This window comes from Paractinoplanes rhizophilus (genome assembly GCF_042664765.1).
Taxonomy (GTDB): domain Bacteria; phylum Actinomycetota; class Actinomycetes; order Mycobacteriales; family Micromonosporaceae; genus Actinoplanes; species Actinoplanes rhizophilus.
This window is the reverse complement of sequence record NZ_JBHTBJ010000009.1, coordinates 1-57208: the sequence shown is the minus strand read 5'-3', so window position 1 is coordinate 57208 and position 57208 is coordinate 1. Positions and strand designations below refer to the sequence as shown.

Sequence of the window (57208 nt, the reverse complement as noted above, 5' to 3'; positions counted from 1 at the left end):
CGCCCAGTCCCACCCGTACCTGGTGGGCGCCAGCGAAGCTCGAGCGACCATCGACGCCGTCAAGGCCGCCCGCAACCTCGACTCGTCGCTCTCCACCCAGTACGTGGTGGACGGCCACTCCCAGGGCGGCGCGGCGGCCGTGTTCGCCAACCAGATCGCCGCCGGCTACGACGGCAACCTGGTGCTCAAGGGCACCGCGAGCATCGCACCGGTCTCCGCCATCCCGCTGCTGGCCGAGGTGATCCCCGGGACGCCCATTCAGGGCTACCTGGTGATGGGCCTGTACGGCCTGAACGCCGTCGACCCCCTCTTCAACCCCAACAGCGTCCTGGCCCCGCAGGCCAAGACCAAGCAGGCGGTTCTCACCAGCGGCTGCCTCAACGAGATCCTTGCCTCCTACCAGTCCCTGACCGCGAGCCAACTCCTGGTGGGTGGCGCCCTGCCCGCGTCGGTGGTCGCCAAGCTGACCTCCTACGACGAGCCGGGCCAGACGACAACGACCGCGCCGGTGCTGCTCGTCCAGGGCACCGCCGACACCACGATCCCCGTGGAACTGACCCGTGACATGCTGTTTCCGCTGCTCGACAGCTACGCCCCGCCGGTCACCTACTACGAGGTGCCCAACGGAACGCACGATTCAGCGGTAACCTCATCGGCCGGCTACGTCGCAACGTGGCTGGCTGCGCTCTTCAGCTGATTCCCGGTGGCGCCGCCCCGCCACCCTCCGTGCCGTCCGTCCACCGGCACGAAAGTTCGGGCCCCGCAAGCCACCCCGCCGCGGCCCACTGACCGCCCCCGCCCCGGCCCACTGACCGCCCCCGCCCCGGCACTGGGTGGGGTGAAGTAGAGCAGGTGGGTCTGACACTTTTGCGGTGCCGTCCACAAATGCCATCAGGCGGCGGGGATGTGCGAGGTCTTTGCCAAGCGGCGCGTCGGGGCCGCCGCCGTGGAACCCCGGACCACCAGCTCGGCCGGGAAGATGTATTCGGATCGGGGGGCCGCGTGGCCGTTGATCTCGTCGACCAGGGCGCGGACGGCGGCGTTGCCCATGGCAGCGACCGGCTGCCGCAGGGTGGTGAGCGGCGGGTCGGTGAAGGCGATCAGCGGGGAATCGTCGAAGCCGACCACCGACATGTCGCGGGGGACGGCGAGCCCGCGGCGGTGCGCGGCGCGGATGGCGCCCAGGGCCATCAGGTCGGAGCCGCAGACCAGGGCGGTGACCTCGCGGTCGAGGAGCTGGCCGGCCGCGACCTCGCCGCCCTCGACGCCGAAGAGGGTCAGGACCACCAGTTCGTCCGGAGCGTGCCGGTCGTAACCGGGCACGTGGCGGCGCATGGCGTTGTGGTAGCCCTCGAGCTTGCGCTGGACGGCCCGGAAGCGCTCGGGGCCGGAGACGAAGCCGATGCGCTCGTGGCCCAGCGCGGCCAGGTGGGCGACCGCCGACTCGGCGGCCTGCTTGTCGTCGCACGAGATGAAGGGGGCGGCTATCCCCTCGGCGAAGCCGTTGACGAAGACGATCGGCATCGGGCGGTCGATCAGGCGCTGGTAACGCTCGTGGTCGGCGGTGGTGTCGGCGTGCAGGCCGGCCACGAAGACGATGCCGCTCACCTGACGGTCGAGGAGCATCTCGAGGTACTCGTCCTCGGTGACGCCACCCGGGGTCTGGGTGCACAGGACCGGGGTGTAGCCCGTCTGGGCCAGGGCCGACTCGATGATCTGGGCGAACGCCGGGAAGATCGGGTTTTCCAGCTCGGGGACGATCAGGCCGACCAGGCCGGCGCTGCGCTTGTGCAGGCGCTCGGGCCGCTCGTAGCCGAGGACGTCCAGCGCGGTGACGACGGCCTGGCGGGTGTCGGCCGAGACGCCCGGGCGGTCGTTGAGGACGCGCGACACCGTCGCCTCGCTGACGCCCGCCTGACGAGCGATATCCGAGAGACGCGCACGCATGCGGTCACAATAACGCTTCGAAATTTCCTGCGCGCATCACACCGCGACCCCTCAAGCCCGGCGATCCGGGACCGATGGGAACGCTCGTGGACGCATCCGGGCGCAGACAATGGGAGAGCCGCTCCTGGCGTCGTGACCCGCTGCTGATCGGCGCGGTCGCCTGGACCGCCCTGGCGGCGGTCATCTTCTTCGCGCTCTCGGCCGACACCGAGACGAACACCCTTTGGCAGGTACGCGCGTACTGGATCTTCCAGCTGCCGCTGGACGGCCTGCTCGCGTACTCGTCCTGGCGGGTGTTCCGGGTCGCGGCCGGCGCGACCCGCCGGTTCTGGCTGGTGCTGGCCGCGTCGGTCAGCGGCTTCCTGTGCGGCGACTCGATCCAGACCGTCCTCACCTTCGTGAACCCGCCCGGCACCTGGTCGACCACCGGCGGCATCGTGCAGTCCGCGATCTTCACCGTCGGCCTCGTCGCGATCGTGGTGGCGATGCTGGCGCATCCGCACCCGGGCCGGTCCGGGCGGGAACGGCTGGCGTTCTGGCTGGACTCGGCGACGGTGCTGGTCGGCGGCGCGGTGATCGCCTGGGGCTTCGCGGTGAAGCCGGGCGAGTACAGCCGCACCGACATGCTGGCCACGCTCGGGCTCGCCGCGGTCGCGCTGACCTCCAGCTTCGCCTCGGTGAAGATGATCCTGAGCGGGAACGCGCCGATGCGCCGGTCCGCCGCGATCCCGATGACCGTCTCGGCGGGCTTCACGATGATCGGGTTGTTCGTGGCGCCGCCCGCGGTCGGCCACCTGGACCCCTCGGTCTACCTGGTGCGGCTCATGCCGTCGCTGCTGATCGCGCTCGGGCCGCGCATCCAGGAGCTGATCGCCCGCTTCGACCCCGAACCGTTCGGCGAGCGGCGCCGCAAGAGATACAGCCTTCTCCCGTACGGATCAATGATTGTCGCCCTTGTCGCCCTGATCGCGGTCATGCCGCACGGGGTGGGCGCCCAGATGTGGGGCGTCGTGGTGGGGCTGGCCCTGATCTGTGTGCTGGTGGCCGGCCGGCAGCTGGTCGCTTTCCACGACAACACGTCGCTGATCGAGCGGCTCGATGCCACGATGGCCGAGCTGCGGCGGCAGGCCGAGACCGACGGGCTGACCGGGCTGGCCAACCGCACCCGGTTCCACGAGGAGCTGGGCCGGGCGCTCGAGCAGCCGTCCGGGGTGTCGGTGCTGCTGGTCGACCTGGACGGGTTCAAGGCGGTGAACGACACGCTCGGCCACGCGGCCGGCGACGAGCTGCTGGTCGCGGTGGCCGAGAAGATGCGCGCCGCGCTGCGCGCCGGAGACGTTCCGGCGCGGCTGGGCGGCGACGAGTTCGCGGTGCTGCTGCGCGACTGCGCCGGTCCGGAGTCCGAGGAGACCGCGCGCCGCATCCTCGTCGCGTTGTCCGACCCGGTGGAGATCTCGGGCGTGCCGGTGCGGGCCGGCGCGAGCATCGGGGCCGCGAGCGCCGAGCCGGGCGAGGGCGCGGGCGCGCTGGTCCGGCGGGCGGACGTGGCGATGTACGCGGCCAAGTCGGCCGGCAAGGGTACGTGGAAGCGGTACGACGCCGGGATGGAGAGCATCCCCGCTATCAATTGACAGATCTGCGGGACGCGACGAGTACCCTTCGCGGATGCCGCAGCGAAGAATGGCGTGGCTCGATGCGCTGCGCGCGATAGCGGCCCTGCTCGTCGTGTACGCGCACCTGAGCCACTACCTGCTCCGCGGCGCCCGTGACGTCTCCGCCGAGTGGCTGCACGCCGGCCCCGCCGGGGTGATGCTGTTCTTCCTGGTCAGCGGCTACATCATCCCGGCGTCGCTGGAGCGCCACGGCGACCTGCGCCGATTCTGGATCGGCCGGGCCGCCCGGCTCTACCCGCTCTACCTCGTGATCTGCGGCCTGGTGGCGGTGACCGCCGCGCTCGCCCAGGCCGCGCCGCTCAGCCCAGCCGCGCCGCTCAGCCCGGCCACGCCGCTCAGCCCGGCCGCGCCGCTCAGCCCGGCCGCGCCCAGCCCGGCCGCGCCGCTCACGCTGGGCGGGACGGTCGCTCACCTCACCATGCTGCCGCAGCTGCTGGGCACTTCCCTGCTCACCCCGGTGGTCTGGACGCTGACCTTCGAGATGGCGTTCTACCTGCTCGTCGCCGCCCTCTTCGCGCTGAGCCGGCACCGCGCCAGCGCCGCCGTCGCGGTGTGCCTCGCGGTGGCCGGGGTCGCCACCGCGCCGCTCACCCCCGGCCGGCTCGCCTCGCCGGCCCTTCCGTTCCTCGTCGCTGCGCTGCTCGCGATCGGCCTGATCGCGCTGACCCGCCGCCACCACCAGGTGGCGGTCGCGGGCGCGATCGTGCTGCTCGCCGTCGCCGGCACGTTGCTGGTCGCCGGCCAGGACGTGTCCCACGCCTGGGACGGCCTACTCATCCCGGCCGTGATGTTCACCGGGACCACGATCTACCGCGCCGAGCACCGGCAGATCCCGCGCCGCCAGGCCGTCGCGGCGGTCGCCGTGGTCGCCGCGGCGCTGCTGACCAACTGGTTCGCCGAGCTGGTCTCGCTGAACGCGCTCACCCCGAAGTACATGGCCCGCTCGGTCATCACGCTGCTGGTCATCGGCGGCTCCTTCGCCATCGGCATGGCCTGGCGGCGAACGCCGCGTTTCCTCGCCTGGCTAGGCCGGGTGAGCTACTCGACCTACCTCATTCACGTGCCGCTGATCGGGCTGCTCGCCGTGCCCCTGACCGTCCTCGGCCGGCGGCTGCGCGGGCCGGTCGAGCTCGTCGCGGTGGCCGGCTTCCTCGGGCTGCTGTTCGGTCTTTCGTGGCTCGCCCACCGCTACGTCGAGCTCCCCGGCCAGCGCCTCGGCCGCCGCCTGACGGCCGCCCGCGCGCCCCGGCAACGAGTTACGGCGCAGCGGACGGAAGCCGGCGACCGCCCCACCCGCGTGCCTCGGGAAAGCGGCACGGCGCAAGAGACCGGAGCCGGCGTCCGCCCCACCCGTGTGCCCCGGCAACGCGGCACGGCGCAGCAGAGTGAAGCCGGCGACCGCCGTGAGCACCGCCACGGCCGCGAGATAGAGCCGGTCGACCGGGCCGTCCGCGTTGCCGAATAGGCCGAAGACAGTGTGCCCGACCAGCGCGCCGAAGCTCGCGGCCACGAGATGGCGCGGCGTCCACGCATAGATCCAACCGGCCCGCACGGCGCCCGCCACCAGCAGCGCGCCGGCCGCCATCGGCACCAACGACCAGTCGCCGTGCGTGAACGACGGCTGCGTCGCACCGCCGAAGGGCCAGATCAACGCCAGGAAACCGCAGGTGGCGACGGCCGCGACCACGGCAACCGCCGGCGAGGAGGGCGCAGGGAACCTTTGCTCTGCTTCCTCACGGTAAGCGGAGCAAAGGGGCAGGCGCTTCCCTACAGTGAGCAGAGCCAAGGGGGCGGCGTGCTTCCTCAGGGTGAGCAGAGCAAAGGGCGGTGAAAGAGCTGGTCGCGGCCGGGTGAGGAGGCGGCGGAGGGTCGGGCGGCGCGAAGGGCGCAGGCGCACCCGCAGTGCCAGCACGATGAGCCCGGCCGCCAGCAGGACAACGATCGCGACCGCCAGCAGCGGCATGGTGTATCCCGGGTCTTCGGACGGCGGCACCGCCACCCGCACCAGGCCCGCGCGCGTAGATCGGCGCGAAGACCAGCCAGGCCCACGCCATCCGCAACGGCACGGTGCCGAGAACTCACCTCGGCGCAGATCGGCGCGAGCAGGGCGAGCAGCAACGCGGCCCGTCGATGGCGCCTCAAGACGAGGGGCGCGGCCGCACCAGGCCGAGATCGTACGCGAGCACGACCGCCTGCACCCGGTCGCGCACCCCGAGCTTGCGCAGGATCGCCGACACGTGCGTCTTCACGGTGGCCTCGGTGACCACCAGCCGCGCGGCGATCTCCGCGTTGGACGAGCCCCGGGCCAGCAACGTCAGCACCTCCCGCTCCCGCTCGGTGAGCCGCTCCAGCGAGCCATCGGCGGCGGACGGCGTCACGTCGGTGGCCAGGAACCGGTCGAGCAGCCTACGGGTCGCGGTCGGCGCGAGCAGCGCGTCCCCGCCGGCCACCACCCGGATCGCGTCGACCAGGTCGGCCGGCCGCACGTCCTTGAGCAGGAACCCGCTCGCTCCCGCCCGCAACGCCGCATACAGCGGCTCCTCCAGGTCATATGTGGTCAAGATGATCACCCTAGGCGGGCCGGCGGCGGCGGTGATCCGAGCGGTGGCGGCCACGCCGTCGAGGCCGGGCATGCGCACGTCCATCAGCACCACGTCCGGGTGGGTCTGCGCGGCCAGCCGGATCGCCTGCTCCCCGTCGCTCGCCTCGCCGACCACCTCGAGGTCGTCGCGGGACTCCAGGATCATCCGGAAGCCGGAACGGACCAGCGCCTGGTCGTCGGCGATCAGCACTTTGATGGTCACGGCTTCTCCCGTACCGGAAGATGCGCCTCGACCTCGAACCCGCCGGCGTCCCGCGGCCCGGCCGCGAACGAGCCGCCGAGGATCTCGGCCCGCTCCCGCATGCCGATCAGGCCGTGCCCACCCGGCTTCGCCACCGGGGAGGATCCGTCGTCGCGCACCCGCACCAGCACCTCCGACTCGTCGACCCGCACCGTCACCTCGGCCGCGGACGCCCGGGCGTGGCGCAGCGTGTTCGTCAGCGCCTCCTGCACTATCCGATACGCGCTGACCTGCACCCCGAGCGGCACGTCGCCGTCACCCTCGCGGCGGACGGAAACCCGCAGCCCCGACTCGCCCATCGTGGTGGCGAGCCGATCCATATCCTCGAGCGTCGGCTGCGGCCCCGCGTTCCCGGGATCGTCGGCGCGCACCGTACGCAAGAAACCGCGCAACTCCGCAAGCGCATGCCGGCCCGCCTCCTCGGTGCGACGCAGCGCCTCCCGCGCCCGCGCGGGATTCGACTCGAAGACGTCGTCGGCCGCCGCCGCCTGCACCACCATCACCGAGACCGTATGCGAAAGGATGTCGTGCAGGTCGCGCGCGATCCGCGCCCGCTCCTCGAGCACCGCCTGCCGCCGCTCGGCCACCAGCCGGGCCCCGCGCGCCCGGGCCAGCGCGCCCCAGCTCCACGCCAGCAGCACCGCGCCCAGCCACAGCGCGGCCGTCACCCACCGCTGCTGCGCCAGGGTCGGCCCGCACACCGCGACCACCGCGAGCCCCAGGATCCACAGCGTCTCGGCGGCCGGCCGCAACCAGGCGTACGTGCACAGCACCACGAAGGCGATCCCCGGCCCGAAATCCGGAATCAGAGTTTGCAGCGCCGCGCTCACCACGAGGACGACCGCGGTACCGAGCCGCGGCCGCTCGTCGAGCCACCACAGCGCCGCCGCCTGCACCAGGATCAGGGCGACGACCAGCACGCGTGGCCCGAACGACGACGTCCAGATCAACGCGGGCAAGGAGACGGCCACCGACGCGACGGTGAAGACCGTGCGCCACCGCCGCGGCAGCCGCGCCGCATAGCCGTCGCTCATGCGGCCGATCCTAGGAGAGCACGCGGCCGATCTCAGGCGAGACTGACGACGGTTCCGGTGTGCCGCGCCCGCTCCGCCGCCCACACCACCCGGTGCCCGGCCAGCGACGTGGCCGCGTCCGACCGGATCAGCGACGCGTCACCCGAGGCCACCGCCGCGAGAAACGCGTCCACCAGCGCCTCGTCGCCGTCGGCGTGACCGGCCGAGACCTGATCGGAAACGGTGACCACGGTGTCCGCCCCGGTGCGGAAGTCGACCATCCGGATCGCGGCGCCGTCGCCGTCGAGGTAGCCGTGCGTGCCGAAGATCCGTGTCTTGCGCTGCTCGGCCGGCGTGAACGCGGTCATCGTGAAGGCCACGGTCACGCCGCTCTCCAGCTCCATCGTGACCACCTGGTGGTCGACGACGTCGTTCTGCCCGTTGTAGACGCATTCCCCGTACGGCCCGAGCCGCAAGGCCTCGTCCAGGTCCGCATAGGACGACAGCACGACCGAGACCGGCCAGCCCGGCCCGGCGTCGCGATAGATCCGCGGCGCCGAGTAGGGGCAATCGGGCTCCACCGCGCAGTCCAGGCAGCGGTCGGCGGCCCCGGCCGGCTTCGACGAGGGCTTGAAGTGCGCGAGACCGCCGAACGAGCTCACCCGCCGGGCCGGCGACCCGGCCACGTAGAGCAACCAGTCGATGTCGTGGCATGACTTGGCGAGCAGCATCGGCGACGAGCTCGCGGTGTCCCGCCAGGCGCCGCGCACGAACGAATGCGCCTGGTGCCACCAGCCGACCGGTTCGAGGTGCTGAATGCTGACGACGTCGCCGATGCGGCCGTCATCGATCAAAGACTTCAAGACCTTCGTGTACGGCGTGTAGCGCAGCACATGGCAGACGGCCAGCATCACCCCCGCGTCGTCGACGGCCGACGCGATGCGGGTCGCCGGGCCTTCCTCGGGCGCCATCGGCTTCTCGAGCAGCAGGTGGTAGCCCAGCCCGGCCAGATGGACGGCCGGCCCCTCATGATCGCGGTCCTGGGTGGCGACGATCGCCGCGTCGGCGAGGCGGCCATCGATCTCGCGCCAGTCGGCAACCGCCGCGGCGCCGAACTCGCCGGCCGCGCGCGACCGGCGATCCGGGTCGGGCTCGGCCACCGCGACGATCCGGCCCGCGCCCGAGGCCACGGCCCGCCGCGCATAGCCCATCCCGCGCTGTCCCGCGCCCACCAGCACCAGCGACGTGCTCATGCGCCGGCCACGATCACTTCGGTGCCCTGGCGGCGGATCGCGTCGACCCCGGCCGGGTCGGCGCTCGCGTCGGTGACCAGGGTGGACACATCCGTGACCGGGCAGATCCCGGCCAGGCAGACCTTGCCCACCTTGGAACCGTCGGCGACCACGATCACCCGGTCGGCGCGGCGGATCATGGTGGCGTTGGTGTTGGCCTCGATCTCGTCGTGGGTGGTGAGGCCGCCCCGGGCGCTGATCCCGTCCACGCCGACCACGGCGACCGCCATGTTCAAGCCTTTGAGGGCCTGGTCGGCGATCGGGCCGACCAGCTCGTAGGACTGGGTCCGGGAGACGCCGCCCGTCATGATCAGTTTTAGCCGGGGGCGCAGGGCGAGCTCGGCGGCGATGTTGAGCGCGTTGGTCACCACGGTGAGGTCGACCCGCTCGGCGAGCAGCCGGGCCAGCAGGTGCGTGGTGGTGCCGCCGGTCAGCCCGAGCGTCAGCGGCCCCCGCGGAAGCAGCTCGGCGACGGTCTTGGCGACCAGCGCCTTCTCCTCGCGGTGCTGGCCGACCCGATAGCGGACGGGCAGCTCGTACGCGACGTCGACGGCGACCGCGCCGCCGTGGGTGCGCGACAGCAGGCGCTGGTCCTCGAGCACCTGCAGATCGCGGCGGATGGTGGCGGGCGAGACCGCGAACTCGTCGGCGAGGTGCCCGGCGTCGACCGAGCCGTGGCTGGCGACGCGCTCGAGGATGGCCGACACCCGGTCGGCCCGGCGCAGCGAACTCATGGATCCTCTTCAACGATTGATCAAACGAGCAGTCAATGTAGTTCGTTTCCAAGCGATCCACCAGTTGCTATTGCGCGTTCTTGGCGATCGCGCCAAGAATCCGGCCATGACAGTGATCGCCTTCCTGGGCGCCGGCAGCGTGGTCTTCACCCGCGAGCTGCTGGCCGACATTCTCTCGTTCCCCGAGCTCCGCGACGTCACCCTGGCCCTGCACGACATCGACCCCGAGCGCCTGGAGACGGCCGAGGCGATCGCCCGGCAGACCGCGGAGCAGCTCGGCTGCCGTCCGACCATCACGACGAGCCTCGACCGGCGACGGGCGCTGGACGGCGCCGGCTTCGTAATCAACTCGATCCAGGTCGGCATGTATGCGGCGACCGTCAAGGACTTCGAGATACCGGCCAAGTACGGCCTGCGCCAGACGATCGCCGACACGCTCGGCATCGGCGGCATCTTCCGAGCCCTCCGGACCTTCCCGGTGCTGGACGGCATCGCGCGGGACATCGCCGAGGTCTGTCCCGATGCCTGGCTGCTGAACTACACCAACCCGATGGCCATGAACATCGCCTACCTTGCCGCCATAAATCCGGCGATCAAGGCCGTGGGCCTCTGCCACTCCGTCTTCTGGACCGTCCACGACCTGGCCGAGCTGCTGAATGTGCCGCTCGACGAGATCGACTACCTGGGCGCCGGCGTCAACCACCAGGCCTGGCTGCTCAGGTTCGAGCACCGGGGCGAGTCGCTGTATCCGAAGCTGGACTCCCTGCTCGAGAAGGATCCCGAGCTGCGCAGACGCGTACGCATGGACATGTACCAGCGGCTCGGGTACTTCCCCACCGAGACCAGCGAGCACTCGTCGGAGTACGTCCCGTGGTACCTGCGCCACGACGAGGAGATCACCCGGCTGCGCATCCCGGTCGGCGACTACCTGCGGATCAGCGCCGGCAACGTGGCGGAGTATGAAAAAACCCGCGCATCGCTCCAAAACGGCGAACCGCTCGACCTCAGCCGCGACGCCACCGAGTACGCCCCGCAGGTGATCCACAGCATGGTCACCGGCACCATGCGCCGCATCCACGCGAACGTCCCGAACCACGGCCTGATCGGCAACCTCCCCGAGGGCTACGCGGTCGAGGTGCCGGCCGTGGTGGACCGCCTCGGCGTGCGACCCGAGCGGGTCGGCGACCTGCCCCCGCAATGCGCCGCGCTCAACCGCGGCTTCGTCAGCGTGGGCCAGCTGACCGTGCGGGCCGCGCTGACCGGCGACAAGCGCATGGTCCGCCAGGCCGCCATGGTCGACCCGAACACGGCGGCCACCCTCACCGTCGATCAGATCTGGGCGCTGTGCGACGAGCTGACGGCGGCGCACGGCGACCTCATGCCCGAGGCGCTGAGATAGAACGCTCACTCCGCGATGCTCGTTTGATGCGCACATCTTGTGGAGTGATCACAAACGAGCATAATTCTCGAACATGAATGACACTGAGGCCGAGATCACCAGTCAGCCGGAGGTGTGGCTGCGGAGCCTGGCCCTCAGCGACCAGGCGGAGCGGGAGCTCGTCGCCCCCGGCGAGCGCATGCTCGTGCTCGGCTGCGGCACCTCCTGGTTCGTCGCGCAGGCGCTGGCCGAGCTTCGGGAGAGTGCCGGCTTCGGGGAAACCGACGCGATCTGCGCGTCGGAGTTCCGGCCCCGCCGCCGCTACGACCGGATCCTCGCGGTCACGCGCTCGGGCACCTCGACCGAGGTGCTCGAGGCGCTGCGGACGATCCCGCCGTCGGCCCGCACGGTCGCGATCACCGCGGTCCGCGGCGAGCCGGTCGACGACCTGACCGACGCGCAGCTGGTGCTCGACTTCGCCGACGAGCGCAGCGTGGTGCAGACCCGGTTCCCCACCACCGTGCTGGCGCTCACCCGGCACGCGTTCGGCGAGAACATCGACCGCGTCGTCCGCGATGGCCGCGAGGCGCTGAAAGTCGATCTTCCCAAGGACCCGGCCGAGATCGATCATCTGGTCTTCCTCGGCACCGGCTGGACCTATGGCCTGGCCAACGAGGCCGCGCTCAAGGTCCGCGAGGCCGCCCAGGCGTATTCCGAGTCGTACCCGGCCAAGGACTTCCGGCACGGCCCGGTCGCGGTGTGCGGACCGCGCTCGCTCGTGTGGTCCTTCGGCAACACCGATCCCGAGCTCGACGACGTGGCCCGCGGCGCCGGCGCCACGGCGTACCGGAATCGGCTGGACCCCCTCGCCCAGCTCGTGCTGGCCCAGCGCTTCGCGCTGGCCCTGGCCGCCCATCGCGGCCTCGACCCGGACAACCCACGACTGCTCACCCGATCCGTCGTCCTTACCCCCTGACCCGACGAACATCGAGGTGCTTTGATGAGAACTTTCCGGTTGCTGGCGAGCGGCTCGGTGGCCGCTCTGTTGCTCTCCGCCTGCATGGGCGGCACGACCGATGACGGCAAGGACGCCGCCGCGGGCTACGACCCGAAGGCGAACGTCGAAATCACCTGGTGGACCGGGCAGCCGGACGAGCAGGAGAAGGTGGCCGAGCAGTTGGCGGCCGAGTACCACACCGCGCACCCGAACGTCACGATCAAGGTGTCGTCCGGGGCGCCGACCACCGACGACCTGCTCACCAAGCTGTCGGCCGGGTTCACCGGCGGCAACTATCCGGACATCTCCTACGCCTACGGCAACTGGGCCGGTGATCTGGGCGCCAGCGGCAAGACGCAGGACCTCACCTCGTACGTCAATGACCCGAATTTCCAATGGGACGAGATCCCGGCCGCCGCTCGCGAGGTGGCGACCGCCGACGGCAAGGTCATCGGGATCCCGGCGCTGGTCGACAACCTGGCGCTGATCTACAACAAGAAGCTGTTCGACCAGGCCGGCCTCGACTACCCGACGGACGACTGGTCGTGGGACGACTTCCGCGCGGCGGCCAAGAAGCTGACGAACACCGCTACTAAGACGTACGGCACGGCCTACTCGGTCTCCGGCAGCGAGGACACCACCTGGCACCTGTGGCCGATGCTCTGGCAGCACGGCGGCAAGATCCTCGATGGCACCAAGCCCGCCTTCAACTCCGACGCCGGCGTGGCCGCGCTCGAAACGCTGCGGCAGATGGCGGTCGACGACAAGTCGATGTACCTCGACCAGACCGACGAGAAGTACGCCGGGCTGTTCAACAGCGGGCACGTCGCGATGATGCTGTCCGGCCCGTGGTCGCTGCTGGAGATCAAGGAGGCCAAGCTCGACTACGGCGTGGTCAACCTGCCCGGCTACAACGGCGACCACCAGACCGTCTCCGGCCCCGACCTGTGGGTGCTTTTCGACCACGACGACGTGAACCGGGCCGGCGCGTCCCGCGACTTCGTGAAGTGGCTGACCAGCAAGGAGATCGACCCGAAATGGAACCTCGCGGTCGGCAACCTGCCGCTGCGCAGCAGTGAGAAGGACACCCCCGAGTTCGCCACCTACATCAAGGAGTACCCGGGCGGCCAGAAGTTCTTCGACAACCTGGCCAACGCGAAGCAGGCCCGGCCCACGCTCCCGGGGTACGAGGTGCTCTCGCGCAACGTCGGCGACGCGATCGCCAAGGTGATGCAGGGCCAGGCCCAGCCCAAGGAGGCCCTGGACGAGGCGGCCAAGAAGTCCGCCGACGCGATCGGATAGCCGATGGCCGTCACGTTCGCGGTCACCCCGCGGTCCCCCTCCACGCCGGTACCCGCCGAGCGCGGCCCTCGCGGCCGCGCTCTGCGGCGGCACCTCACCGGCTGGGCCTTCGCCGGCCCGGCCACCGCGATCGTCGTCGGGCTCTCGATCTTCCCGGCGGTCTGGGCGTTCTTCATCTCCCGGGCCAAGTGGAACGGCATCGCCCCGGCGACGATGGTCGGCTGGGGCAACTACCGCAAGCTCGTCCAGGACCCCGACATGATCGCGGCGACCCGGCACACGCTGATCCTCACCGCGATCTTCGTACCCGGCTCGATCGTCCTCGGCATCCTCATCGCGGTCGCGCTCAACCAGAAGATCCGGTTGATCGGCTTCTACCGCACCTGCATCTTCGTGCCCTACGTGGCGTCGGCCGCGGCCACCGGCATCCTGGCCGGCTTCGTCTTCAACCCGCAGTTCGGGGTGGTCAACGACATCCTGCGCCACCTCGGCCTGCCGCAGGGCCAGTTCCTGGAGAGCCGGCACGTGGCGATCTACGTGATCTGCGTGATCGCGCTCTGGGGCGAGGTCGGCTTCACCACGGTGATCTACCTGGCCGCGCTGCAGGACATCCCGCGCGACCTGGTCGAGGCCGCCACCATGGACGGGGCCGGCAAGTGGCGGGTGTTCCGGCACGTCACGCTGCCGGAGCTGCGGCCGGTCACGGTCTTCGCGGCGGTCTGGCAGACCATCACCGCGATGCAGCTGTTCGATCTGATCTACACCACCACCCGGGGCGGGCCGATCAACAGCACCCAGACGATCGTCTACTACATCTACGAGCTGGCATTTCAAACCCAGAGGCTGGGGTACGGCGCGGCCGCCGCGTACCTGTTGTTCATCGTGACCCTGGTACTGAGCCTCATCGTGATCCTCTACAGCCGTCGGCGCGGGTCCGAGGTGTTCTGACCATGCGATGGAAGCTGCCGTTCAGCCCTTGGCATCTGCTGCTGATGCCGCTCGCGCTGATCTTCGTGCTGCCGCTCGTGCAGATGGTGCTCACCTCGTTCATGAGCAGCGCCGAGATCAACCAGTTCCCGCCCAAGCTGATCCCGACCAGCCTGCACCTGGAGGGCTACCGGCACCTGTTCGCCGAGACCAAGGCGCTGCGCTGGCTGGTCAACTCGGTGATCGTCTCGGGCATCGCGGTCGTCGCGCACCTGGCGCTCTGCTCGATGGCCGGCTACGGCTTCGCCCGCCTCAAGTTCGCCGGTCGCGGGCTGGCGTTCGTGCTGATCCTGGCCACCGTCATGATCCCGATCCAGCTGCTGATGATCCCGACGTACCTGATGTTCGCCCGGATCGGCATCGTGGACACCCTGGCGGCCGCGTACGTGCCGTGGCTCGCCTCGGCGTTCGGCATCTTCCTGATGCGGCAGTTCTTCCTCGGGCTGCCGGTCGAGCTCGAGGAGGCGGCGCTGATCGACGGCTGCGGCCGGTGGCGGACGTTCCGCAGCATCGTGCTGCCGCTGGCCAAGCCGGCGCTGACCACGCTGGCCATCATCACGCTGCTGTGGAGCTGGAACGACCTGCTCTGGCCGCTGGTGGCGATCTCCGACGACAGCCGGTTCACGCTGCAGATCGGGCTCGCCAACTTCCAGGGCATGCGGCGCACCGAGTGGTCGCAGCTGATGGCCGGCAACGTGCTGGCCACCATGCCGCTGATCATCGCGTTCCTGGTGGCCCAGAAGAAGTTCATCGCCACGATGACCTTCACCGGCATCAAGGGGTGATGTGACCATCACGCCGCTGGCCAAGTGGCTTTGGTCCGCACCCGCGGTCAAACAGCCAGGTCCTTCGGTCCCGCCTGGGCCGCCGTTCCGCCGGCGGCCCGGGTGCTCAGCGAGCCGGCGACCGCGGCCCACCCGACGGCGTCCTCGATGGACTTCCCGCTCAGGCGGGCCGCGAGGAAGCCGGCGTTGAAGCTGTCGCCGGCGCCGGTCGTGTCCACCACGTCCACCGTCCGGCCCGGGGCCGCGCAGGCGCCGCCCGGCCACCAGGCCCGGGCACCGCGCGCGCCGTCCTTCATCACCACGGTCGTGCCGCCGGCCACCAGGCTCGCGGCCGCCTCGTCCGTTTCATCCAGACCAGTGATCGCCTTCAGCTCATTCGCGTTAGGGAGGAAGACGTCGGTGAACGCGAGGATCTCTGTGATCGACTCCCACGTCTCGTCGGGATCCCAGTTGGTGTCGAGCGAAGCGGTAAGCCCGATCTTTCGGGCATTGCGAAAGATGTCCGCCAGCCCCGCCGCCAGCTCTGGCTGCAAATACAACGAGGCCACATGCACATGCCGCGCCCTCGCCAGCAGCTCACCGGTGACATCTGCGGGCCGCAGCGCCGGGATGGTGCCGGGCAGGGTGAGCATCCCCCGGTCGTCCTTTTCGGACAGCACGACCGTCAGGCCGGTCGGGGCGCCGCGCCCGTCGGCGGCCAGCAGCGTCACGTCGCGCTTTTCCAGCTCGTCCCGCACCAGCCGCCCGAACACGTCGTCGCCCACCGCGGCCAGCAACGCCGTCCGCAGCCCGAGCCGCGCGCACCCGGCCGCCGTGATCGCCGCCGACCCGCCCAGCACCAGGTCGGCCGCGGTCAGCAGCTGCTCGGCCTGGCCGAAGCGCGGCCGCACGTCGCCGCGCAGCAGCAGATCGGGATTGGCGTCCCCGACCACGAGAACGTCGAACTCGGCCACGACCGCCTCCACTGTCCATATGAACACGCCGAGAGCACCATACGCGCATGTTCGGCTATTGACATCTGCGCGTTCGATCAGATGCAATCAACCTCGACGCGATCGAGCCCAGCCGGTACCCAGCCCGGCAGTCCGATTCGCCAGGGCTCCGGCAGACGGGCCCGAGGCGGGGCAGATCCCTTTCGGAGCCTCGGCATGATCGTCACCGTCACCCTGAATCCGGCCCTCGACCTCACCTACTCGGTCGACGCCCTGGTCCCGCACGGCACGCACCGGGTCGGCACGGTGGCCGAACGCCCCGGCGGCAAGGGCCTCAACGTGGCCCGCGTGCTGCACGCCCTCGGCGAGCCGGTGCTGGCGACCGGCCTGCTCGGCGGCGGCACCGGCGCCCGGGTCGCCGGCCTGCTCACCGACGAGGGCGTGCGGTCGAGCTTCGTACGCATCGCCGGCGAGACCCGCCGCACGGTGGCCGTGGTCGACGCCACCGACGCCACCGGCTTCTGGGAGCCCGGCCCGGTCGTCGGCGCCGGCGAGTGGTCGCTGTTCCTGGCCGAGTTCCGCGAGCTGCTGGGTCCGGCCACGGTGGTCGCGCTGAGCGGTTCCCTTCCGCCCGGCGTTCCGCTTGACGCGTACGCCCAATTGATCGCCCTCGCCTCGGCGGCCGGCGTCCGGACGGTGCTCGACAGCAGCGGTCCCGCCCTGCACGCGGGCCTGCGCGCCGGCCCCTCCGTGGCCAAGCCGAACGCGGACGAGCTGGCCGCCGTCCTGCGCACCGCGAACGTCCGCCAACCGGGGCCGCAGGGGCTGGCCGACGCGGTGCGCGCGCTCGCCGACGGGCCGGTCGTCGTGTCCCGCGGGGTGGCCGGCCTCTTCGCGGTCGCCGGCGACGAGGTGTGGGAGTGCGCGCCGCCCATACCCGTCGAGGGAAACCCGACCGGGGCCGGCGACGCCTGCGTCGCCGCGCTCGCCCGCGGCCTGCGTGACCACACGCCCTGGCCGGAGCTGCTGCCGGACGCCGTCGCCCTGTCGGCGGCGGCCGTCGCCGCCCCGGTGGCCGGCGCCTTCGACCCCGACGTCTACCGGCGGACACGAGCGACCGCCCGCACCCGTCCCGCCGCGCGCTCGTCCGCCGTGCCCGCCGCGCCGCCCGCTGGAGGAACCCGTGCTCGCACCCACCGGTGACCTGGTCGCCGCCGCGCGGAAGGAGCGCGGCGCGGTCGGCGCCTTCAACGTGATCACCATCGAGCACGCCGAGGCCATCGTGGCCGGGGCCGAGGCGGCCGGGCTGCCGGTGATCCTGCAGGTCAGCGAGAACGCGGTGCGCTTCCACCACGGGCGGCTCGCGCCGATCGCGGCCGCCGCGCGCAGCATCGCCGAGGCCGCCGAGGTCGCGGTGGCGCTGCATCTCGACCACGTCGAGGACGACGAGCTGCTCGCCCAGGCGGCGGCGAACGGATTCGGCTCGGTCATGTACGACGCCTCCCGCCTCCCGTACGCGGAAAATGTCGCCGCCACGGCCGGCGCCGTCCGACGCTGCCGCGCGGCCGGCCTCTGGGTGGAGAGCGAGCTCGGCGAGATCGGCGGCAAGGGCGGGGCGCACGCGAGGGGCGCGCGCACCGACCCGGACGAGGCCCGCGCGTACGTCGCCGCGACCGGGGTGGACGCGCTGGCGGTCGCCGTCGGCTCGTCGCACGCGATGACCACCCGCAGCGCGAAGCTCGACCACGACCTGATCGCCCGGCTGGCCGCCGCGGTGCCGGTCCCGCTGGTGCTGCACGGCTCCTCGGGCGTGCCCGACGAGGAGCTCAGTGCCGCGGTCCGGGGCGGCATGGCAAAGATCAACATCGGCACGGCGCTGAACACCGCGTTCACCGGGACGGTCCGCGACGCGCTCGGGGACCAGCCGGACCTGGTCGATCCGCGGCGCTACCTGGCGTCGGCCCGCACGGCGATGGCGACGACCGTCGAGGCGGCGTTGCGGGTTCTCCAATCGGGGGTGATCCCCGCCTGATCCCGGCTTCCGGCGGCCGAGCCGGTCAGGCGACCTGGGCGAGACCGTGGTCGGTGTTGTTGAAGCGGCGGCCGCCCTCCTCGGTGACGGTGACGATGTCCTCGATCCGGACGCCGAACTTGCCGGGCAGGTAGATGCCGGGCTCGATCGAGAAGCACATCCCGGGCACCAGCGGCTGCTTCTCCCCCGCCACCAGGTACGGCGGCTCGTGGGTGGTCACGCCGATGCCGTGGCCGGTGCGGTGGATGAAGTACTCGCCGTAGCCGGCGTCGCGGATCACCTGGCGGGCCACCCAGTCGATCTCCTCGCAGGCGACGCCCGGCCGGACCGCCTCGAAGGCCGCCTGCTGGGCCTGGCGGACGATGGCGTGGACCTCGCGGACCTCGTCGGCGGGCGGCCCGACGGTGACCGTGCGGGTGGTGTCGGAGCCGTAGCCCTCCAGGAGGCCGCCGAAGTCGAGGACGACCGCGTCGCCGGTCTGGATGACGCGCTCGCCGGCCTCGTGGTGCGGGTTGGCGCCGTTGGGGCCGGAGCCGACGACGGTGAAGTCGACCTGCTCGTGACCGAACTTGCGGAGCAGCGCGGCCAGGTCGGCGGCCACCTCGGTCTCGCGGCGGCCGGCGAAGCGTACGCCCAGGATCTCGCCGTAGGCGGCGTCGGCGGCCGCACCGGCCGCGGCCAGCCGGGCCAGCTCGTGCTCGTCCTTGACCGCGCGGAGCATCGGCTGGCAGACCGAGAGCGCCTCGTAGGACGTGCCGGGAAGCGCCTTCTGCAGGCCGAGCAGGTGCATCGCCCAGGTGGCGTCGGAGATGCCGTAACGGCCGTCGGGGCGCAGCAGCGGCGCGACCGACTGATACGGGTCGCTGCCGTCGGCCCAGTCGACCAGGGTCAGCGCCGGCGCGCCCACCGCGGCGGCGGCGTCGGGGCGCTCAAGGGCCGGCACCACCAGGGTCGGCGGGCGGTCGGCGGTGAGCACCAGCAGGGTGAGCCGCTCGGTGACCGCGGTCGGCCGGTACGCGGTGAGCCAGGTCAGGTCGGGCCCGAGCCCGACCAGGATCCCGGACAGGCCGTGCGCGGTGGCGGCCTCGACCGCATGTCGCATCCGGGCCGCGTAGTCGTCGGCGGTGAACTGTACGGTCATGCGCCCAGTATCGGGCCTGGAGAAGGCGCCGCGCCTCATCCCCCGAGGGCGATGAGGCGCGGCGTCCGCGACCGGTCAGGAGATCAGCGACCGGATCAGCACGATCGCGAAGAACACGACGATGAAGGCCAGGTCGATCGCGACGCCCCCGACCCGCAGCGGCGGGATGATCCGCCGGACGGGCGCGAGGATCGGCTCGGTGATCGCGGTGACACCGCGGGTCAATCGGTACCGGAACGAACCGGCCGTGGACGGGCCGGCGAGCGCGACGGACCAGTCGAGCACCACGCGAGCGACCAGGATCAGTTGCAGCAGCAGTAGTACCAGGCTGACGAGGGCGAGCATCTTTCCTCCAGTTACCGACGGAGCAGCTGGTACTACTGTGCGTCGGATTGCTGTGAGGCCGCTGAGCAATCCCTGTGCCCTACACGCATCTCCAGATGACCGCCCGGATGGTGTCCGAGGCGTCGTCCGACTGCCCGGAGATGACCCGGCCGTCGTCGCTGATCGCGTTGGGGACGTTCGTGAGCAGTCCCGGTTCGTGCTGGGCCAGCGCCGGCAGCTCGATCCGCTTGCCGCCGGCCAGCAGCGCCGCCCGGCCCTGCTTGGTGATGCCGACCTCCCAGCCCTGCGCGTTCCGCGCGTCGGCCCGCGTCTGCCAGTCGTCGGCGATCAGCGTCTCGCCGGTGCGGACGTTCCACCGGACCGCCCAGATCCGGTCCGCCGGTTTGCCGGCCCGGCCCTCGTCGTTCTGATCGGCGACGCCGATCGCCCAGCCGTTGCGGACCGAGAAAGCCCGGGCGCTGACCGCCGTCTTCCCGTCGACCGTGGGCAACGGCAGCGCGCGATGCGTGCCGTCGGCGAACCAGACGTACGGCACCTTCAGGTCGAGGCTGCCGACCACCGTGCCGTCCTCGTCGATGTCGGTGGCCGTCGCGCTCTGCATGCCCTTCGGCACCGGAAGCACGATCGGCTTGGCGGTCGCCGACGGCCAGACCACCGCATGATCGCCGGCCTCGCCGGCGATCGCGCCGGCTTCGTTGATGGCGGTCGCCTCACCGCGGCTCACCCCGGGGAGTTTCACCACCTTGCCGTGCACGTACGCGTACGGCACCGGCCCGGTGTCGGCGTCGCTCTTGCCCTGGTAGCTCCAGCCGACCGCGGTGCCGGCGGAGTTGACGTCGCGCAGCGACTCCTCCAGGTCCCCGGGCAGGTTCACCTTGGCGGCCTTGCCGTTGTGCCAGATGACCGCCTGGTAGCCGCCCTTCGGGTAGGAGCGGCCGACCTGATAGGCGCCGGTCGGGTCGGCGCCGGACACGAGCGCCATCCGCACGCCGTCGGGCACGGGCAGCTCTTCGAGCGTGCAGCTGGTGGGCGGCGTCGCGGCCGGAGCGGCCCACCCGGGCGTGCCCGGGATCGTGTAGGCGGCCTTCGGCTTCGCGGACGCGGACGGGGACGCGGCGACCGGGGTGGTCGTGCCGGTCTTGGCGCGGCTCGCGCTCACCGCGATCGCCGCTCCGGCGACGGCCAGCGTGGTCACGGCCGCTACCCCGGCGTACCCCACCGCGCGGCGGCTCTTGCGCCGCCGCCCGTCGGCCATGGCCCGGGTGATGTCGACGGTCGAGGGCTGCGGCGGCTCGGGGTCGAGGGACCGCAGCAGCTCGGTCTCGGATGGCATTATCGGCTCCTTCATCGCACTGCGGAAAAGCCTGCGAAGTCCCGCTCGCCGAGCAGGCGCCGCAGGGTGGCGAGCCCTCGGGAGGTCTGGCTCTTGACCGTGCCGGCCGAGCAGCCGAGCACCGCGGCCGTCTCCTCGACCGGCAGGTCGTAGAAGAACCGCAGCACCAGCACCGCCTGTTGCCGGCGGGGCACGCGCCGCAGGGCCGCGCGCACCACCTGACGGTCCTCGCTGCCGCCGTCCTCGAGCGGCGGCGGCTCGGGCATCTCCCGGAACAGGCGGACCCGGGCCCAGGCCAGCCGCTTCTCGTCCAGGAACGTCCGGACCAGCATCGTGCGGACGTACGCGTCGAGGTTGTCGGCGGCCTGCGCCCGCCGCCACTTCACGTACAGCCTCGTGATGGTCTGTTGCACCAGGTCGTCGGCGCGATGTGAATCGCTGGTGAGGAGATACGCCAGCCGTCGCAGCGCGGGAATCCGCGCGGCGACGTATTCGACGTAGTCCGCTTCCGAACCGTCCCGCATCGCCCGTCCCTCCGTTGGGTCATCACCCCTCAGACGGGGCCGGCCGATCGGCCGGTTGCACGTCAGTCCCGAAGGCGGCGACCGGCCCGATCGGCCCGTCAGTCCGGCAGATCGGCGACGAGGCCGGCGATGAGATCGGCGACCGGGCGGGCGCGGGCCGCCGCGAACCCCGTGCCCGCCCAGAGGTTCAGCGCGCTCGGGTCGCCCCGTTTCGCCGCCGCCGCGCGGATCGGGGCGGTCAGGTGGTGCACGGCCGGGTACCCGATCGGGGCGACCGCCGAGTAGGCGTCGGTGAAGCGGTTGCGCAGGGCGCGGGCCGGCTGACCGGTGAAGGCCCGGGTCACCACCGTCTCCCGATAGTCGCCGGAGAGCATCGCGGCGCGCTGGGCCGGGCGGGTGCCGGCCTCGTCGGCGAGCAGGAAGTACGTGCCGCACTGGACGGCCGCGGCGCCCGCGCCGAGCAGGGCGCGCACGTCCGCCGCGGACGCGACGCCGCCGGCCGCGATGACCGGGATGTCGGTGACCGCGCGCACGGCGGCGAGGACCTCGGCGGCGACCGACCCGCCCCGGTAGCCGGCCGGGCTGGTGGTCGAGGCGTGGCCGCCGGCCGCGCCGGCCTGGGCGATCAGGGCGTCCGGCGCCGAGGCCAGCGCGCGGCGCGCCTCGCCGGCCGACGTGACGGTGATGAGGACCCGGCTGCCGGCCGCGCGCAGCGCCCGGGTGACGGCCGGCTCGGGCACCCCGAAGGTGAAGCTGACCAGCGGTGTCCCGTACGCGATCGCCAGCTCCACCTTCGCCGCGAACTCGTCGTCGTCGCCGACCCGCAGCGGGGGCAGGTCGACCTGGTAGCGGTCGGCCTCGTCGCGCAGCAGCAGGCGATACCGCTCGAGGGGCTCGAGGTCGGCGGGCGCCGGCGTCGGCACGAAGATGTTGAGCCCGTGCGGGACGCCGCGCACCGCCCGCAGCTCGTCCTCCACCGCCGCCGGCGTCTTGTATCCGGCCGCCAGGAAGCCCAGCGTGCCCATCTCGGCGGCGGCCCGCACCAACTCGGTGCCGGTCGGCCCACCGGCCATCGGGGCGACGATGACGGGACTGAGGAGGTCGCGCATGGCTGCGACCCTACGTCGGGCGCCGGCGCCGGTCAGTAGCCCGCGTCGTCCAGCGCCTTGGTGGCGAGCTCACGGCCGAGCGCGACCATGTCGCCGGCGCGGTGGAAATCCAGCACCCGCCCGGCGGTGACCGGCACCGCGATGTGCACGTCCGGCGGCAGGCCGGCCATCCGGTACCGGGCGATCATGTCCTGCATCGCGTCCAGCGAGTTGGTGATGACGTCGGCCAGGCGGGGGCCGGCCTCCACGGCGGTCTCCGCCACCTCGGTCCCGGCCGCCGGGTCGCCGTCCTCGGCGCGGTGCTGTATCGCGTGCCGCAGCCGGGCCCGCCACTCGCCCGGGCGCTGCCGTTTGGCCGCGGCGCGGATCGGCGCGGCCGGCTCGTTGCCCGGCCGGCGGCCCAGCAGCGAGACGGCCACCGTCAGATCGGCCGGCGCCGACGCGGTCGGCTCGATCGGCACCGGGTTGAGCAGTCCCCCGTCGGCCAGCACGCGCCCGTCGGCGAGCACCGGCGTGATCAGCCCCGGGATGGCGATCGACGCCCGGATCGCCGAGCGCAGCGAGCCGTTCTGGAACCACACCTCACGTCGGGCGGTGATGTCGGTGGCCACCGCCGTGTACGGGATCGGCAGCTCCTCGATCTGCATGTCGCCGAGGAAGGCGTCGAGGTGATCGATCAGCCGATCGGCCGTGATCATGCCGGGCGCCGACCACTTGGGGGGGTCGAACAGCCGCAGCACGTCGCGCTGCTTGAGCCCGGTCACCCACTGCGTGAACTCGGTCAGCCGGCCCGCGGCCATCACCCCGCCGACCAGGGCGCCCATCGACGAGCCGGCGACCGCCACGATCTCGAAGCCGCGCTCGCCGAGCACCTCGATGACGCCGATGTGCGCGAACCCCCGCGCACCACCCGACCCCAGAGCCAACGCGACCCGCCGCGACACGACCCGATGGTAGCGGCCTTGACCGGGCCTGCAAGATTCGTACGGTCATGGCGACGGACCGAGGAGAGCCGCCACCCGATGTTGAACCACCTGCTGCCACTGATCTCGTCGCCGTGGCTCTATGTGATCATCTTTCTGCTGGTGGCGGTCGACGGCTTCGTCCCGGTCGCGATGTCGGAAGCCGTGATCATCGGCGTGGCCGCGTTGTCGACCGCCGGCTCACCCGATCTCACCGTCCTGGCGGCGGCGGCCGTCGCGGGTGGCATGGCCGGGGACCGGATCTCCTACTACGCCGGCCGGAAGGCGGGCGCGCGGATCAGGAACGGCAAGCTGGCCACCGCAAAGGCAAAGGCAGAGCAGGCTTTCGTACGGCAGGGCAGCGCGGCCCTGGTGATCGGCCGGTTCATCCCGTACGGGCGCACCGCCACCACGCTGACGGCCGGGTCGGTCTCGCTGCCGATGCGGCCGTTCTACCTGGCCAGCGCCGTGTCCAGCCTGCTGTGGGCGGCGTACTCGATCGGCCTGGGCCGCCTCGGCGGCGCGACCTTCGCCGACTCGCCGCTGCTGGCCGCCGCCTTCGGCATCGCCCTCGGGTTCCTGCTCGCCGGGCTGCACGGCGCCGTCAAGCGTCTGGGCTCGCTGCTCGCTCCGATCCTTCGCCGCGCCCGCTTCCCCGCCGGCCGTCGGCCGGTGCTCGCCCCGGCCCTCTTCCGCGCCCGCCGACGGCCGGCACCCGCGCCGGCCGTCGACGACATCGACGCCCTGGAACCCGGCCTGGTCGAGACCGGCTGACCGGAGCGGTCGCGCGCGTCAGTCGGTGCCGGACTCCATGGCGGCCTGGTCGAGCAGGTCGTCCTCGGTGCGGACGGCGCCGCGCGACGCGATCTCCTCGGCGCCGCCGGCCGGCAGGGCGCCGACCAGGCCCTGCGGGCTGCCGACCATGCCGAGGCGGGCGTACTGCTCGAGCTTGGTGCGGCTGTCGGCGATGTCGAGGTTGCGCATCGTCAGCTGGCCGATCCGGTCGGCCGGGGCGAACGCCGGCGCCTCGGTCCGCTCCATCGACAGCTTGTCCGGGTGGTAGCTGAACGCCGGGCCGGTGGTGTTCAGCACCGAGTAGTCGTCGCCGCGGCGCAGCCGGAGGGTCACCTCGCCGGTCACCGCGTTGCCGACCCACCGCTGCAGGGCCTCGCGCAGCATCAGCGCCTGCGGGTCGAGCCACCGCCCCTCGTACATGAGGCGGCCCAGCTTGCGGCCGTCGGTCTGATAGCTGGCCACGGTGTCCTCGTTGTGGATCGCGTTGACCAGCCGCTCGTACGCGATGTGCAGCAGCGCCATGCCGGGCGCCTCGTAGATGCCCCGGCTCTTGGCCTCGATGATCCGGTTCTCGATCTGGTCGGACATGCCCAGCCCGTGCCGGCCGCCGACGGCGTTGGCCTCCAGCACCAGGTCGACCGCCGAGCCGAACTCCTTGCCGTTGATGGTGACCGGCCGGCCCTCGGCGAAGCCGATCGTCACGTCCTCGGTCGCGATCGCCACGTCGGGGTCCCAGAACCGGACGCCCATGATCGGGTCGACGATCTCGATGCCGGCGTCGAGGTGCTCCAGCGACTTCGCCTCGTGGGTGGCGCCCCAGATGTTGGCGTCGGTCGAGTACGCCTTCTCGGTCGAGTCCCGGTAGGGCAGGTCGTGGGCGAGCAGCCACTCGCTCATCTCCTTGCGCCCGCCGAGCTCGGCCACGAACGTCCTGTCGAGCCACGGCTTGTAGATGCGCAGCGACGGGTTGGCCAGCAGGCCGTACCGGTAGAACCGCTCGATGTCGTTGCCCTTGAACGTCGAGCCGTCGCCCCAGATCTGCACCTGGTCCTCGAGCATGGCCCGCACCAGCAGCGTGCCGGTGACGGCCCGGCCCAGCGGCGTGGTGTTGAAGTAGGTGCGGCCGCCGGAGCGGATGTGGAACGCGCCACAGGCGAGCGCGGCGAGGCCCTCCTCGACGAGGGCCGACCGGCAGTCGACCAGCCGGGCGAGCTCGGCGCCGTAGGCGAGGGCGCGGTCGGGCACGGACGTCACGTCGGGCTCGTCGTACTGCCCGATCTCGGCGGTGTACGCGCAGGGCACGGCGCCCTTCTCGCGCATCCACGCGACCGCGACCGATGTGTCGAGGCCGCCGGAGAAGGCGATGCCGACCCGTTCGCCGACCGGAAGAGAGGAGAGAACCTTGGTCACGCTTTAGATTATGCACCATGACGAATTTTCATGCTATCGCGCCGGCGTGCGATCCCGGTCTCGGTCGCCGGGCGTGGCCGCGCCCCGGCCCGGCTCGGGCACCCGCGTGTTGAGCCCGGGCACGGTCTGGCCGATCCGGTTCAGCGATCCCGGCACCCCGCGCGAGTGCTCGGGGACCCGGGCGTCCGCGGCCTGCTCCTTCAGCAGCTTGAGGTAGAGATCCTTCTCCGCGACGAACTCACCGAGCTCGGCCGTCATCGAGCCGGCCGGCACCTGGATGAAGTCGGCCGGCGCCTCGCCGCGCAGACCGACCAGGCGCCCCTCGCGGACGATCATCTTCAGCCGGACCGCGGTGCCCTGGAGCACGGCGACCAGCCCCGGCGGCCCGGCCATGCGGTGCGCCTGCCCGGCCGGGTCCTGGCCGTGCGAGACGCCGACCACGTCGAAGACCTCGCCCTCGGCCGCGCCGCCGGCGAAGCGCACGCGCACCTTCTGGGCCGAACCGCCGGACTGCTCGGCCGGGGCGACCTCCTGGATCGTGCCGATCCGCCGCTCGACCCGCGGATCCAGGAACAGGTCGGTGTTGCGGGCGAGGACCGCGTTCTTGAACGCCATCAGCTCGCGCAGCGCGGCCTCCGCCTCGCCCGGGGGCAGGTTGCCGTAGCCGAGCCGCTCGCCCAGCGCGACGACCTCCGGCGGGATGGGCGGCAGCGGCTCGCCCGGCCGCGGCGTCACCGGCCGGCCCAGCCAGATCACCCTGCTCGCCCCGGAGTGCGCCGCCGTCCAGGCGGCCCAGCCGGCCGTCGCGCCGCCGCCCGAGATCAGGACGACCTTGTTTCGCACCGGGGCGGAGAAGATCGCGTCGCCGTACACCAGGCGGCCGGTGTCCACCAGCACGTTCTCGTGCTCCGGCGTGACCTTCGCCTGCGGTCCGTGGCTCTCCAGCCGGGTGGCCGGGCCGGGGCCGGTCGCGAGGTTGAGGCCCTTGCGGGCGTAGAAGTACTTCGGCTCCCCGGTCGTGTTGCTCCGCACCAGAACCCGGAACGGGGTGTCGTGCGGCCAGCTGCCGTCGCCGGGATTGGCCTCCACCCGCACCTGGGTGCCGCGGTAGGACACCACGCCCGCCTCGTACGCCGTCATGGTCAGCGCGTCGGCGATGTCCTCGGCCCGGCCGAAGCCGGACGCGTCGGCGGTGAACTCCTGCGGCTGCCGGGTCAGCCCGGCCGAGCCCCACTCGCCCGGCGGCTGGCCGATCCGGCCCTGCTGCAGGCCGCCGCTGGCCAGCAGCTGCTCGGCGCGGGCCCGCCACGGCTCGACCTCGCCGGCGGTGATGTTGAGGACCTTCGGCACCTCGGTGACGTCGACGCCCGGCGCGCTGCGCATGCCTCGCGCGGACGGCGTGGTCGCGCCGGCCAGGATGCCGCCCGGACCGCCGCCGAGGGTGAGCACGTCGACCGGGATGTGCTGCATGCCGTCGATGAGCTTCTGCACGGCGGTGTCGCGGGCCGCGAGCCGCTCGAGCGCCGCGCTCACCTCGCGCCGGGCCGACGCGGCCTGCTCCGGGGTCGGCGCGGGCCGGCCGAGGCCACCCGGCCCGGCGTCCAGGCCCTCGACCAGCGTCATCGGCTCGCCCCCGTCCGGCTTGACCGAATAGCTCCGGCGTCCGCTGATCACGTCGACGTCGCCCGGCACGACGTCGGCGCCCTGCTTCGCCATCGCCTCGAGCAGGCGCGGCATCTGGCTGCGCGGCACCTCGTAGAGGCCGGCCTCGAGCTGCCGCATCATGCCGGCCAGCTCGGCCTGGCGCAACTGCGCCGCCTCCGGCCCGGCCAGCCGCAGCTGGATCTCCTCGAGCGGGATCCCCAGCTCCTCCAGCAGTCGCGGCTCGCGCGCGAGGCGCTCGCTCAGCTTGTCGTACACCTCCTGCTCGGCCCGGGTCGCTTCGTTGTCGCGGCGCAGCCCGGCGTCGAGGTCCTCCGGCCGCCGGCTCGTCCGCGCCAGCTCGGCCAGCGCGATGGCCTCCCGCCGGGCCTCCAGCGCACGCCCGGCGGCCTGACCCAGCTTGCCGCCCTGGCCGGCCGCCCAGTCCGTGAACCGCTTCATGAACTTGCCGCGGGCGATCAGGGTCATGGCGACGTACGAGACGAAGCTCTGTCCCGCGATCTCCTCGACCTCGGCGGCCGACAGCCCCTGCCGTCCCCGGCTCTCCCAGACGGCCTTGACCTCCTGCTTGGCGAGTTCGGCCGCGCCCATCACCAGCATCGGGACGCCGTGCTCGACGGCGAGCGCCTGGAGCCCGCCGGCGGCCGCCCAGGCGGTCCGCTCCATCCGGGCGGCGATCTTCGACATCGTGCCGAACAGGAACAGGTTGAACGCGAAGTCGCCGGCCAGGCCGCCGGCGGTCACCTCGTCGGAGAACATCATGGCGTTGCCGGCGGTGAAGGTCACCGCCTCCGCCGTCTGGACCGTCCAGAACGCGGCCGTGGTGCCGAGCTCCAGGCCACCCACCACGCCGCGGGCGATGGCCCCCACGCCCGAAGTCACGAGCATGAGCGCGACCATCGCGATCATCTGGCCGATGAACGCGCGAATCTGGGCGTCGTGCACCGCGTCGGCCACGCGCCGCAGCCACTTCTGCAGCCGCGGGTCCGCGGCCATCCCCTCGACGTCGCCCTTGACCGCCTGCCGGTCGCCACTCTCCCAGCGCGTCTTGGCGTCCACCCACAGGTCTTTCCAATACTGGGCCTCCGCCTTGAGCTGCGCTATCTCGATCACGTCGCCGATGCTCGCGGTCAGGTTGGCCCAGAAGCCGTCGCTGTCGACCAGCGCCTTCCACATCTGCTCGACGTTGTCCAGCCCGCTGTCGATCGCGACCTCGGTCTGCAGATCCGAGACCAGCCCGAACACCTCATCGAGCGACGCGCCGAACGCCTGCGGGTCGTCGGTGGCCTGGGTACGCAACTCGATCATGCGGCCGCGCAGCGCTTCCTCCCGTACGCCCAGGCCGGTGGCGCCCTGCCGCCCGCCCATCCCGGAGATGGTCGCCTGCAGCCCGTGCAGGATCCCCTCCATCACGGTGACCGGGAGCAGCTTGAGGCCGAGCTGGGCGGTGGTGAGCCGCTCCCGGGCGGTGGCGACCAGCAGCGAGGCGCCGGCCGCGCCGGCCAGGCCCTCGGCCACGTCCCGGAACGCCTTGCGGTAGTAGTCGGGCAGGTTCAGGGCGAACGGATCGGCCTTCTCGGCCGCCTTGTCGAGCAGCTCGACGAGGTGCGCGAACCCGGCGCTGACCTCGGTCAGGAGGCCCTCCTGCGCCTCGGCCTGCAGCGTCCACTCCTGGATGCCGGCCGCCGTGCCGCCCGCGAGCTGCCGGCGCCGCTCGGTCAGATCCGCGCGGGCCTTCTCCACGTCCCCCTGCACGCCGAAGCGTTTGGCTCGCGTCGCCACCGCGGTCAGGAGCAACTCGCTGTTGTTCATCGTCACCAGGACGTGCAGCGGCTGGGCCGGGGCGACCGGCCCGAACGGCGCGCCGGCACGGGCCTGGGCCAGCGCGGCCTCGCCGGCCGCCGGGGAGGCGAGCAATTCGCGTACGGGATCGGGCGTGCCCGACGGTGTGGTAGCGCCGGGCTGTCCGACCGGCGCGGTCCCCGCCGCCGACGCGCGGCGCAGCTCCTCCTGCCGGCTCGGCAGCAACTGACCGGACCAGGGGAAGCCGAACAGCCGCCCGGCCGCCATGAGCTGGTACGCCATCTCGGTCGTGCCGTACAGCGCGAGGGCGACCTCCTCGCGCCTGGCGTCCAGCGGCTGCTCCACCCGGACCCAGTAGGTCAGGCCCTCGGCCGGGAGGTAGCTGAGCCGGACCGGCCGCAGCGCCGCGGCCGCGGGTGCCGGGCCGCTCGCCCGGTACGCCGCCAGGTCGACCTCCACCGCGCCGCCGGCGGTGAGGACGTCGGCCGCCAGCGCGTCCAGCGGATGCGAGACCAGCAGGGCACGCGGATCGGGCTCGGGCGCCAGCCCCGGGTCGGTCCGCGCGGCCCGCTCCCAGGCGGCGAGCTGGGCCCGGCTGCGGGCGTCGAGGTACCGCGGGACCATTCGCGCGAGCGACTCCCGCAACCGTCCGATCAGGGCGTCCGAGAGCCCGATGGCGACGTCCGGATACCACACCAGCGGGCCGGTCGACAGCTCCCACATGGAGATGTCGTCCGGTCGCGACTCGGGCGCCATCGCCTGCTGCGTGTGCACCCGGGTGCGGTCGATGATCCGGGCCGCCTCGTCCACGGCGCCGAGCAGCCGGTCGAGCGCCTTGAGCAGATCCGGGCCCCGCGGCAGCGCCAGATCGACCGCCTCGGCGAGCGGCTGCGCCCCGGCGGTCAACTGCAGATGGGGGCTCGGCGAAGCGAAGCCGAACCGGCCGATCGCCGCCCCGATGCCATCGCAGATCTCGGCGGCGAAGTAGGTGCAGTAGCGCTGGTAGTCGGCTGTTTCCGACGGCTTGTCCCGGCTCCACAGCCCGACCGATCGGCGGCCGGTCAACCCGGCGCCCGACTGCACGGCGTGCGCGGCCTCATGCGCGACCAATCGCTGCGCGCCCGGGCCGCTCGCGCTCGCCACGCCGCCCGGAAGGTAGACCTCGGTGCCGTGCGCCGCGCCGTGGACGCCGAGCCGGTCGAGAGTCGCGTCCGCGCCGGCGCGAACCCCGATCGAGCCGAGCAGGGGCCGGAACGCGGGATCGGCCTGCCCGACGACCGAGGCCGGCAGCCCGCCACGGCTCGGCGTGCCCGCCGGCGGACCGGTCGGCTGCGTCGCGGCCGGCGTTGCCGGCGTGGCTGCCGCGGGCGGACCGGTCGGCTGCGGCGTGGCCGGCGCGGCTGCCGCGGGCCAGTCGGGGAACATCCGGCGGGCGAGTTGCTCGGTGCCCTCCTCCGAACCCGCGCGGTGACCGCCGAGCGCGCGGGCGACGGCCGCGTTCGAGACTCCCGCCGGCAGCGCCGCTCCGGCGCCCTCCGCCGGGCGGGAGGACGGCGCCGCCCGGGCCGCATCCGGCTCCCGGTCGAAGGCCCCCTCGTGTCCCTCCACAGCGCCAGCGTCGCCCCACGTGTCAACCGATCCCAGCGCGCGAGGGCAGACTTAGGTGCACGTCGGATAGCCGACGATCAATCGATCTCCCGCAGCCGGCGCCGCAGAAACGCCCGCTCCGGCTCGTTGCCGGCGAGCTCGAGGGCTTGCCGGTACGCGTCCGCGGCCTCCGCCGTCCGGCCCAGCCGGCCGAGCAGGTCGCCGCGAGCGGCCGGAAGAAGGTGATAGCCGGACAGCCGCCGGTCCGCCGTCAAGCCGTCCAGCAGCGCGAGCCCGGCCGCGGGCCCGTCGACCATGGCGACCGCCACCGCCCGGTTGAGCTCGACCAGCGGCGAGGGCGCCACCGTCCGCAGGACGTCGTACAGCGCGACGATCTGCGGCCAGTCGGTGGTCGCGACGGTCGCCGCCTCGTCGTGCACGGCCGCGATGGCGGCCTGCAACGCGTACGGGCCGGGCCGGCCACCGGTCAGCGCCTCGACCACGAGCCGGCGCCCCTCCTCGATCCGGCCGGCGTCCCACCGGGACCGGTCCTGGTCGTCGAGCAGCACCAGCTCGCCGCGGACGTTCACCCGCGCGTCGCGGCGGGCGTCGATGAGCAGCATGAGCGCGAGCAGGCCGGCCACCTCGCGCCGGCGCGGCACCAGGCGGTGCAGGATCCGGGCCAGCCGCACCGCCTCGTCGGCCAGCTCGGGGCGCATCAGGGCGGGGCCGCTCGTCGCGGCGTACCCCTCGGTGAAGATCAGATAGATCACCCGCAGCACCGCCGGCAGCCGCAGCGTCAACTCCTCGCCGCGCGGGACGCGGAACGGGATCCGCGCCTCGCGGATCTTGCGCTTCGCGCGCACCAGCCGCTGCGCCATCGTCGCGTGCGGGGTGAGGAACGCGCGGGCGACCTCCGCGGTGGTCAGCCCGCCCAGGCAGTTCAGCGTCAGCGCGGTCTGCGCCTCCAGCGCCAGCGCCGGATGGCAGCAGGTGAAGAAGAGATGCAGCCGCTCGTCCGGCAACTCGTCCGGATCGGCGGTCTGCGGCGGTGGCGGCTGGTACCGGTCGGCCTCCACCTGGAGCAGGGCCAGCTTCGCGGCCAGCACCCGGTCCCGGCGCAACAGGTCGACCGCCCGGTGGCGGGCCGTGGTCAGCAGCCACGCCGCCGGGCGGTCGGGCACCCCGTCGCGCGGCCACCGCTGCAACGCCGCGGCGACGGCGTCGGCGGCGACCTCCTCGGCCAGGTCGAGGTCACCGAGGGTACGCACGAGCGTGGCCAGCAGGCGCCCCCACTCCTCGCGGAAGACCGCCTCGACCGAGTCGGCCGCCGTACCCATCGATGACCCCCGGCCTCAGGACGCGCTGTCGAACTCCATGATCGGCCGCACCTCGACCGACCCGTACTTCGCGCCCGGGCACTTGGCCGCCCAGTCGATCGCCGCGTCCAGGTCGGGCACGTCGATCAGGTAGTAGCCACCGAGAACCTCCCGCGTCTCGGCGAACGGCCCGTCCGTGACCACCCGCTCACCGTCCTTGACCCGGACGGTGGTGGCCGTCTTGCTGTCCTGCAGCGCCTCGCCGCCGGGGCTGACCCCGGCCTCGCTGATCGCGTTGCTGTACGCCCAGTACTCGTTCATCACCTTCTCGGCCTCGGCCGGATCGGGCGCGCCGGTGGTTTCCTCGCTGTAGATCAGCAACAGGTAACGCATGATGGTTTCCCCTCAGGTCGGGCAGCCGCCGATGGGCCGCTTCCACCGTGACGACGATCGGACCCGGCGTTATCGACAACCCCGGCGAGATTTTTTCTACACCGATTCGCCGAGCGGTGCGGGTCGAGGCCCCATCGCGGTGGCGCTGTCTGTCCTGGAGCGCGCGGGTGTGTTACGCCCGGGGTGCGGTTCGGGTGCTCGCAAGATTGGCAGCGGCCGCGCCGAGCATGCGCCGTTCAGCCGGATCGACGTGCCGCCCGGGGTCAGCCGGGTGACCGCGCATCCGGCGATCCGGGCGTGGTGAGCGAGGGCGCGCAGTGGTGGTGGGGCGCGGGCGCAGTCTGCGGGCGCGGCGGCGCTGGGACGCGGGCGCAGTCTGCAGGCGCGCGGCGGCGCTGGGCGCGTCGGGCGTGGTCGGCACGGGCGCCGCGGTGGTCGGCGAGCCGTTGCCGCGCGGCAGCAATGGGCGCGAGACACGAGAGCCTGCCGATGTGAATACGCCGGCGGTAACCCTTCCGGCACGTTTTCAGAAAAGGGTGGATCACGCGTGGAACGACTCGTCCACCTCGCCGAAGAGCCGCTTTCCGGGCGGGCCGGAATCGCCCCGCGTTCCCCACGGTAAAGCGCGAACTCCCGCGGGTATCCGCCAAGGTGACGGGGTGCTGCTCGCCCGGGACCCGGCTGCGGCTGACAATCTTGCCGAACCAGTTTCGGCCCTCTTTTCGTGACGGGCCGATCCAGCTCGGTCCGCTCCGGCGCGGCCGACCCCGCCTCGTTCCGCTCCATTTCCGCCGGCTCCACCTCGGCCCGTTCGAGCCCGGCCTGCTCGGGTCCGGCCTGCTCGGGTCCGGCCTGCTCGGGCCCAGCCTGTTCCATTTCGGCATGCGCCAACGTGGCTGGCTCGGACTGGGTCTGCACCGCCGCATGCGGCCCGGACTGCGGCGGCGCCGGCGGCCGGTCGTTCGCCTGCTCGGGCGTTGCGGCCACGGGCGCCGCCGCGACCCCTTCCTGCCATGCGGCCCACAACTCCTCGTCGCTCGGGAGATGGCCATAGAGGGAACGCAGCTTGCGGGCATGACGTTGCGTCAAGCCCCACGCGCGATGCCTCTGATGCTCCCGGCGAAATTGTTCGGCCTCGGCGGAATAGTTGCGGCGCTTTGTCGGGTCACGCATCGTGGCCAATTGCGCCGAGGTGAACAACTGCAGCTGCCGCATAAGCCATTCTCCCGCAGCCCTACCCGGCCCGGCCACTATTCGATCACGCTATGTGCGATTAATTCGCAGCGTCAAGCCGCGCGCATTGCTCCGCCGCTGTCTCGGAAAAATCCAGATGTTCCGCAGGCCGTCGATGTGGCCCCTCGGTGCGATCCCCGGCCTACCCAACATGGCCCACGAGAGCGCCTTCAAGTCCTATGTGCTCAACCTCGGCGAAGCGCTGCACCACGAGCTCGCCGCATCCGGCGTCAAGGGCACCGTCATGCTGCCCGGAAACGTCGACACCCCGATCATCGACCGGTTCGGGCTGGACCGGGCGCGGCTGCCGATCAGCCCGACCCCGGCGGGCAAGGCTGTCGACCAGACCGTCCGTGCCCTGCTGGCCGGGCGGGCAACCATCATCCCGGATCGCCGGATGCCTGCGGTCGCCCGGCTGACCCCGCGCGGCGCGTCGATCCGGCTGAACGGGCGCATGCTCGGCGAGGCCGCCGCTAAGCTCGCAAACACCAGAACCGCACCCAGCTCCACCTGCTGACCACACGGTCAGGCGCCGATAACTTGCTGTTCAACCGTGCTTTGCCACGGCGTCGCTCGCGGGGTGCCACATTTCGTAGTTCCCGCATTCCGCGGTGATCTCGGCCGTCGCCTGGGCCGCGGCGACGAAGTCGTCGACCAGCGGCGAGGTGCGTGCGGCCGCGACCGCCAGGCACACCTGGTCGGGCGCGAGATCGGGGATCGGCACATAGCTGATCTCCGGATGTGAGTAGAACACGGACGCCGAACGGGCCAGGAACGAGATGCCCCGGCCGGCCGCGACGTGTTCGAGCGTCTCGTCCACCCCGCGCGCCCGGTATCCGGCGTCGGGGTGCGGTCGCTGGGTGGGCTGCGTGCTCGGGTCGGCATGCCAGACCAGCGGTTCGCCGGCCAGGTCGGCCTCGGTGACCGCCTCCTTGCCGGCCAACCGGTGGCCGGCGGGCAGCACCGCGACCCGTGGCTCGGCATACAGGGGGGTTACGCGCAGGCCGACCTCGTCGATGGGCAGCCGCACATAGCCGACGTCGATGCGGCCGTCGAGCAGCATCGGCGCCTGGTCGTCCCACTCGATCCGCTGCATGTCCACGACCACGTCCGGGTGCCGGGCCTCGAACGCCCGCGCCGCCGGGATGACCGGGATGCCGGCCCGGAAACCGACCACCAGCCGCTGGTGGCCGCCGGCGGCCCCGGAGACCCGGCGGCGGACCGCGTGTGCGGAGGCCAGCAGCGGCCCGGCGTCGGTCAGCAGCTGCCGGCCCGCGTCGGTCAGCACCACGCCGTGGCGATCTCTGGTGAACAGCGCGGCGCCGAGATCGTGCTCCAGCGCTCGGATCTGCCGGCTGAGGACCGGCTGCGCGATGTGCAGCTCCTCGGCGGCGCGCCCGAAGTGCAGCTGGTCGGCCACGGCGACGAAGTAGCGCAGCTTGCGCAGGTCCAGATCCATGGCGCCTCCGATCCGGTGATGTCTTGACGGTATCACCACGGCCGAAAGAAGTCTTGGACAGTCGGTCCGGCCGGTGGCAATCTGAATCCGTACCCGATAGGGCCAAGCGAATTCGGCGCAATTTCGCATCGGAATTCGATGGCCGGACCCAGCCTTCAGAACGGGCCAGGGAAGAACAGTTCGTCCACCCTCTCTTCCAAGGACAGTGAAGTGCGCGTTTTTGTCGCTGGCGGAACCGGCCATTCCGGTTCGTTCATCATTCCCGAGCTCATCGCCGCCGGGCATGAGGTCACCGGCCTGGCCCGCTCGGACGCGGCCGCGGCGGCGGTGTCCGCGCTCGGCGCGAAGGTACGTCTCGGCAGCCTCCAGGATCTCGACGGGCTCAAGGAGGCGGCCGCCGATTCCGACGGCGTCATTCACGTGGCGCATCGGCAGGACCTGCTCGTCTCGGGCGGGGTGAACGCCGTGGCCGCCGCGGAGGTGCCGATCATGCTCGCGTACGGCGAGGCCCTGGCCGGAACCGGAAAGCCGCTGGTCGCAGCGGGGAGCATCGGCTCGCCCGGGCAGCAGTACCTCGGCCGGGCGGCCACCGAGGAGGACCCGGCCCTCCCGGTCACCGATGCGCATCGGGGCACCCTGCACGCTCGCAACATCGTGGAGACGACCGTGATCGGCCTCGCCGAGCAGGGAGTGCGGTCGTCGGTCGTGCGGATTGCCACCATCGCGCACAGCACGGCCGATCGCGCCGGCTTCCTCGTGCGGCTGATCGCGCTCGCGCGGGAGAAGGGCTTCGCCGGCTACCCCGGAGACGGCGCGAACCTGTGGAACGCCGTGCGCACCCGCGACGTCGCGTCCTTGTTCCGCCTGGCGCTGGAGAAAGGGCCGGCCGGGCGATACTGGCACGCGGTCGAGGACGAGGGCATTCCGTTCCGGGAGATCGCCGAGGCCATCGGGAGCCGTCTGGGACTGCCCGCCGTGAGCATTCCCGTGGACGAGTTGATGGTGCCGGGATATTTCGGTTTCCTCGCGAACATTGTCACGAAGAGCTACCCGGCTTCCAACCTCATCACCCGCCGGACCCTCGGCTGGGAGCCCACTCAGCCCGGCCTGCTCGCCGGTTTGGACAACGGCCATTACTTCGCCGCCAGTTGATGGCGAAGGACCGTTTCGGAAATTCGTCAACGCAATGGAGTGATCATGGGAAAGCTCGATGGCAAGGTAGCGGTGATCACCGGCGGATCGACCGGCATGGCGCTGGCCGGCGCCAAACTGTTCGTGGAGGAAGGAGCGTACGTTTTCATCCAGGCCCGGCGGCCGGAGGCGTTGGACGACGCCGTCAAGGTGATCGGCCGCAACGTCACCGCCGTCCAGGGTGACGCGTCCGAACTGGACGACCTGGACCGCTTGTACGACACCGTCAAGCGGGAAAAGGGCTCGATCGACGTGCTGTGGGCCAGCGCCGGGATGGGCGAGTCCGCCGTCCTCGGCGAAATCACCGAGGAACAGTTCCAGCGTGCCTTCTGGCTCAACGCGCGCGGCACCCTGTTCACCGTGCAGAAGGCGCTACCGCTCCTCAACGACAACGGCTCGATCTTCATGACCGGATCGAACGCCTCCCTCGGCGCCTTCCCCGGCTGGAGTCTGTACGCGGGAAGCAAAGCCGTCCAGCAGGCCTGGGCCCGCGTCTGGCTCAACGAACTGCGCGACCGCAAGATCCGGGTCAACGTCCTGACCCCCGGCCAGGTCGCCACCGCCAAACAGGAAGAACTGTTCGACGAGGCGACCAAGGCCGCATTCGAGTCCCTCATCCCGCGCGGAACGATGGGCCGCCCCGAGGAGATCGCGACCGTCGCCCTGTTCCTCGCCTCCGACGACTCCAGCTACGTCAACGGCCTGGAACTGGTCGCCGACGGCGGCACCACCGCCATCTGAATCACACACCCCGCGGAATGCCGCGGGCACACCGGAAGAGAGCACAACTCATGAGCAGCATCACCATCATCGGCACCGGGAACATGGCCCGTACCATCGGCACGCTCGCGGTGGCGGGCGGCAACAGCGTCGAGGTCATGGGCCGCGACCATGCCAAGGCCGAAGACCTGGCCAAGACCCTGGGCGGCGTGACGACGGGCAAGTGGGGCGCCGTCCCGGCCGGCGACATCGTCATCACGGCCCTGTTGTACGCGGGCGTCGTTCCGGTCGTCGCCGAGTTCGGGGACGCCCTCGCGGGCAAGGTCATCGTCGACATCAGCAACCCCTTCAACGCCACGTTCGACGGACTGGCCGTCAGCGAGGACACCTCGGTGGCGCAGGAAGTCGCCAAGGTGGCCCCGGCCGGCGCCGCCGTGATCAAGGCGTTCAACACCATCTTCCGCAATGTCCTGGAGAACGGCCGGCCCAACGTCTTCATGGCCGGCGACGATGCGCAGGCCAAGGCGGCCGTGGCGGCATTCATCAAGAGCCTCGGGCTGCGCCCGCTGGACGTCGGCGGCCTGCGAATGGCGCACTGGCTGGAAGGAATGGGCCTGGTCACGATGGGTCTCGCCGGCAACGGGGTCGGCCACTGGGACTTCGCCCTCGGCGTCGACGAATTCGCCGGCTGACCCCGCCGGTGGCTTCACGGCCTGCTGACTGCGGCTAGCTCGTTCCGTCGCCGGAAGGCCGGTGCGGTGACAAACCGAACGCCGGCCTTCTCCCGATGAGGCGCCGATACCAGGGGCGGCGGTCCAGCGGTTCCTCGGCGAACGGATTCGCCCCCAGCGCCCGGGCCGACTCGGCGCCCAGGTCGACCGGGCCGGTCCGGGGCAGCGTCTCCACGAGTCGTTCGAGAAACGGCATCGCCGACTCGTCGATCATCGCGACAAAGCGGCGGCCCTCGGCCTCGATGACCACTTCGACGGAGGAGCCGACCGCGGCCGGCGTGATTCGCCAGTGCGCGTCGGTCAGATCAACAATCATGGTTCCTCGATTCGAGCCCGTTCACGGGCTTCAACTCATGTCGATCGCGTACGCGTCGGCGCGGACGTCCGCGTCCGGATGCCGGCGCAGTTCGATCAGCATCTCCCGCCATGGTGTTTTCCAGCCGAAGCCGGCGCCGTGCCGCACCAGCGCGACCGCGAACAGTCCGCCGGCGAGGTCGCCGCGGGCGGCCAGCCGCGTGATGGTGCTGGCGAGGAAGTCGACGGTGGGTTGTTCGCGGAGGCTGCGCAAGCGGGCGCCGACGCGGTCGGCCGTGCGGACCGCGAGGGCGGGGCGGCCCGCGCACCATCCGGCGACCTCGTCCACATTGCCCAGCCGGCCCAGCCCGACCAGCATCTCCGCGGCGGTGTCGACGAACCCCGGTTGAGCGGCGAGCCGGCGCGCCGCGGCGAAGAGCCCGGCGCGGTCCGCCTCGGCCGGCAGGCTGCCGGACCGGGTGAGTGCGCCGCGGGCGAGAAGCTCGATGCGGCGCCGGGCCGGGCGGTCCACGGTCGGGTCGCCGGGATGGTCGTCGCCGGCATCCCGGTCGGTGAGCCGGTCCAGCGCGGCGCCCAGGACGGCGTCACCGCCGGCCTTCAGCAAGCCGGCCACCTCGACGTACGCGATGGTCTCGCCGAGATCGGTGAGACGGTCCACGATCAGGCCGCCGACCTCGGGCAGCCACGGCGCCCATTCGCCGAGCCAGCCGAACGCGGCCCGCCGGACCTCCCGGTCGGCGGCCCCGCACAGCCCGACGATGAACGCGCCGTAGCGCGATCGATACCGTTCCGGGATCGTGTACGGGTACGCGCTCAGCACCGCCCGGCGTTCCTCCCGGCTGCCCTCGACCGCGGTCCGCAGGATGGTCCAGCTCGCCTCGGCGTGCAGGCGCTGCCGGGCGGCGGAGACGATCGCGGCGCGCAGGTCGCGGTGCGCGTTCTGGTTCGCGTACGCCGCCAGCAGCGTGGTCATCGCCTGGGGCGGGCCGTACCGGGCCAGCAGGCGCGCCGCCTCCTTCCGGCTGGTGATCTTCGCGGGCCCGGTCAGCACCGGGCCGAGCACGTCGGGCAGCCGGGACGGCGGGACGTGCCGCGCCGCCCGGCCGGCCGCGTACAGCGCGACCCGCGCCCGGTCGCCGTCGGCAAATCGCAGCAGCACGGGCAGCGCCTCGTCCGGCCGATCGGTCCAGACGAGCGCGCCGAGCGCCGCTTCGGCGATCACCACTTCGGGGGCGTCGAGGTGGCGCAGCACCAGTTCGCGGCCGGTGCCGGGGATCGCCGCGGCGGCCCGGATCGCCGCCGCGCGTTGCCACACCCCTTGCTCGGTGTCGGCGATGATCAGCTCCTGCAGGTCCACGAACCGGGTTTGCTGCCGGGGCAGCCACCGCTCCGGGCGATACGCCCAGGCCGGCACCCAGCGCGTTCCCGCCTCCACGAACCGGCCGCGGGGCCGCCGATCGAGCACGCGGTCGAGCAGATCCGTACGCGAGGTGCAGATCGTCGCCCAGACCGGGTGGATCGTCACCGCCGTCGGATCGGTGTCCAGCACCTCGGCGACCCGGTCCGACCGGGTCCGGGGATCGTCCAGCCACAGCCCGATCGCCTCCCGGGCCACCGAGGGCAGCGTGCGGGGGCCGATCGCCCGGCGCAGCAGTTCCTGCAGCTGCGGCAGCTGCCAGGCTCGTTTGCCGAGCACGTGGGTGAGCGCGAACAGCCGACCGTACCGGCCGCGGACGATGCCCGCCTCGACCCAGCCGCGCAGCCGGTCGAAGACCATCGTCTCCTGTCCGCGGCGCAGCACCGTGTCGAATCGGCGCAGCATCGGCGTGTGCGCGCCGGAGCTCGCCAGGTCGATCGTGAGCAGCGCCCATTCGCGCAGCTCCGGCACGGCCACGTGATGCTGGAGCACGTCGGCCGCCAGGGTGCTCAGCGCCCTCGTCGTGATGGCGGACGCGTCGCGGGCGTCGACCGCGTCGGTGGTCAGCTGAGTGAGCCCGGCCGCGGTGTCCGCGGTCAGCAGCGGCGCCACTTTGGCGAGGGCGGTCAGCGCAGCCCCGCGTACCGGATCCTGCTCGTTGCGCAGCCGGCCGAGGCGCGCGACGACCTCGGCCACCGCCCGCGGATCGCGAGAGCGACGGGCGGCACCGACCAGCAACGTGTACCCGTGCGCGCGCTCGTCGGCGTCGCCCGAGCGCAGCGCGACCTCCAGCGCCGCGGACGCATCCGGCCAAGGCAGGTAGGCGCTCCAGACGAGCACCTCGGCCTCCCGCTCCCGAATCCTGGCTAGGCCGAGCACACGTGTCGCCTCCCGGATCCGGACGGCGGCCGGCAGCACCTCCATGATCTCGGCCGCCGGAATCAGCGACGCCGTGTCGGCCTCGGCCATGGCCAGGTCGTACAGCTCGCCCCGCCGGGCCGGCGTGACGGCGTCGAGCAGCGCCGCCAGCGCCAGGTGCCGCTCCCGCAGACGGGCCGCGAGCGGCGCCAGCTCATCGGTGGACAGCGTCGCGAGGCGACGCAGCAGGGCCGGCGGCAGCAAGATTCCCTGCAGCCAGGCGACGCGACCCGGCGCGGTCAACAGGCGGGCGACGCGACTCGCGTCATGTGCCGCGAGGATTCCGTACGCGCGCAGCGCCCCCGGCAGCGAGTTGTCCGGCGCGTACCGTTCCAGCAGATCCAACGTCTGCGCCGGGTCGCACCGCAGCACCGCCTCGGCGGCGTCACCCCAGACCCGTGCCCGCAGCTCCGGCGCGGCGGCGGCGAGCCGCTCGCGGACGCGGTCCAGCAGGACGCCGGCATGTCGCCGGACCAGCCGCCCGAGGCTGACCGCATGCTCCAGATCCGGCAGCAACGCCCGTACCGTCTCGGCACCGCAAGCGGGCAGCAGCGCGGCTGCCTCCGCGTCGCCGAACTGCGCACGAACCTCGGCGATCAACGCGTCGGCGACAGCCGGCGCGGGCCGGCGGCGCAGCGCCCGATAAACCCGCCGCCGCTCCATCGCCGACCGCTCGGCGTGATCACCGACCGGGATACCGGCACGCAAGGCCGCGGCGAGCGCGGCCGCCCGGATCGACGGCTGTGGATCGCGCACCGCGGCGGCGATACCGTCACCGTCCCGAGCCACCATGGCGGCGACCAGAGCGAGATGCCGCTCGTAGGAACCCTGCCCGCGCAGATCACCGCAGACCTCGGCACGGTCCGGCGCGGAACGCGCCCACTGCGCGAGGTGGTTCATCCGCCGCCGGTGCGGCAAGGGATCCAGCGACATCAGCAGGGTACGGGTGGCAGCGATCACGGCGCACATTGTGCCGCGCCACGACGAGATCGATGCCTGCAACCGCGCCCCGGCCCACCTCGCCCGCTCCTACCCGGACCAGGCCGGCTCAGACACGCCGTGCGCGCCGCGCCGGGAGAGCAGGTCACCGCGCGCTGCTGGCCGGCACCCTGCGCGACCCGGAGCTGCTGTCGGCGCAGGTCCGTTACCTGCACGGCTGGATCGATACGGTTGCCGCATCGACGGCCTGAGCCGAGCCAGCCCACCGGCTGGTGAGCACCCGGCATGCCCGCGACGCATGCTGTCGTCGAGGTAGTTGGCGGTCGTCGACGCAGTTGGCGGCCGGACACGACCGCGGGGACGGCGGGCGGCACGGAGCCGGCTTCGGCCGGCGGCGGCACGGTCGCGTCGAGGGCCGGCGACATCACGGCCGGTCTCCGTTGCTTGCCGGAACATCTGGATTTCTCCGTGACGGCGTTGGAACAATGCGCGCGCTTGACGCTGCGAATTAATCGCACATAGCGTGATCGAATAGTGGCCAGGCCGGGTAGGGCTGCGGGAGAATGGGTTATGCGGCAGCTGCAGTTGTTCACCTCGGCGCAATTGGCCACGATGCGTGACCCGACAAAGCGCCGCAACTATTCCGCCGAGGCCGAGGAATTCCGCCGGGAGCATCAGAGGCATCGCGCGTGGGGTTTGACGCAACGTCACGCCCGCAAGCTGCGTTCCCTCTATGGCCATCTCCCCAGCGACGAGGAGTTGCGGGCCACATGGCAGGAAGGGGTCGCGGCGGCGCCCGTGGCCGCAACGCCCGAGCAGGCGAACGACCGGCCGCCGGCGCCGCCGCAGTCCGGGCCGCATGCGGCGGTGCAGACCCAGTCCGAGCCGGCCACGTCGGCGCAGGCCGGGCTCGAGCAGGCCGGACCCGAACAGGCTGGGCTCGAGCAGGCCGGGCTCGAGCAGGCCGGGCTCGAACAGGCCGGGGTGGCGCCGGTGGAAATGGAGCGGAACGAGGCGGGGTCGGCCGAGTCGGAGCGGACCGAGCTGGATCGGGCCGTCACGAAGAGAGGCCGAAACTGGTTCGGCAAAATTGTCGGCCGCAGCCGGAAAGCGGTTCTCCAGCGACTTGGACGAGTCGTTCCACGCGTGATCCACCCCTTTTCTGAAACCGTGCCGGAAGGGTTACCGCCGACGCATTCACATCGGCAGACTTTCGTGTCTCGCGCCCATTGCGGCCGCGCGGCAACGGCTCGCCGACCACCGCAGCGACCCGTGCCGACCGCGCTCGACGCGCCCACCACCGCTGCGCGCCGCCCATGCGCCCGCGCCCACCACTGCCGTGCGCCCACCACCGCTGCGCGCCGCCTATGCGCCCGCGCCCACCACCGCAGTGCGCCCACCACCGCTGCGCGCCGCCTATGCGCCCGCGCCCACCACCGCCGCGCCACCCACTGCCCGCGCCCACCACTACTGCGCCCCGTGCCCACGACCGCTACGCCCGGCCCACTGCGCCCGCGGCACCGCGCCGGCCTCCGTCATCGCACGGCTCAGACGCGTTGGTCCGCCCAGCGCGCGAACTGCGCCGCCGCCTGCCGTTCGGAGCGTGCGAGCAACAGCGCCCGCCCACCCGGCAACCGTCCCACCCCCTGGCTCACCACCAGATTGGCCATCACCCGCGCCAGCCCGTACCACGGCAGCCGCGGCGGCAGGCCCAGGTCGCGCATCGCGGCCCGGCCGAGCAGCCACGTGCTCACCGACAGCGCCTTCTCCCGCTCGTAGGCCCGCCGCCACCCCGAAGCCACGTCGTCGTTCATCTGGATCAGCGCGCGGGCCAGCGCCACGCTGTTGCCGTCCGGCGGCGGGTCGTAGGCGAGGAAGTGGTACAGCAGGCGGCGGCCCCGGCGTTCGTCGTGCGGGAGCCATTGCTCGTCGACGCCCATCAGCCAGCCGATGTAGGACCAGAGATGCATCACCGCCCGCGCGTCACCGCGCGTCACGCGTACGCCCAACAGGCGCAAGTGAAGCAGAAAGCTGGTGCTGAACACGCCCAGCGTGCTGGCCTGGTCGTATTGATTGATCGGCATGCCCCGGGTGGCCCAGTCCCAGCCGGGATCGGCCGCCAGCCGGTCGTTGACCAGCGCATGCATCACCCGCACGTGCAGGGTGAGCCGGAACCCCTCACCGTCGGTGTCCAGGCCGCCGGGGGCGGTCACCGCGCGCCACCACAGCGAGGTCTCCTTGATCCGGCGCAGCGTCTCGCCGCCGGTGAGGCGCCCGGTGCGGACCAGCGGCTCGAGAGCCGCGGCGGTGCGATAACCCCCGAGCAGCGAGCCGTAGGCGAGGACCAGGCCGGCATCCATCCCGTACGCCCGGCAGGCCCGCGCCCCGCGCGCCAGCAGCCGGTCGTCCACCCACGACGGGCGGTCCCGGACCGCGTCGAAGAACAGCTTCACCGGCTCGGGCACGTCGGCGTCGATCCCGGCGGCGAGCGCCCGGTGCAGGTCGCCGATGGTGAGCGCCGGATCGTCACGCACCGCACGCACGAGCGCGGCCGCCGTCTCGTCGCGTCGCATCAGCCCCGCACGCAACGCGACCAACTCCTCCTCGGTCGGTTGCGCGCCGCGCCCGGCCAGCCGCCGCAACGGCGCGGCGGCCCGCTCACCCCAGGCCCGATCGGCGCCGAATCGCGTAGGCATACCCCTAACGATAGAAGCGGCGTCATGCGATCGACGGGGCCGAATCGAGGTCATAGGCTGTCGATCGTTTCGAGTCAATGAGGATCGTTCCGGGTGGTGAGATCAAGTCGCTCAGGGCAGGTCCTGAACGGTCCTCGACTTCCCCAGAAGGGAACGACGACACGATGCGACTCCCACGACTGGCGCTCTTCCTGACGGCCGCGCTGATCCCGTCGCTGGCCGCGACCCCGGCGATCGCCGCCGGTCATCCCGCCGCCACCTGCGGCACCGACCCCGCCGCCCACCTGAGCGGCGTGCCCAGCCCCGAGTCCTTCCTCGGCTTCCCGCTCGGCCTCGGCCAGCAGCGGGTGGTCACCAACGCCGAGATCCGCGATTATTTGCGCGCGGTCGACAAGGCGTCCGACCGCGTGTCGACCGGCACGCTGGCCACCAGTGTCCTGGGCCAGCCGTTGGATTACGCCGTGGTCGCCGGAAAGCACGTGGATCTCGACGAGATCCGCGGCCTGCGCGACCCGCGCACGATGCGGCCCGACCGGGCCCGCCGGGTCGCCGCCCGCCAACCGGCCGTCGTCTGGATCGCCGGCAACGTCCACGGCGGCGAGGCGAGCGGCGCCGACGCCGCCCTCAAGACGCTGTACGAGCTGGCTGCCGGCCTCTCCTGCGCGGTGCGGGAGCGCGCCGACAACCTGATCACGGTGATCCTGCCGACCCAGAACCCGGACGGCCGGGACGCGAACCGGCGGCAGAACGAGTTCGGCTTCGACCTGAACCGGGACTGGTTCGCGCGCACCCAGCCCGAGACCGACGGCAAGCTCGAGCTGCTCCGGCGGTATCCGCCGCAGGTCTTCATCGACGCGCACGAGATGGGCGGCCGGCGGTACTTCTTCCCGCCGAACGCCGACCCGATCCACCACGAGATCGCCGACGCCCCGGTCGACTGGATCAACCGGATCGGCGCGGCCAACAAGGCCGCGTTCGGCTACAACGGCGCCTGCACGGCCACCGTCACCACCGAGTGCTACTTCAACTATGACGTCTACGACCTGTTCTTCATGGGTTACGGCGACACGGTGCCGGCCACCGGCTTCGGCGCGGCCGGCATGACGTACGAGAAAGGCAGCTCCTCGGCCGTCGAGGACCGCGTCCAGCAGCAGTTCACCACGCAATGGGCCACGCTCGGCTGGGCCGCCGTCAACAAGCGCGAGGTGCTGAACAGCTACTACCGGACCTGGGCGGACGCGCTCGCCGAGGGCCGGGCCGGCGCGCTCGAGCCCAACGAGGTCGTCCAGCCGGAGAACACCGTCCAGTTCCCGGTCCCGGACATCAAGATCCGGTCGTACTTCCTGATGCCCGGCCGCCAGCTCGGCGACGTCCGCCGGCTCGTCGAACGGTTGCGCCGGATGGACGTCGAGGTCTACAAGATCAAAAAGCCTTTCGTCGTACGCGACGCGCGCGTCTTCGGCGGCCGCAGCGGCACCAACGTGCGGGTCCCCGAGGGCGCCTACTGGATCCCGATGGACCAGCCGCAGAAGCACTGGATCCAGGCCACCCTGGGCGAGGACCCGTACGTCCCGTTCCCGTACTTCTATGACGTGTCGTCGTGGAGCAATCCGCTGCTGATGGGCATCGACACCCTGTACACCGGCGACGTGGTGCGGCCCCGGGCCGAGCTGGTCAGGCGGATCGAGGGCGGCCGGACCGGCGCTGCTCCGCGGCACGGCTCTTACACGTACGCGATGGACTCCGCCTCCGCCGCCCAGCTGACCTTCCAATTGCTCGGCCGGGGCGTCGCGGCCGTCCGCGACGCTTCTTCGGTTCGCGTGCCCGCCGCCGGCGTCACGCCGGATGTCGACCGGCTCGCCCGGTCGCTCGGCGTCGGCCTGGCCCCGAGTCGCCGGCCCGCCACCGGCGAAACGATCACCCTGCCGGACGTCGGCCTGTTCCGGGGCACCGGCATCTCCACCACCTCGGGCTCGTACGGCGAGGCCCGCTACGTCCTCGGCCAGCGGTGGGGCCTCGGCCTCACGCCGGTGACCACGGCCGACATCAACGACAACACGGCCGCCTTCACCGAGCGCACGGTGCTGCTCGTGCCGGACGGCAGCAACGCGACCGGCGGCCTCACCGCGGCCGGCCAGGCCAACCTGCGGAGCTGGATCGCCCAGGGCCGCACCTACATCGGCCTGCGCAACGAGGGCACCCGCCTGGCCCGGGCGGCCGGCCTGACCTCCACCACCGAGAAGCCCAAACCGGACGACTACCTGGTGATCGGCTCGCACCTGCGGGTGAACGTGGACACCGGCAGCCCGGTCGGGTCGGGGCGTCCCGCCGAGGACTTCGAGTTCAACAACGACGACCCGATCCTCACCCCGAGCACCACCGGCACGAACGTCGTCACGTACCCGAGCGGCGACACGTTCTGGCACAACGGCTACACCATCCACGAGGACACCCTCAAGGGCACCTCGGTGGTGGTGGACGAGCCGACCGGCGCCGGGCACGCGGTGCTGTTCGCGTTCAACCCGCTGTTCCGGGCGTACAACGAAAGCGGTTTGCAGTTGCTCGCCAACGCGGTGCTGCACCCGGCGGCGAGCGCGCCGTCCACGCTGCGCACGCCGGGGGTCGACCCGGCGCGGGCGGCCGCGGCGGCCGAGCCGGCGCCGGCCAACCTCGGCGGCGAGTGGCGACCGAGCCGCATCCAGGTGGCGGCCGGTGACCTGGCCCGGACGCGGAGCGTGGTCAGCCGGTACACCGACACCGCGACGGTCGCGGTCGCGGGCGACTCGGCGTACCTGACCATCCCGAACCCGGCGGGCCTGCAGTTCGACGAGCACCCGTTCCTGCGCGACCTGATCGGCGACCTGCGAGCAGCTTCGATCCCGCTGCGGTCCGTCGCCGGCTGACGCCTTGGCCAGGTGGCGCTCCGCGCGCCACCTGGCCGACCGGTCGAGAAGGGAGGACTGTGCGAAGCCGATTCGGCCGGGTCTACGTGGTCGTTCTCGCCGTAGGCGCAGCGCGTGCCCCTCCGGCCGGCGGGTGGACAACGCCCTGGTCACCGTACGGCTGCCGGAGCCGCTGAACGGGCGGCGGCTGGAGCACGGCGGCTGACGCTCAGGCCGCCTTTCCGGCGCCCCGCAACTCCACGCAGCAGCGGCCCGGGTGCGGGGCCAGCACCGGCGTCGCGCCGGTCGCGCCGAGCCCGTCCACCAGGCCGGACAGGAACGCGTGGTTGAGGCCGCAGACCAGCGCGGTGTGCCGGGCGGCCAGCGCGTGGAACGGGCAGTTGTGCAGGATGACCGCCCCGCGGTCGGCTCTCGGCTCGAAGCCCAGGGCGCCCAGCGCGCCGAGCACGTCCGGCCCGGGCGGCATCACCGCGGACAGGTCTCGCCCGCGGCGGTAGGCCAGGCGGGCGGCGGCCTCGGCGGCCGGCTCCTCGCCGCCGGCCACCGCCTCGGCCAGGATGTCCGCGATCAGCTCGTAGCGCCGCTCCGGAATGGTCACCGTCAGTCCGTCGCCGGTCGTCTCGTAGACCTTCGGCGTGCGGCCCCGGCCGCGCGGCTGGCCGGCCGGCGCCGCGTAGTGCGCCGACAGCAGGCCGGCCTCGACCAGCTTGTCCAGATGGAACGCGGCCAGCGCGCGGGTCATCGCGGTGGCCGCCGCGGCCTCTTCCCGGTCGACCGGGTGGTCCTGGCGGCGGACGTAGTCGTACAGCGCGCGGCGCGACGGCTCGGACAGGGCCGCGACCGCGCTCCACCGATCCTCCATGTCGCCAGAATATCACCAACGAACGCTATTGAAATTTTCCGCCGATGGGAGCAGGCTGCCCATTAACGCAAACTCGCGCTAGTGAAAATCCTGCTTGGAACGGAGCCCCGCGGATGACGACGATGGCGGAACGTGTGTACCCGGTCCGGACGGAGCCCGATCTGCTCGCCGCCGAGCGCGCGGCCGAGGCGTTCCTGGCCGCGGTCGGCGTGGACCTCGCGGCGCCCGGCCTGGACGGGACACCCCTGCGGATGGCGAAGGCGTACGCCGAGATGCTCACTCCCCGGGAGTTCGCGCTCACCACGTTCGACAACGACGAGGGGTACGACGAGCTGGTCCTGGCCCGGTCGATCCCGCTGCGCTCGCTCTGCGAGCACCACCTGTTGCCGTTCGTCGGCGTCGCGCACGTCGGCTACCTGCCCGGCGATCGCATCCTCGGCCTGTCCAAGCTGGCCCGGGTGGTGGAGCTCTTCGCCCGCCGCGCCCAGGTGCAGGAACGGCTCACCAAGCAGGTGGCCGACTGGCTCTGCACCCACCTGCGCCCGCGGGGCGTGGGCGTGGTGATCGAGGCCGAGCACCTGTGCATGAGTTTGCGCGGTGTCCAGGCCATCGGCGCGCGGACGGTGACGTCCACGCTGCTCGGCACGCTCCGCGACGACGCCCGCTCGCGTGCCGAGTTCCTCGCCATGACCGGCCTGGGCTCCAACTGACATGGGATAACGACAGGGAGGTCCCCATGCGCACACCAGTAGTCCTCATCGCCGCCGGTGCCATGCTGCTCGCCGGCAGCCCGGCATACGCCGCCGGATGGACCACCGTACCCAGCCCCAGTGAGGTGCCCGGCGACAACTACCTGTACGGCGCCGACTCGTCCGGCGCGACCAACGTCTGGGCCGTGGGCGGGGTCTATGCCCCGACCGGCGGCAACTTCCACGCCCTGGCCATGCGCTACGACGGCACGGCCTGGCGCTTCGTCTCCCGCGCCGGGCTGCCCGGCAACGAGACGCTCCGCGGCGTCGACGCGATCTCGGCCGGCGACGTCTGGGCGGTCGGCCAGGTCCGCTCCGGGATCAGCGGCTCCGCGACCTTGGCGGCCCACTGGAACGGGACGGCCTGGACCCGCGAAGCCACCCCCAACGCCAATCCCGCCAGCATGAACAATCTTTACGGGGTCGCGGCCGCCGGGGGCACGGTCTGGGCCGTCGGGAATTATGTCGACCCGAGCTCGTCGATCAACCGGCGCAAGCTGATCCTGCAACGCACCGGCGGCGCCTGGCATGTCGCCGCGGCCCCGGCCGTGGCGCGGTACGAGAGCCTCGCGGCGGTCGACGCCACCGGCCCGGCGGACGCCTGGGCGGTCGGCTCGGCGAGCGCCGACATCAACAGCGCCCCGCTCACGCCGCTGACCTTGCACTGGAACGGCAACGCCTGGGTTTCGACGACGCTGCCGGCCGCGTCCGGCACCTCGCTGGCCGGCGTCGACGCCCGGACATCGAGCGACGTGTGGGCGGTCGGGTCGACCTATGCCAGCACCGGCCGGCAGCCCTACACGGCGCACTTCGACGGCACATCCTGGCGTCGCGTGGCCACGCCGACGCTCCCCGGTGGCGGCGAGCTCACCGACGTGGTGGCGCTGTCGTCGTCGGCCGCGGTCGCGGTCGGCCGGTCCAACGGCGCCCCGCTGATCCTGCGCTGGGACGGCCGGTCCTGGACCCGCGAGGCCGCCCCGGCGTCGTCGAACCCGTTCCTCACCGGCGCCGCTGCTGCCGGATCCGGCTCGGTCTGGGCGGTCGGCTACCGCTTCGAATTCAACGCGTACGCCAACCGCACGCTGACCCTGCTCGGCTAGGCCGACGCTCCCTCGGAAACTGGGCCGGCCCTGTTCGCCAGCGGGGCCGGCCCTCCCCGGGAGCTAGAAAGTCCGGTTCCGCTGGTCGATACCGAGCGGGCCGTACGGGTAATCGGTCGGCCGCAGGTCGCTCGCGTCGTCGAGCGCGCCGGTCTCCGCATCGGTGAGGTGGAGCCCGGCGGCCTTCAGGTTGGCCTCCAACTGGTCGGTCGTCCGGGCGCCCAGGATCGTCGACGCCACCCCGGGACGGTCGGTGACCCAGGCCAGCGCCACCTCGGCCATCGACACGCCGCGGGCCTCGGCGACCCGCTGCACCGCCTCGATCACGTCCCAGGTGCGCGCGGTGCCGCGCCGGTCCCACGCCTCCATGCCGCGCTCGGGGTTGTCGCCAAGCCGGGTGGCGCCCGACGGCCGCTGGTCGCGCCGGTACTTCCCGGTCAGCCAGCCGCCGCCGAGCGGGCTCCACGGCAGCAGGCCGAGCCCGGCGTCGAGCGAGGCCGGGACGATCTCGTACTCGATCTCGCGCACCAGCAGGCTGTACTGCGGCTGGAGGCTGACCGGGCCGGTCAGCCCGAGCGATCGGGCCAGCAGGACCGCCTTGGTGAGCTGCCAGCCGGTGAAGTTGGAGAAACCGTAGTAGCGGATCTTGCCGGCCCGCACGAACCCGTCCAGCGTGCGCAGCGTCTCCTCGAGCGGGGTGATCGGATCCCAGGCGTGGGCCTGGTAGAGATCGATCACGTCGACGCCGAGCCGGGTCAGCGAAGCGTCGAGCGCGCGGGTGAGGTGACGGGCGGACAGTCCCGCGCCGTTGGGGTCGGTCGCCATCGGGAACCGTCCCTTGGTGGCGAGCACGATGGGCTCGGTGACGTCGGCCGGCCGGGACGCCAGCCAGTGCCCGATGATCCGTTCCGACTCGCCGGCCGAGTACACGTCCGCGGTGTCCACGAAGGTGCCACCGGCCTCGGCGAACATGTCGAGCTGGGCGTGTGCGACCTTCTCGTCGGACTCGGTGCCGAAGGTCATGGTGCCGAGGCAGAGGGCGGAGACGGCGCAGCCACTGCGGCCGAGCGTGCGATATTCCATGGTCCCAACCTAGTCCGGACGCCTCGCCCCGGCTCGCCGATCAAGCCCCGCCGATCAAGTCTGGGCCGAGCCGAACCAGCTCATGCCCTGGCCGTGCGGCCGGCACCAGGCCAGCGGGCGGCCGTCGAGGGCGAGCACGTTGAACAGCGTTTCGCCGGGCGGGTTCGGAAGCGTCCCGTAGTCGAGAACAGTCGGATTCTCCACCGAAATCCAATGACCGGGCAGATCGCGTACGAGAGAAAGGAAGCTCGCCCGACGACCGGCCGGCACCTGATAAAGCACCGAGGTATGGAAGACGACGAGCGTGGCGTCCTCGGGCGCCCGCTCGGCCAGGGCCGGCAGATCGTCGACCAGGTCGCCCGTGACGAGCAGCGGCGGATCCCGCCTCACCATTTCCGCGGCGGCGCGCAACCGCTCGCGGCGATGGGCGTGCTCGGGCCAGATCAGCGATTCCAGCCAGCGCACGTCATCCGGATTCGTGATGTCGCGCGGGGCGAGGTCCAGCCCGGCGCGCCAGACGACTTCGGGCCGGCGCCGGGGCGGCTCACGGCCGGTCAGGGCGCAGTCGAGGACCGGTTCGCCGGCGCCGAGGCGGTGGTCGCCGTACCGGTAGGAATAGCGGTCGGGAAAGAGGTTGAGCCCCGCCGAGGCGCCGATTTCCAGCAGCGCCAGCGGCTGTTTCAGCTCGGCCAGCACGGGCAGCAGAAGGGCACAGCGGCCGACCTCGTTCGTCTGCGTGGCCCGGGTCAGCATTTCGGCTTCGACGGCGGCCCAATGGGCGAGGACGAACTCGCGAAAGGCGGCCGCGCTGGTGACCGGCCCGCCCAGGAATCGGACCGCGGCGAAAAGCAGATTCGGCTGACGCTTGGCGGGCGGAAGGGTGTCCAGGCGGGCGATGAGGTCACGGTCGCGGGCGACCGAAACCGCGAGTTCCTCGTACGCGTCGGAGACCGCGTGAGCCTCCCGAGCGGCGAATTCGGCATAGGTCATCGCGGTGGACACGCCGGCCATGATATTGAGCGCGCCATCCGCCTGTCGCCCACGCGCCCCGCTTCACCCTCCGCGGCCCCCGCGTGGCGCGCGAGCCGACAACGCGCCCGGCTTCACCACTCCACGCCGACCCCCGTGGCCCGCGAGCTGACCACGGCCTCGGCTTCACCCTTGCACCGTGCAGCCTGCGCAAGGGCTGACGGCTCCGCCAGCCACGGACATCGGGCCCATCCGTGCCTCAAAGGTGACAGGACGGTCTGTTAACAATTCAGCCTGGCGTTAAAAGTGTTGAGCTCGGCCCGAGCGGCGGCGATGGTCGTTGGGTCGAGCCGGCCACCGGGCGAGCCGTCCGCCGTGGCGGTGGCAACACGGGGGATCGTCCCAGCGGGGCACGTGCGGCGGCGGCTCGACGGGCGCGGCCGCTTGCCCTGCCCGCAGCGACAGTGTTTGTGCAGCTATTGCCTGCTTTGCGTGGGTGGGTGGTCGGCGCGTGCCCGGATAAACTTGCTTGCCTCAGTGCAAGCAGCCGGAGGGGCCGACGTGTTGCGCGTCCACTTCACGCCGGAAGACATCGGCCGAGTCCGCATGGCCGGCGAACCCGACCCCATGTGGGAAACGGTGTTCACGATGTTCCGGCTGACCCGCCCCGGCCAGACACCGATCTTCGGCCCGTGGCGCGAGCAGGTGGTCCCCGCGGTCCGCCGTGCCGACCTCGACATCCTGATGCCGCTGGTCCGCGGTCCGTACTACCCCGACTTCCTGACCCCGGCCGAGGGGCAGCTGGGTCTCCCGTACGCGATAGAGGCCCTCCTTTCCACTCCCACCGCGCGCCTGCGTCAGGACATGCTGGAGCTCGCCCGGCTGGGCGAGCCGACGCCCAGCTGGATGCGCCGCCTGGCCGAGGGCGATCGGACGGTGCTCGAACGGGTGGCCGGCGCGATGCGCTCCCACCACGAGGTGGCGGTCGCGCCGTTCTGGTCGGAGGCCCAGGCCCACGTCGAGGCCGACCGCTCCCGCCGGGCCCGCGCGCTGCTGGACCACGGCGTCGAGGGTCTGCTGAACAGCTTCCGCCCGATGATGCAGTGGAACTCCCCGGTGTTGGAGGTCGAGACCCCGTTCGAGCAGTCCATCGAGCTGGACGGGCGTGGCCTGATCCTCGTTCCCTCCTACTTCTCCTGGAATTCCCCCGACGTGCTCCGCGACCCGACGCTGCCGCCGGTGCTGGTGTATCCGGTGGAGCGCGACCCGGCCGCCTTCTGGGCCACGGGCCCCGCCGCGAACGGCGGATCGGTCGCGGCCCTGATCGGCCAGACCCGCACGTCGGTGCTGGAGTCGATCGGCGACGGAAGCACCACGTCGGAGCTGGCCCGCCGGGTCGGCGTGAGCGCCGCGTCGGTCAGCCAGCACACGTCGGTCCTGCGCGAGGCCCGCCTGATCCAGACCAGCCGGGCCGGCAAGGCGGTGCTGCACACGATCACCCCGCTGGGCGCCGCCCTGCTGGGCGACCGCCCGGTCGGCCCGCCGGAATCCCGCCGCACCGACTGATCGGGCCCCGCGGTCCGCTCTCGGTCCTGGCAGCCCGTCTCGCCTCCTCGCCGTGTGCCACGGCACGCTCTCCGTCCTGTTCCTCCCCGGTCCGGCTTCCTGATCGCGCGGCCATTTCGCCCCTGGCTGCCCTTCTCGCTTCCTGGCCGCTCGGCCGTGGTTGCTTCGCCGACGCTGGTCATGTCCACACGCGCTCCGCCGCTGGCGCGGGCTCGTTAGGCTCGCGGAGCCATGAAGCTCGTCCGTCCGCGCCGCCGCACGCTCCTGCTGCTCGCCGCCATTGCCCTCGCCGCGTTGCTACTGGTCAGCGCCCCCTGGGGCTGGACGGTCATCGCCGCCCACGGCCACGTGCACGACGAGGCGGACGCCCCCACGGCCGACGTCGCGATCGTCCTCGGCACCGAGGTGACCCTCGACGGCACGCCCTCCCCGCGCCTGGCCGGCCGCCTCGAGACCGCCGCCGAGCTCGTGAAGTCGGGCCGGGCCCGCGTCATCCTGGTCTCCGGCGACAGCCACGGCGGCTCCGGCGACGAGCCCGCAGCCATGGCGGCCTACCTGACCAGCCTCGGCGTCGACGCCCAGCGCATCGTCACCGACTCCTACGGCCTCGACACCTACGACACCTGCATCCGCGCCCGAGACGTCTACGGCGTCACCCGCGCCCTGGCGGTCACGCAGTCGTACCACGTACGCCGCGCCGTGACCCTGTGCCGCCACCTGGGCATCGACACCGACGGCGTGGTCGCCCGCTGCCACTGCCCCATCACGCTGCTGGTCGAGAAGTCCGTCCGCGACTACTTCGCCAGCGGCAAGGCCGTCTGGGACGCCGTACGCAACCGGGCGCCCGCGATCTCGTCCCCGCAAGACCCCTCCCTCCAGCAGGCCCTCGCCGCTCAGAAAGCCGCGACCAAATAGGGCATCGCTTCGTAAACCCGTCGCCGAACACCGCAGCTCGCCGCTCAGCACCCATCCCCAACGGCGCATTTCGCCCGTCAGAAATCAGCCACCAAGTAAGGCATCTCTCGCGGGAACATCGCCGTCAGCGTCGCGACCGCCTCGGGCCAGACCTCACCCAGCCCGCGGGTGACCACCTCGACCGGGTCGAGCACCCCGTAGAGCAGCGCGCTGAAGCCACCCACGCTGAGCGTCGCCGCCGCCGGCGTACCCTCGGACTCCTTGCGCACGGAGAGCGCGCCCTCCGCCGACTCCAGCCGCCAGACCCCACCCACCAGCTCGTCACCCGGGATCTCGATCGTGATCGCGCCCGGCCCGACCGCGGTGCCGCCGAGCGACTCCATGTCGAGAACCCGCACCATCGGCCCGCCATCACTCGGCCGCTCGACCTTGCCCTCGGTGATCACCTGGATGTCGGTGCCCCACAGCTCGGGCACCTCGTCGGTGCTGACCTTCACGACGACGCGCGAAACCTGGTCGACGTGGCGGGCGAAGAACTGCAGCAGCAGCGCCCGCCCGAGCGGACTCGCATAGAGCAGGTGGTCGGCGACCAGCTCACCCCCGAACCGGTTGATCCGGTAACGCACCGCCCCGACCACCTCGCCGCCGGACCGCGCCACCGCCACCCAATACTTGCCGTCGCGGAACTCGGCCGACCGCACGTCGTCGAAGACCGCGAACCCGTGCCGGTGCGCCAGCAGATGCCGTCGCTGAAGCCCGTCCCAGTCGTCGAAACCCTCGCTCATCGGCAACCACGCCACCTCACCCGGCAGCTCCGCGCGCAGCAGATGGTCGAGCCCGTCGGGCGCGAACGACGCCGTGCGATGACGCGGAATCCCCACGAACCCGAACCGCGCATAGAAACCCGCCCGGAACGGATAGAGGACGCTCACCGCGCAGCCCTCGTCGCGCATCTGCCGCAGCAGCCGATTCAGCAGCTCGCGCACCAGCCCCCGCCGCCGCGCCGAGGGATGCGAGGAGACCGAGGCCACCCCCGCCATATCGTGCGCCCGGCCTCGCACGTTCTGCCGCATGCGGAACGCCGCCACCGCCGCGAGCGCCCGCCCGTCCTCCTCGGCCACCAGGCTCACCGCGGACTCGAAGAACTTCATCCGCCGGCTGTTGGCCTCCTCGTCCTCGGCCGGCCATGGCGAGGGCGTGAACGCATACGCCTGGAGGGGAAACATCGTCGCCGTGCGCTCCACCGCGCTGATCTGCCGGAAGTTCATGGACCCATCCAACACGGCGGCGCCCGGGCCCGCTCGGAAGTTTTCCCGCCTGTGGACAACCGCGAAATCGCAGCTCGCGCCCTTGTGACGACGCGCCGAGGCACCCCGGTTTGGCAAGGCAAGGCGCGACAGGCTAAGGTTTCATCCGTCGCCAGGGAGTGCAAGCTCACGGCCGACAAGCGGACGTAGCGCAGCTGGTAGCGCATCACCTTGCCAAGGTGAGGGTCGCGGGTTCGAATCCCGTCGTCCGCTCGGAGAGGCCTTCACAGGTTAGTGCGGGGCCGACTCGGTGGAGTGGCCGAGAGGCGAGGCAACGGCCTGCAAAGCCGTGTACACGGGTTCAAATCCCGTCTCCACCTCGGCGAAAGCCTAGGGCGATTGGCGCAGCGGGAGCGCGCTTCCTTGACACGGAAGAGGTCACTGGTTCGATCCCAGTATCGCCCACCAACTGAATACGCAGGTCACAGCGGGTTTCGCTCACCACGAGCGGAGCCCGTTTCTCGTTGACAGGGGGCATCGGGAGAACTCTGGGAGAAAATCTTGGGACGCTCATCCGGTCGGCTCCGTCAACAGCCGGTCCAGCACGACGACCGCTGACCTCGGGCTCAGCCCGCGCCGAGCCTCCAGCGCCGCCCGCCAGATCTCGGTCAGCCCGTCGAGCGGCCGATCGGTCATCTCCTGCGTGACGTGGGAATAGATGGCCTGCACCGAGCCGTCGGCGTGACCCATCTGCGCATCCAGCAAGGTCGCGGGCGTACCCAGCTCGATCATCATGGTCTTGTAGGTGTGTCGCAGCCCATGTGGTGTCAGGCCCGCAGCGATCGGCACCCAGCACGCGTCCGCCTTCGCGGCCGCACCCCGCCCCCGCACCGGGACTCCCGGCCAGGGATCGGCGAGGATCGGTACCGGGCTGACCGGTGGCGGATCCGTCGCCGGTATCCAGGGTCATTGCGTTGTCGGGTAACTGCTGGTCACGGCAGTGATTAGGTCAGTTTGAGGAGGTAGTCAGTACGTGGTCGAAAATGGTCGGCACGCGACGCAGCCGGGGAGGCCGGCAAAAGGGCGCCGAGGCCACGCCATCAAGATTCATCGCCCGGACTGAATACATATCCTATCGGTACGGTGGCGGATTTATGGCAGATGACTGCGTGCCGTTTGATGACGAATTGTCGAGCGACCCGGAAGATCCATGTAAAACACTACTCGCGAATTGATGGACTTCTTCGTAACCCTGCGCTAGTCTCCCCACTGCAAGCTCGCGGAATTCACCACCAACCATGATGAGGGGATCATGATGATTCGACGGAAGGTGTCTGTCGCTCGGCGGGAATGCCGTTAAGCGCCCCGGCTGCCGTGCTGACGGCACAGCAGCGGGCGCAGGCGCCTGTCACCTGCGTTTCTCGCTGATCGCGACGAGCGCCCGGCGGCTTTGCCGCCAGACGGCGAGGCGCGATTTCCCGGTGGCCGCTCTCGACATATCGCCGAAGTCACGGCGAACCTGAACGCTGCCGTGCGCCGGAATGCGGCCACTTCGCTGTCGTGACCGGCGGCGCCGCCCTGCCGACCGCGGACCCACCGGCATTGATCGGGCAGGTAACCGGTTTGCTGAGTTGCGCCTGCCGGGCAACGCCCAGATGTATTGCTCCACCAGCGGCCACCGGCTACCGGTCCGCCGAATCGCCCTGCGTAGCTCTCGCGGCACCATTTGATGCTCAACAACTCAGTCAACCGCGAAAATGGTGGTAATACCGGTTCTTCGAAGTTAAGCGGGGTGCGTTGACGATCCGCCCCGGAGATGTGGGCTCGCAGCCCTTCGGTGATCATCTGAGTGTCGAGTTCGGATGGTCACAAGTGAAGAGCTGCGAGCATGGTCAAC

Annotated in this window: 44 protein-coding genes, 3 tRNA genes and 1 pseudogene (1 of these 48 cut by a window edge); 23 read left to right on the top strand and 25 right to left on the bottom strand. The window is 71.8% G+C overall.

All coding sequences use genetic code 11. The features are described 5' to 3' along the window. Positions 1-697, top strand: the 3' portion of a protein-coding gene (locus ACFQS1_RS15175; protein WP_378968309.1) for an alpha/beta fold hydrolase. 407 nt of this gene lie to the left of the window's left edge; only the last 697 of its 1104 coding nucleotides appear in the window; its start codon lies beyond the left edge, outside the window; it ends in the stop codon at positions 695-697. 194 nt (positions 698-891) lie between these two features. On the opposite strand, the gene ACFQS1_RS15170 is transcribed toward ACFQS1_RS15175, so the two are convergent. Then, the gene (locus ACFQS1_RS15170) at positions 892-1947 is read right to left on the bottom strand and encodes a LacI family DNA-binding transcriptional regulator (protein WP_378968307.1); all 1056 of its coding nucleotides are present in this window, start codon (positions 1945-1947) and stop codon (positions 892-894) included. An 86-nt stretch (positions 1948-2033) separates the two neighbouring features. Between ACFQS1_RS15170 and ACFQS1_RS15165 the strand changes: the two genes are divergently transcribed. Together ACFQS1_RS15165 and ACFQS1_RS15160 are read left to right on the top strand one after the other, a co-directional pair. Continuing rightward, the gene (locus ACFQS1_RS15165; protein ID WP_378968305.1) at positions 2034-3578 is read left to right on the top strand and encodes a diguanylate cyclase domain-containing protein; all 1545 of its coding nucleotides are present in this window, start codon (positions 2034-2036) and stop codon (positions 3576-3578) included. A gap of 34 nt (positions 3579-3612) precedes the next feature. Further along, on the top strand, positions 3613-5085 hold the full coding sequence (locus tag ACFQS1_RS15160; protein ID WP_378968303.1) for an acyltransferase family protein: 1473 nt from the start codon (positions 3613-3615) through the stop codon (positions 5083-5085). A gap of 673 nt (positions 5086-5758) precedes the next feature. Here ACFQS1_RS15160 and ACFQS1_RS15155 read toward each other — a convergent pair. Genes ACFQS1_RS15155 through ACFQS1_RS15140 form a run of 4 tightly spaced genes read right to left on the bottom strand, consistent with a single transcriptional unit; the run spans position 5759 to position 9502 of the window. Further along, positions 5759-6424 (bottom strand): response regulator, encoded by a 666-nt coding sequence (locus ACFQS1_RS15155; protein WP_378968301.1) that lies wholly within the window; start codon positions 6422-6424, stop codon positions 5759-5761. Further along, positions 6421-7497 carry a sensor histidine kinase gene (locus ACFQS1_RS15150; RefSeq protein ID WP_378968298.1) on the bottom strand — a complete coding sequence of 359 codons (1077 nt, stop codon included), beginning with the start codon at positions 7495-7497 and terminating at the stop codon, positions 6421-6423. The genes ACFQS1_RS15155 and ACFQS1_RS15150 overlap by 4 nt, the downstream gene beginning before the upstream one ends. Positions 7498-7529: 32 nt before the next feature. Further along, positions 7530-8729, bottom strand: coding sequence for a Gfo/Idh/MocA family protein (locus ACFQS1_RS15145; protein WP_378968296.1), 1200 nt, complete (start codon positions 8727-8729; stop codon positions 7530-7532). Then, on the bottom strand, positions 8726-9502 hold the full coding sequence (locus ACFQS1_RS15140; protein WP_378968294.1) for a DeoR/GlpR family DNA-binding transcription regulator: 777 nt from the start codon (positions 9500-9502) through the stop codon (positions 8726-8728). The genes ACFQS1_RS15145 and ACFQS1_RS15140 overlap by 4 nt, the downstream gene beginning before the upstream one ends. A 106-nt stretch (positions 9503-9608) precedes the next feature. Here ACFQS1_RS15140 and melA point away from each other — a divergent pair, with 106 nt between their 5' ends. The 5 genes from melA (at position 9609) to ACFQS1_RS15115 (ending at position 14951) form a co-directional block, all read left to right on the top strand. Then, positions 9609-10901: an alpha-glucosidase/alpha-galactosidase gene (gene melA, locus ACFQS1_RS15135; RefSeq protein ID WP_378968292.1), complete on the top strand. Its 1293-nt coding sequence runs from the start codon at positions 9609-9611 to the stop codon at positions 10899-10901. Between the two features lie 73 nt (positions 10902-10974). After that, the gene (locus ACFQS1_RS15130; protein WP_378968290.1) at positions 10975-11856 is read left to right on the top strand and encodes an SIS domain-containing protein; all 882 of its coding nucleotides are present in this window, start codon (positions 10975-10977) and stop codon (positions 11854-11856) included. Between the two features lie 24 nt (positions 11857-11880). Next, on the top strand, positions 11881-13179 hold the full coding sequence (locus ACFQS1_RS15125) for an ABC transporter substrate-binding protein (RefSeq protein ID WP_378968288.1): 1299 nt from the start codon (positions 11881-11883) through the stop codon (positions 13177-13179). Positions 13180-13182: 3 nt separating this feature from the next. Further along, entirely contained in the window at positions 13183-14127 is a 945-nt protein-coding gene (locus ACFQS1_RS15120; RefSeq protein ID WP_378968286.1) for a carbohydrate ABC transporter permease, read from the top strand. A 2-nt stretch (positions 14128-14129) separates the two neighbouring features. Further along, positions 14130-14951, top strand: coding sequence for a carbohydrate ABC transporter permease (locus tag ACFQS1_RS15115; RefSeq protein WP_378968284.1), 822 nt, complete (start codon positions 14130-14132; stop codon positions 14949-14951). A gap of 47 nt (positions 14952-14998) precedes the next feature. Here ACFQS1_RS15115 and ACFQS1_RS15110 read toward each other — a convergent pair whose 3' ends face one another. Beyond that, positions 14999-15931 (bottom strand): carbohydrate kinase family protein, encoded by a 933-nt coding sequence (locus tag ACFQS1_RS15110; protein ID WP_378968282.1) that lies wholly within the window; start codon positions 15929-15931, stop codon positions 14999-15001. A 168-nt stretch (positions 15932-16099) separates the two neighbouring features. On the opposite strand from ACFQS1_RS15110, the gene ACFQS1_RS15105 reads away from it, so the two are divergent. Together ACFQS1_RS15105 and ACFQS1_RS15100 are read left to right on the top strand one after the other, a co-directional pair. Then, on the top strand, positions 16100-17086 hold the full coding sequence (locus tag ACFQS1_RS15105) for a 1-phosphofructokinase family hexose kinase (RefSeq protein WP_378968280.1): 987 nt from the start codon (positions 16100-16102) through the stop codon (positions 17084-17086). Continuing rightward, positions 17067-17915, top strand: a complete 849-nt coding sequence (locus ACFQS1_RS15100; RefSeq protein WP_378968278.1) for a class II fructose-bisphosphate aldolase — start codon at positions 17067-17069, stop codon at positions 17913-17915. Before ACFQS1_RS15105 ends, ACFQS1_RS15100 begins: the two co-directional genes overlap by 20 nt. A gap of 25 nt (positions 17916-17940) precedes the next feature. Here ACFQS1_RS15100 and ACFQS1_RS15095 read toward each other — a convergent pair whose 3' ends face one another. The 6 genes from ACFQS1_RS15095 to ACFQS1_RS15070 all read right to left on the bottom strand — a co-directional run bounded on the left by ACFQS1_RS15095 (position 17941) and on the right by ACFQS1_RS15070 (position 23311). After that, positions 17941-19056 carry a M24 family metallopeptidase gene (locus ACFQS1_RS15095; protein ID WP_378968276.1) on the bottom strand — a complete coding sequence of 372 codons (1116 nt, stop codon included), beginning with the start codon at positions 19054-19056 and terminating at the stop codon, positions 17941-17943. A 75-nt stretch (positions 19057-19131) separates the two neighbouring features. Next, a complete protein-coding gene (locus ACFQS1_RS15090; protein WP_378968274.1) occupies positions 19132-19401 on the bottom strand; it encodes a YggT family protein in 270 nt (89 codons plus the stop codon). Positions 19402-19480: 79 nt separating this feature from the next. Continuing rightward, positions 19481-20734 (bottom strand): hypothetical protein, encoded by a 1254-nt coding sequence (locus ACFQS1_RS15085; protein ID WP_378968272.1) that lies wholly within the window; start codon positions 20732-20734, stop codon positions 19481-19483. An 11-nt stretch (positions 20735-20745) separates the two neighbouring features. After that, entirely contained in the window at positions 20746-21258 is a 513-nt protein-coding gene (locus tag ACFQS1_RS15080; protein WP_378968270.1) for a SigE family RNA polymerase sigma factor, read from the bottom strand. Positions 21259-21356: 98 nt separating this feature from the next. After that, positions 21357-22367, bottom strand: a complete 1011-nt coding sequence (locus ACFQS1_RS15075; protein ID WP_378968268.1) for a nitronate monooxygenase — start codon at positions 22365-22367, stop codon at positions 21357-21359. A gap of 32 nt (positions 22368-22399) precedes the next feature. After that, complete coding sequence (locus tag ACFQS1_RS15070; protein WP_378968266.1) at positions 22400-23311, bottom strand: patatin-like phospholipase family protein; 912 nt, start codon at positions 23309-23311, stop codon at positions 22400-22402. A gap of 78 nt (positions 23312-23389) precedes the next feature. On the opposite strand from ACFQS1_RS15070, the gene ACFQS1_RS15065 reads away from it, so the two are divergent. Then, positions 23390-24103 carry a DedA family protein gene (locus ACFQS1_RS15065; protein ID WP_378968264.1) on the top strand — a complete coding sequence of 238 codons (714 nt, stop codon included), beginning with the start codon at positions 23390-23392 and terminating at the stop codon, positions 24101-24103. Positions 24104-24121: 18 nt separating this feature from the next. Here the strand turns inward: ACFQS1_RS15065 and argG are convergent, their stop codons facing one another. From argG to ACFQS1_RS15045, 4 genes are all read right to left on the bottom strand, one after another. Beyond that, positions 24122-25534, bottom strand: coding sequence for an argininosuccinate synthase (argG, locus tag ACFQS1_RS15060; protein ID WP_378968262.1), 1413 nt, complete (start codon positions 25532-25534; stop codon positions 24122-24124). Between the two features lie 33 nt (positions 25535-25567). Then, complete coding sequence (locus ACFQS1_RS15055; protein WP_378968260.1) at positions 25568-30607, bottom strand: eCIS core domain-containing protein; 5040 nt, start codon at positions 30605-30607, stop codon at positions 25568-25570. 77 nt (positions 30608-30684) lie between these two features. Continuing rightward, on the bottom strand, positions 30685-31926 hold the full coding sequence (locus tag ACFQS1_RS15050) for an RNA polymerase sigma factor (protein WP_378968258.1): 1242 nt from the start codon (positions 31924-31926) through the stop codon (positions 30685-30687). 15 nt (positions 31927-31941) lie between these two features. Continuing rightward, positions 31942-32298: a YciI family protein gene (locus tag ACFQS1_RS15045; protein WP_378968256.1), complete on the bottom strand. Its 357-nt coding sequence runs from the start codon at positions 32296-32298 to the stop codon at positions 31942-31944. A gap of 1384 nt (positions 32299-33682) precedes the next feature. On the opposite strand from ACFQS1_RS15045, the gene ACFQS1_RS15040 reads away from it, so the two are divergent. Then, positions 33683-34048 carry an SDR family oxidoreductase gene (locus ACFQS1_RS15040; protein ID WP_378968254.1) on the top strand — a complete coding sequence of 122 codons (366 nt, stop codon included), beginning with the start codon at positions 33683-33685 and terminating at the stop codon, positions 34046-34048. A gap of 30 nt (positions 34049-34078) precedes the next feature. Here ACFQS1_RS15040 and ACFQS1_RS15035 read toward each other — a convergent pair whose 3' ends face one another. Beyond that, positions 34079-34990 (bottom strand): LysR family transcriptional regulator, encoded by a 912-nt coding sequence (locus ACFQS1_RS15035; RefSeq protein WP_378968252.1) that lies wholly within the window; start codon positions 34988-34990, stop codon positions 34079-34081. A 210-nt stretch (positions 34991-35200) separates the two neighbouring features. Here ACFQS1_RS15035 and ACFQS1_RS15030 point away from each other — a divergent pair, with 210 nt between their 5' ends. From ACFQS1_RS15030 to ACFQS1_RS15020, 3 genes are read left to right on the top strand one after another with little or no spacing between them, the layout of a single operon-like run. Continuing rightward, on the top strand, positions 35201-36142 hold the full coding sequence (locus tag ACFQS1_RS15030) for an SDR family oxidoreductase (protein ID WP_378968250.1): 942 nt from the start codon (positions 35201-35203) through the stop codon (positions 36140-36142). 45 nt (positions 36143-36187) lie between these two features. Then, entirely contained in the window at positions 36188-36922 is a 735-nt protein-coding gene (locus ACFQS1_RS15025; protein WP_378968248.1) for an SDR family NAD(P)-dependent oxidoreductase, read from the top strand. A gap of 50 nt (positions 36923-36972) precedes the next feature. Continuing rightward, on the top strand, positions 36973-37593 hold the full coding sequence (locus tag ACFQS1_RS15020; protein WP_378968246.1) for an NADPH-dependent F420 reductase: 621 nt from the start codon (positions 36973-36975) through the stop codon (positions 37591-37593). A gap of 34 nt (positions 37594-37627) precedes the next feature. Here the strand turns inward: ACFQS1_RS15020 and ACFQS1_RS15015 are convergent, their stop codons facing one another. The 3 genes from ACFQS1_RS15015 to ACFQS1_RS15005 form a co-directional block, all read right to left on the bottom strand. After that, positions 37628-37948, bottom strand: a complete 321-nt coding sequence (locus ACFQS1_RS15015; protein ID WP_378968244.1) for a hypothetical protein — start codon at positions 37946-37948, stop codon at positions 37628-37630. 30 nt (positions 37949-37978) lie between these two features. Next, positions 37979-41251, bottom strand: a complete 3273-nt coding sequence (locus ACFQS1_RS15010) for a hypothetical protein (RefSeq protein ID WP_378968242.1) — start codon at positions 41249-41251, stop codon at positions 37979-37981. Positions 41252-42768: 1517 nt separating this feature from the next. Further along, positions 42769-43917 (bottom strand): oxygenase MpaB family protein, encoded by a 1149-nt coding sequence (locus tag ACFQS1_RS15005; protein ID WP_378968240.1) that lies wholly within the window; start codon positions 43915-43917, stop codon positions 42769-42771. Between the two features lie 164 nt (positions 43918-44081). On the opposite strand from ACFQS1_RS15005, the gene ACFQS1_RS15000 reads away from it, so the two are divergent. Continuing rightward, the gene (locus ACFQS1_RS15000; protein ID WP_378968238.1) at positions 44082-46820 is read left to right on the top strand and encodes a M14 family zinc carboxypeptidase; all 2739 of its coding nucleotides are present in this window, start codon (positions 44082-44084) and stop codon (positions 46818-46820) included. A 208-nt stretch (positions 46821-47028) separates the two neighbouring features. On the opposite strand, the gene ACFQS1_RS14995 is transcribed toward ACFQS1_RS15000, so the two are convergent. Then, a complete protein-coding gene (locus tag ACFQS1_RS14995) occupies positions 47029-47682 on the bottom strand; it encodes a helix-turn-helix transcriptional regulator (protein ID WP_378968236.1) in 654 nt (217 codons plus the stop codon). A gap of 122 nt (positions 47683-47804) precedes the next feature. On the opposite strand from ACFQS1_RS14995, the gene folE reads away from it, so the two are divergent. Together folE and ACFQS1_RS14985 are read left to right on the top strand one after the other, a co-directional pair. Then, positions 47805-48392: a GTP cyclohydrolase I FolE gene (gene folE, locus ACFQS1_RS14990; RefSeq protein WP_378968234.1), complete on the top strand. Its 588-nt coding sequence runs from the start codon at positions 47805-47807 to the stop codon at positions 48390-48392. 26 nt (positions 48393-48418) lie between these two features. After that, positions 48419-49531, top strand: a complete 1113-nt coding sequence (locus ACFQS1_RS14985) for a hypothetical protein (RefSeq protein ID WP_378968232.1) — start codon at positions 48419-48421, stop codon at positions 49529-49531. Positions 49532-49594: 63 nt separating this feature from the next. Here the strand turns inward: ACFQS1_RS14985 and ACFQS1_RS14980 are convergent, their stop codons facing one another. Together ACFQS1_RS14980 and ACFQS1_RS14975 are read right to left on the bottom strand one after the other, a co-directional pair. Continuing rightward, positions 49595-50614 carry an aldo/keto reductase gene (locus ACFQS1_RS14980; protein ID WP_378968230.1) on the bottom strand — a complete coding sequence of 340 codons (1020 nt, stop codon included), beginning with the start codon at positions 50612-50614 and terminating at the stop codon, positions 49595-49597. Positions 50615-50668: 54 nt separating this feature from the next. After that, positions 50669-51625, bottom strand: coding sequence for a DUF2332 domain-containing protein (locus tag ACFQS1_RS14975; RefSeq protein WP_378968228.1), 957 nt, complete (start codon positions 51623-51625; stop codon positions 50669-50671). A 564-nt stretch (positions 51626-52189) separates the two neighbouring features. On the opposite strand from ACFQS1_RS14975, the gene ACFQS1_RS14970 reads away from it, so the two are divergent. Both ACFQS1_RS14970 and ACFQS1_RS14965 read left to right on the top strand, forming a co-directional pair. Next, positions 52190-53149, top strand: a complete 960-nt coding sequence (locus tag ACFQS1_RS14970; RefSeq protein ID WP_378968226.1) for an ArsR/SmtB family transcription factor — start codon at positions 52190-52192, stop codon at positions 53147-53149. Positions 53150-53380: 231 nt separating this feature from the next. Beyond that, entirely contained in the window at positions 53381-54064 is a 684-nt protein-coding gene (locus tag ACFQS1_RS14965) for a SanA/YdcF family protein (RefSeq protein ID WP_378968224.1), read from the top strand. A 77-nt stretch (positions 54065-54141) separates the two neighbouring features. Here ACFQS1_RS14965 and ACFQS1_RS14960 read toward each other — a convergent pair whose 3' ends face one another. Beyond that, on the bottom strand, positions 54142-55332 hold the full coding sequence (locus tag ACFQS1_RS14960; protein WP_378968222.1) for a GNAT family N-acetyltransferase: 1191 nt from the start codon (positions 55330-55332) through the stop codon (positions 54142-54144). Positions 55333-55511: 179 nt separating this feature from the next. Here ACFQS1_RS14960 and ACFQS1_RS14955 point away from each other — a divergent pair. From ACFQS1_RS14955 to ACFQS1_RS14945, 3 genes are all read left to right on the top strand, one after another. After that, positions 55512-55584, top strand: a tRNA-Gly gene (locus ACFQS1_RS14955). A gap of 36 nt (positions 55585-55620) precedes the next feature. Then, positions 55621-55691 (top strand) — tRNA-Cys (locus ACFQS1_RS14950). A gap of 13 nt (positions 55692-55704) precedes the next feature. Further along, positions 55705-55779 (top strand) — tRNA-Val (locus tag ACFQS1_RS14945). Between the two features lie 102 nt (positions 55780-55881). Here ACFQS1_RS14945 and ACFQS1_RS40650 read toward each other — a convergent pair. After that, positions 55882-56247 (bottom strand): annotated as a pseudogene (locus tag ACFQS1_RS40650) (tyrosine-type recombinase/integrase); the annotation flags it as partial. Positions 56248-57208: the final 961 nt, after the last annotated feature.

Coding starts and splice junctions, on each gene's coding strand:
- ACFQS1_RS15170 (WP_378968307.1), bottom strand. CDS start 1,947: ATGCGTGCGCGTCTCTCGGATATCGCTCGTCAGGCGGGCGTCAGCGAG.
- ACFQS1_RS15160 (WP_378968303.1), top strand. CDS start 3,613: ATGCCGCAGCGAAGAATGGCGTGGCTCGATGCGCTGCGCGCGATAGCG.
- ACFQS1_RS15150 (WP_378968298.1), bottom strand. CDS start 7,497: ATGAGCGACGGCTATGCGGCGCGGCTGCCGCGGCGGTGGCGCACGGTC.
- ACFQS1_RS15145 (WP_378968296.1), bottom strand. CDS start 8,729: ATGAGCACGTCGCTGGTGCTGGTGGGCGCGGGACAGCGCGGGATGGGC.
- ACFQS1_RS15140 (WP_378968294.1), bottom strand. CDS start 9,502: ATGAGTTCGCTGCGCCGGGCCGACCGGGTGTCGGCCATCCTCGAGCGC.
- melA (WP_378968292.1), top strand. CDS start 9,609: ATGACAGTGATCGCCTTCCTGGGCGCCGGCAGCGTGGTCTTCACCCGC.
- ACFQS1_RS15130 (WP_378968290.1), top strand. CDS start 10,975: ATGAATGACACTGAGGCCGAGATCACCAGTCAGCCGGAGGTGTGGCTG.
- ACFQS1_RS15125 (WP_378968288.1), top strand. CDS start 11,881: ATGAGAACTTTCCGGTTGCTGGCGAGCGGCTCGGTGGCCGCTCTGTTG.
- ACFQS1_RS15120 (WP_378968286.1), top strand. CDS start 13,183: ATGGCCGTCACGTTCGCGGTCACCCCGCGGTCCCCCTCCACGCCGGTA.
- ACFQS1_RS15115 (WP_378968284.1), top strand. CDS start 14,130: ATGCGATGGAAGCTGCCGTTCAGCCCTTGGCATCTGCTGCTGATGCCG.
- ACFQS1_RS15105 (WP_378968280.1), top strand. CDS start 16,100: ATGATCGTCACCGTCACCCTGAATCCGGCCCTCGACCTCACCTACTCG.
- ACFQS1_RS15095 (WP_378968276.1), bottom strand. CDS start 19,056: ATGACCGTACAGTTCACCGCCGACGACTACGCGGCCCGGATGCGACAT.
- ACFQS1_RS15090 (WP_378968274.1), bottom strand. CDS start 19,401: ATGCTCGCCCTCGTCAGCCTGGTACTACTGCTGCTGCAACTGATCCTG.
- ACFQS1_RS15085 (WP_378968272.1), bottom strand. CDS start 20,734: ATGCCATCCGAGACCGAGCTGCTGCGGTCCCTCGACCCCGAGCCGCCG.
- ACFQS1_RS15080 (WP_378968270.1), bottom strand. CDS start 21,258: ATGCGGGACGGTTCGGAAGCGGACTACGTCGAATACGTCGCCGCGCGG.
- ACFQS1_RS15075 (WP_378968268.1), bottom strand. CDS start 22,367: ATGCGCGACCTCCTCAGTCCCGTCATCGTCGCCCCGATGGCCGGTGGG.
- ACFQS1_RS15065 (WP_378968264.1), top strand. CDS start 23,390: ATGTTGAACCACCTGCTGCCACTGATCTCGTCGCCGTGGCTCTATGTG.
- ACFQS1_RS15050 (WP_378968258.1), bottom strand. CDS start 31,926: ATGGGTACGGCGGCCGACTCGGTCGAGGCGGTCTTCCGCGAGGAGTGG.
- ACFQS1_RS15045 (WP_378968256.1), bottom strand. CDS start 32,298: ATGCGTTACCTGTTGCTGATCTACAGCGAGGAAACCACCGGCGCGCCC.
- ACFQS1_RS15040 (WP_378968254.1), top strand. CDS start 33,683: ATGGCCCACGAGAGCGCCTTCAAGTCCTATGTGCTCAACCTCGGCGAA.
- ACFQS1_RS15035 (WP_378968252.1), bottom strand. CDS start 34,990: ATGGATCTGGACCTGCGCAAGCTGCGCTACTTCGTCGCCGTGGCCGAC.
- ACFQS1_RS15025 (WP_378968248.1), top strand. CDS start 36,188: ATGGGAAAGCTCGATGGCAAGGTAGCGGTGATCACCGGCGGATCGACC.
- ACFQS1_RS15020 (WP_378968246.1), top strand. CDS start 36,973: ATGAGCAGCATCACCATCATCGGCACCGGGAACATGGCCCGTACCATC.
- ACFQS1_RS15015 (WP_378968244.1), bottom strand. CDS start 37,948: ATGATTGTTGATCTGACCGACGCGCACTGGCGAATCACGCCGGCCGCG.
- ACFQS1_RS15010 (WP_378968242.1), bottom strand. CDS start 41,251: ATGTGCGCCGTGATCGCTGCCACCCGTACCCTGCTGATGTCGCTGGAT.
- ACFQS1_RS15005 (WP_378968240.1), bottom strand. CDS start 43,917: ATGCCTACGCGATTCGGCGCCGATCGGGCCTGGGGTGAGCGGGCCGCC.
- ACFQS1_RS15000 (WP_378968238.1), top strand. CDS start 44,082: ATGCGACTCCCACGACTGGCGCTCTTCCTGACGGCCGCGCTGATCCCG.
- ACFQS1_RS14995 (WP_378968236.1), bottom strand. CDS start 47,682: ATGGAGGATCGGTGGAGCGCGGTCGCGGCCCTGTCCGAGCCGTCGCGC.
- folE (WP_378968234.1), top strand. CDS start 47,805: ATGGCGGAACGTGTGTACCCGGTCCGGACGGAGCCCGATCTGCTCGCC.
- ACFQS1_RS14985 (WP_378968232.1), top strand. CDS start 48,419: ATGCGCACACCAGTAGTCCTCATCGCCGCCGGTGCCATGCTGCTCGCC.
- ACFQS1_RS14980 (WP_378968230.1), bottom strand. CDS start 50,614: ATGGAATATCGCACGCTCGGCCGCAGTGGCTGCGCCGTCTCCGCCCTC.
- ACFQS1_RS14975 (WP_378968228.1), bottom strand. CDS start 51,625: ATGGCCGGCGTGTCCACCGCGATGACCTATGCCGAATTCGCCGCTCGG.
- ACFQS1_RS14970 (WP_378968226.1), top strand. CDS start 52,190: ATGGCCGGCGAACCCGACCCCATGTGGGAAACGGTGTTCACGATGTTC.
- ACFQS1_RS14965 (WP_378968224.1), top strand. CDS start 53,381: ATGAAGCTCGTCCGTCCGCGCCGCCGCACGCTCCTGCTGCTCGCCGCC.
- ACFQS1_RS14960 (WP_378968222.1), bottom strand. CDS start 55,332: ATGAACTTCCGGCAGATCAGCGCGGTGGAGCGCACGGCGACGATGTTT.